47 protein-coding genes (2 of these 47 cut by a window edge) are annotated in these 57,671 nt (G+C 69.7%); 20 read left to right on the plus strand and 27 right to left on the minus strand.

The window, feature by feature from the left end:
• The 3 genes in view from lepB to VIS07_20835 are tightly spaced (at most 50 nt apart) and all read left to right on the plus strand, a layout consistent with a single transcriptional unit that may run on beyond the window.
• Positions 1-56, plus strand: partial view of a signal peptidase I gene (lepB, locus tag VIS07_20825; protein ID HEY8517963.1) — the 3' portion only. The gene continues 556 nt to the left of window position 1, outside the view; only the last 56 of its 612 coding nucleotides appear in the window; its start codon lies beyond the left edge, outside the window; the stop codon is at positions 54-56.
• Between the two features lie 50 nt (positions 57-106).
• Positions 107-1,459, plus strand: a complete 1,353-nt coding sequence (locus VIS07_20830; GenBank protein ID HEY8517964.1) for a nucleotide sugar dehydrogenase — start codon at positions 107-109, stop codon at positions 1,457-1,459.
• Positions 1,460-1,463: 4 nt separating this feature from the next.
• Positions 1,464-2,912, plus strand: coding sequence for a S1 RNA-binding domain-containing protein (locus VIS07_20835; protein HEY8517965.1), 1,449 nt, complete (start codon positions 1,464-1,466; stop codon positions 2,910-2,912).
• A gap of 110 nt (positions 2,913-3,022) precedes the next feature.
• Here the strand turns inward: VIS07_20835 and VIS07_20840 are convergent, their stop codons facing one another.
• Positions 3,023-3,877, minus strand: a complete 855-nt coding sequence (locus tag VIS07_20840; protein HEY8517966.1) for a 3-keto-5-aminohexanoate cleavage protein — start codon at positions 3,875-3,877, stop codon at positions 3,023-3,025.
• A 136-nt stretch (positions 3,878-4,013) separates the two neighbouring features.
• On the opposite strand from VIS07_20840, the gene pyrR reads away from it, so the two are divergent.
• The 6 genes from pyrR (at position 4,014) to recG (ending at position 14,191) form a co-directional block, all read left to right on the plus strand.
• On the plus strand, positions 4,014-4,625 hold the full coding sequence (pyrR, locus tag VIS07_20845) for a bifunctional pyr operon transcriptional regulator/uracil phosphoribosyltransferase PyrR (GenBank protein HEY8517967.1): 612 nt from the start codon (positions 4,014-4,016) through the stop codon (positions 4,623-4,625).
• A gap of 9 nt (positions 4,626-4,634) precedes the next feature.
• Positions 4,635-5,618, plus strand: coding sequence for an aspartate carbamoyltransferase catalytic subunit (locus VIS07_20850; GenBank protein ID HEY8517968.1), 984 nt, complete (start codon positions 4,635-4,637; stop codon positions 5,616-5,618).
• 22 nt (positions 5,619-5,640) lie between these two features.
• A complete protein-coding gene (locus VIS07_20855) occupies positions 5,641-6,996 on the plus strand; it encodes a dihydroorotase (protein HEY8517969.1) in 1,356 nt (451 codons plus the stop codon).
• The gene (gene carA, locus VIS07_20860) at positions 6,993-8,150 is read left to right on the plus strand and encodes a glutamine-hydrolyzing carbamoyl-phosphate synthase small subunit (GenBank protein HEY8517970.1); all 1,158 of its coding nucleotides are present in this window, start codon (positions 6,993-6,995) and stop codon (positions 8,148-8,150) included. Before VIS07_20855 ends, carA begins: the two co-directional genes overlap by 4 nt.
• Positions 8,151-8,154: 4 nt before the next feature.
• Positions 8,155-11,403, plus strand: coding sequence for a carbamoyl-phosphate synthase large subunit (gene carB / locus VIS07_20865; GenBank protein ID HEY8517971.1), 3,249 nt, complete (start codon positions 8,155-8,157; stop codon positions 11,401-11,403).
• Between the two features lie 124 nt (positions 11,404-11,527).
• The gene (gene recG / locus VIS07_20870) at positions 11,528-14,191 is read left to right on the plus strand and encodes an ATP-dependent DNA helicase RecG (GenBank protein HEY8517972.1); all 2,664 of its coding nucleotides are present in this window, start codon (positions 11,528-11,530) and stop codon (positions 14,189-14,191) included.
• Positions 14,192-14,250: 59 nt separating this feature from the next.
• Here the strand turns inward: recG and VIS07_20875 are convergent, their stop codons facing one another.
• Both VIS07_20875 and VIS07_20880 read right to left on the minus strand, forming a co-directional pair.
• The gene (locus VIS07_20875; protein HEY8517973.1) at positions 14,251-16,689 is read right to left on the minus strand and encodes a sodium-translocating pyrophosphatase; all 2,439 of its coding nucleotides are present in this window, start codon (positions 16,687-16,689) and stop codon (positions 14,251-14,253) included.
• A 374-nt stretch (positions 16,690-17,063) separates the two neighbouring features.
• Positions 17,064-18,863 carry a SulP family inorganic anion transporter gene (locus tag VIS07_20880; protein HEY8517974.1) on the minus strand — a complete coding sequence of 600 codons (1,800 nt, stop codon included), beginning with the start codon at positions 18,861-18,863 and terminating at the stop codon, positions 17,064-17,066.
• Positions 18,864-19,008: 145 nt separating this feature from the next.
• Here VIS07_20880 and alaC point away from each other — a divergent pair, with 145 nt between their 5' ends.
• The 10 genes from alaC (at position 19,009) to dnaB (ending at position 29,096) form a co-directional block, all read left to right on the plus strand.
• Complete coding sequence (gene alaC / locus VIS07_20885) at positions 19,009-20,295, plus strand: alanine transaminase (GenBank protein ID HEY8517975.1); 1,287 nt, start codon at positions 19,009-19,011, stop codon at positions 20,293-20,295.
• Positions 20,285-21,706: a homoserine dehydrogenase gene (locus VIS07_20890; GenBank protein ID HEY8517976.1), complete on the plus strand. Its 1,422-nt coding sequence runs from the start codon at positions 20,285-20,287 to the stop codon at positions 21,704-21,706. The genes alaC and VIS07_20890 overlap by 11 nt, the downstream gene beginning before the upstream one ends.
• Before the next feature lie 28 nt (positions 21,707-21,734).
• A complete protein-coding gene (gene glpX, locus VIS07_20895) occupies positions 21,735-22,685 on the plus strand; it encodes a class II fructose-bisphosphatase (GenBank protein HEY8517977.1) in 951 nt (316 codons plus the stop codon).
• On the plus strand, positions 22,685-23,458 hold the full coding sequence (locus VIS07_20900) for an enoyl-CoA hydratase-related protein (GenBank protein ID HEY8517978.1): 774 nt from the start codon (positions 22,685-22,687) through the stop codon (positions 23,456-23,458). Before glpX ends, VIS07_20900 begins: the two co-directional genes overlap by 1 nt.
• A 98-nt stretch (positions 23,459-23,556) precedes the next feature.
• Complete coding sequence (locus VIS07_20905) at positions 23,557-23,961, plus strand: cobalamin B12-binding domain-containing protein (GenBank protein HEY8517979.1); 405 nt, start codon at positions 23,557-23,559, stop codon at positions 23,959-23,961.
• 48 nt (positions 23,962-24,009) lie between these two features.
• On the plus strand, positions 24,010-25,104 hold the full coding sequence (locus tag VIS07_20910) for an NAD(P)/FAD-dependent oxidoreductase (GenBank protein ID HEY8517980.1): 1,095 nt from the start codon (positions 24,010-24,012) through the stop codon (positions 25,102-25,104).
• Positions 25,105-25,182: 78 nt separating this feature from the next.
• Positions 25,183-26,364 (plus strand): acetyl-CoA C-acetyltransferase, encoded by a 1,182-nt coding sequence (locus tag VIS07_20915; protein ID HEY8517981.1) that lies wholly within the window; start codon positions 25,183-25,185, stop codon positions 26,362-26,364.
• 115 nt (positions 26,365-26,479) lie between these two features.
• A complete protein-coding gene (locus VIS07_20920; GenBank protein ID HEY8517982.1) occupies positions 26,480-27,154 on the plus strand; it encodes an HAD family hydrolase in 675 nt (224 codons plus the stop codon).
• Complete coding sequence (locus VIS07_20925) at positions 27,141-27,539, plus strand: hypothetical protein (GenBank protein ID HEY8517983.1); 399 nt, start codon at positions 27,141-27,143, stop codon at positions 27,537-27,539. Before VIS07_20920 ends, VIS07_20925 begins: the two co-directional genes overlap by 14 nt.
• Before the next feature lie 162 nt (positions 27,540-27,701).
• Entirely contained in the window at positions 27,702-29,096 is a 1,395-nt protein-coding gene (gene dnaB, locus VIS07_20930) for a replicative DNA helicase (GenBank protein HEY8517984.1), read from the plus strand.
• 69 nt (positions 29,097-29,165) lie between these two features.
• On the opposite strand, the gene thiE is transcribed toward dnaB, so the two are convergent.
• From thiE to VIS07_20955, 5 genes are all read right to left on the minus strand, one after another.
• Positions 29,166-29,846 carry a thiamine phosphate synthase gene (gene thiE / locus VIS07_20935; protein HEY8517985.1) on the minus strand — a complete coding sequence of 227 codons (681 nt, stop codon included), beginning with the start codon at positions 29,844-29,846 and terminating at the stop codon, positions 29,166-29,168.
• Positions 29,843-31,255 carry a hypothetical protein gene (locus VIS07_20940; GenBank protein HEY8517986.1) on the minus strand — a complete coding sequence of 471 codons (1,413 nt, stop codon included), beginning with the start codon at positions 31,253-31,255 and terminating at the stop codon, positions 29,843-29,845. The genes thiE and VIS07_20940 overlap by 4 nt, the downstream gene beginning before the upstream one ends.
• A gap of 291 nt (positions 31,256-31,546) precedes the next feature.
• The gene (locus tag VIS07_20945) at positions 31,547-32,203 is read right to left on the minus strand and encodes a YdcF family protein (protein ID HEY8517987.1); all 657 of its coding nucleotides are present in this window, start codon (positions 32,201-32,203) and stop codon (positions 31,547-31,549) included.
• A 19-nt stretch (positions 32,204-32,222) separates the two neighbouring features.
• Positions 32,223-32,498, minus strand: coding sequence for a hypothetical protein (locus tag VIS07_20950; GenBank protein HEY8517988.1), 276 nt, complete (start codon positions 32,496-32,498; stop codon positions 32,223-32,225).
• 65 nt (positions 32,499-32,563) lie between these two features.
• Complete coding sequence (locus tag VIS07_20955; protein HEY8517989.1) at positions 32,564-34,081, minus strand: oligosaccharide flippase family protein; 1,518 nt, start codon at positions 34,079-34,081, stop codon at positions 32,564-32,566.
• Positions 34,082-34,226: 145 nt separating this feature from the next.
• On the opposite strand from VIS07_20955, the gene VIS07_20960 reads away from it, so the two are divergent.
• A complete protein-coding gene (locus VIS07_20960) occupies positions 34,227-35,444 on the plus strand; it encodes a right-handed parallel beta-helix repeat-containing protein (protein ID HEY8517990.1) in 1,218 nt (405 codons plus the stop codon).
• A 22-nt stretch (positions 35,445-35,466) separates the two neighbouring features.
• On the opposite strand, the gene VIS07_20965 is transcribed toward VIS07_20960, so the two are convergent.
• The 19 genes from VIS07_20965 to VIS07_21055 all read right to left on the minus strand — a co-directional run.
• Positions 35,467-37,395: a sugar transferase gene (locus VIS07_20965; GenBank protein HEY8517991.1), complete on the minus strand. Its 1,929-nt coding sequence runs from the start codon at positions 37,393-37,395 to the stop codon at positions 35,467-35,469.
• A 52-nt stretch (positions 37,396-37,447) separates the two neighbouring features.
• Positions 37,448-39,361, minus strand: coding sequence for an asparagine synthase (glutamine-hydrolyzing) (gene asnB, locus VIS07_20970; GenBank protein HEY8517992.1), 1,914 nt, complete (start codon positions 39,359-39,361; stop codon positions 37,448-37,450).
• Between the two features lie 18 nt (positions 39,362-39,379).
• Entirely contained in the window at positions 39,380-40,207 is an 828-nt protein-coding gene (locus VIS07_20975; protein HEY8517993.1) for a polysaccharide deacetylase family protein, read from the minus strand.
• On the minus strand, positions 40,207-41,409 hold the full coding sequence (locus tag VIS07_20980; protein ID HEY8517994.1) for a glycosyltransferase family 4 protein: 1,203 nt from the start codon (positions 41,407-41,409) through the stop codon (positions 40,207-40,209). The genes VIS07_20975 and VIS07_20980 overlap by 1 nt, the downstream gene beginning before the upstream one ends.
• A 1-nt stretch (position 41,410) precedes the next feature.
• Entirely contained in the window at positions 41,411-42,538 is a 1,128-nt protein-coding gene (locus VIS07_20985) for a glycosyltransferase (GenBank protein HEY8517995.1), read from the minus strand.
• 189 nt (positions 42,539-42,727) lie between these two features.
• A complete protein-coding gene (locus VIS07_20990; protein HEY8517996.1) occupies positions 42,728-43,708 on the minus strand; it encodes an NAD-dependent epimerase/dehydratase family protein in 981 nt (326 codons plus the stop codon).
• Positions 43,696-44,811, minus strand: a complete 1,116-nt coding sequence (locus VIS07_20995; GenBank protein HEY8517997.1) for a Gfo/Idh/MocA family oxidoreductase — start codon at positions 44,809-44,811, stop codon at positions 43,696-43,698. The genes VIS07_20990 and VIS07_20995 overlap by 13 nt, the downstream gene beginning before the upstream one ends.
• A gap of 34 nt (positions 44,812-44,845) precedes the next feature.
• Positions 44,846-46,045, minus strand: a complete 1,200-nt coding sequence (locus VIS07_21000) for a radical SAM protein (GenBank protein HEY8517998.1) — start codon at positions 46,043-46,045, stop codon at positions 44,846-44,848.
• 63 nt (positions 46,046-46,108) lie between these two features.
• Positions 46,109-46,897: a formyltransferase family protein gene (locus VIS07_21005; protein ID HEY8517999.1), complete on the minus strand. Its 789-nt coding sequence runs from the start codon at positions 46,895-46,897 to the stop codon at positions 46,109-46,111.
• Between the two features lie 31 nt (positions 46,898-46,928).
• Positions 46,929-47,801: an XrtA system polysaccharide deacetylase gene (locus VIS07_21010; protein ID HEY8518000.1), complete on the minus strand. Its 873-nt coding sequence runs from the start codon at positions 47,799-47,801 to the stop codon at positions 46,929-46,931.
• A 13-nt stretch (positions 47,802-47,814) separates the two neighbouring features.
• A complete protein-coding gene (locus VIS07_21015) occupies positions 47,815-49,014 on the minus strand; it encodes a glycosyltransferase family 2 protein (GenBank protein ID HEY8518001.1) in 1,200 nt (399 codons plus the stop codon).
• A gap of 30 nt (positions 49,015-49,044) precedes the next feature.
• Positions 49,045-50,232, minus strand: coding sequence for a glycosyltransferase (locus VIS07_21020; protein HEY8518002.1), 1,188 nt, complete (start codon positions 50,230-50,232; stop codon positions 49,045-49,047).
• Entirely contained in the window at positions 50,229-51,800 is a 1,572-nt protein-coding gene (locus tag VIS07_21025) for an O-antigen ligase family protein (GenBank protein HEY8518003.1), read from the minus strand. Before VIS07_21025 ends, VIS07_21020 begins: the two co-directional genes overlap by 4 nt.
• A gap of 7 nt (positions 51,801-51,807) precedes the next feature.
• Positions 51,808-52,830 (minus strand): polysaccharide deacetylase family protein, encoded by a 1,023-nt coding sequence (locus VIS07_21030; protein HEY8518004.1) that lies wholly within the window; start codon positions 52,828-52,830, stop codon positions 51,808-51,810.
• Between the two features lie 43 nt (positions 52,831-52,873).
• Positions 52,874-54,304 carry a Wzz/FepE/Etk N-terminal domain-containing protein gene (locus tag VIS07_21035; protein ID HEY8518005.1) on the minus strand — a complete coding sequence of 477 codons (1,431 nt, stop codon included), beginning with the start codon at positions 54,302-54,304 and terminating at the stop codon, positions 52,874-52,876.
• Positions 54,301-55,098: a CpsD/CapB family tyrosine-protein kinase gene (locus VIS07_21040; protein ID HEY8518006.1), complete on the minus strand. Its 798-nt coding sequence runs from the start codon at positions 55,096-55,098 to the stop codon at positions 54,301-54,303. Before VIS07_21040 ends, VIS07_21035 begins: the two co-directional genes overlap by 4 nt.
• A 187-nt stretch (positions 55,099-55,285) precedes the next feature.
• Positions 55,286-56,122: a polysaccharide biosynthesis/export family protein gene (locus tag VIS07_21045; GenBank protein ID HEY8518007.1), complete on the minus strand. Its 837-nt coding sequence runs from the start codon at positions 56,120-56,122 to the stop codon at positions 55,286-55,288.
• A gap of 90 nt (positions 56,123-56,212) precedes the next feature.
• Complete coding sequence (locus tag VIS07_21050; protein HEY8518008.1) at positions 56,213-56,722, minus strand: transcription termination/antitermination NusG family protein; 510 nt, start codon at positions 56,720-56,722, stop codon at positions 56,213-56,215.
• A 187-nt stretch (positions 56,723-56,909) separates the two neighbouring features.
• Positions 56,910-57,671, minus strand: the 3' end of a protein-coding gene (locus VIS07_21055) for an AAA family ATPase (protein HEY8518009.1). Its footprint extends 1,542 nt past the window's final position; only the last 762 of its 2,304 coding nucleotides appear in the window; its start codon lies beyond the right edge, outside the window; its stop codon occupies positions 56,910-56,912.

Raw genomic sequence — 57,671 nt, forward strand, 5'->3', positions numbered from 1 at the left:
GGGACGGTGACGATAGCTGGGTGCGCTGGTCGAGGATCGGCCGCCTGGTGCACTGATCTGCGCCGTGCCGCCCGGACCGAGATCCAGAGGAACTCGGGAGGTCCGTATGCAACTGAGTGAGAAGCTGGCGTCGAGGCAGGCTCGACTGGGTGTCATCGGCCTCGGCTACGTGGGCTTGCCGCTGTCGGTCGAGATGGCGCAAGCGGGCTTCTCGGTGGTCGGTATCGACGCGGATCCGCGCAAGGTCGCGGAGATCAACGCGCAGCGCTCGTACATCTCCGACGTTCCGACCGACGTGCTCGCCAAGGTGGTCGCCGCGGGCAAGCTCGAGGCGACGACCGACACCGGCGTGCTCGCCGAGGTCGACGCGGTCAGCATCTGCGTGCCGACGCCGCTGTCGAAGACCAAGGACCCGGACGTCAGCTACATCCTCGACGCCGTCAAGGCGATCAAGCAGCACCTGCACCGCGGACAGCTGATCGTGCTCGAGAGCACGACCTATCCCGGCACCACCGACGAGCTGATCCGCGCGGAGCTCGAGTCGAAGGACCTGCGCGTCGGGCGCGACTTCTTCCTCGCGTTCTCGCCCGAGCGCATCGATCCGGGCAACCGCACGCACGGGACGCGCAACACGCCGAAGGTCGTGGGCGGCATCACGCCGCGCTGCACCGAGCTCGCGACGCTGCTCTACTCGCAGTTCATCGAGCGCGTCGTGCCGGTGTCGTCGGCGCGCACGGCGGAGATGGTGAAGCTCCTCGAGAACACCTTCCGCAGCGTCAACATCGCGCTGGTCAACGAGCTCGCGTCGATGTGCGACGTGCTCGGCATCGACGCCTACGAGGTGATCGACGCCGCGGCGACCAAGCCCTTCGGCTTCCTGCCGTTCTACCCGGGTCCGGGTCTCGGCGGCCACTGCATCCCGATCGACCCGCACTACCTCGCGTGGAAGCTCAAGGCGCACGACTTCACGGCGCGCTTCATCGGGCTCGCTGCCGAGGTCAACCAGCGCATGCCCGAGCTGGTGGTGGACAAGGTCGTCGCGGGGCTCAACCACCAGGGCAAGCCGGTCAAGGGCTCGCGGATCCTGGCGCTCGGCGTCGCCTACAAGCGCGACGTCAGCGACATGCGCGAGTCGCCGGCGCTGACGGTCATCAAGCTGCTCGAAGACCGCGGCGGGCGGGTCAGCTACCACGATCCGTACGTGCCCGAGATGGTGCTCGAGAACGGCTCGATGGCGAGCGTCGCCTTGACGGACGACGTGCTGCGCATGGCCGACTGCGTGGTGATCCTCACCGACCACTCGTGCTTCGACATCCCGCACATCGTCGCGAACTCGCGGCTGGTCGTGGACACGCGCAACGCGACGCGCGGTCTCGAGAGCAAGTTCGGCGAGCGGATCTGGAAGCTCGGCGCTCCTGCGCCGGCGGCCATGAACTACGCCTACGCCGAGTCCGCCTGAAGCGATGTCCGCCGAGCAGAGGCAGGAGGGCGGCGAGGCAGCGGCAGAGCCGAGCTTCGCCGAGCTGCTCGACGGGCACGCGCCGCCGCACACCTTCGAGGTCGGCCAGACCGTCTCCGGCGTCGTGATCCAGATCGGCGCCGAGGACGTCTTTCTCGACCTCGGGGGCAAGGGCGAGGGGCACATCGCGCGCGCCGAGCTGGTCGACGACACGGGCGCGCTCACCGTCGCGGTGGGCGACACCGTCGAAGCGACGGTGGTCGACGTCGGACGCGAGCTGCGCCTGTCGCGCAAGCTCGTCGCCGGCGCGCACGCGCGCGAGATGCTGCGCAGCGCGGCGGAGAGCGGGATCCCGGTGCAGGGCAAGGTCGCCGCCGTCATCAAGGGCGGCTTCGAGGTGACGGTCGCGGGTCTGCGCGCGTTCTGTCCGCTGTCGCAGATGGACCTGCGCCGGATCGACGACCAGGCCGCCTACCTGAACCAGGTCTACGACTTCCGCGTCGTCGAGCTCAGCGAGGACGGACGGCGCATCGTCGTGTCGCGGCGCAAGCTGCTCGAGGAGGAGGCGCGGCGTCAAGCAGAGGAGACGCGCAAGCGGGTGGTTCCCGGCGCCGTGCTCACCGGGCACGTGAGCTCGGTGACCGCGTTCGGCGCCTTCGTCGACCTGGGCGGCGTCTCCGGGCTCGTGCACGTCTCCGAGATCTCGCACCAGCGCGTCGACCGGCCGGCGGACGTCCTGCAGCCGGGCCAGCAGGTCACCGTCAAGGTGCTCCGCGTCGACCTGCAGACCGGCAAGATCGCGCTCAGCATGAAGGAGCTCGAGGGCGATCCGTGGGCGACGGTGCACGAGAAGCTGAAGCCGCGTCAGGTGGTCGAGGGCCGGCTCGCGCGCGTCACCGACTTCGGCGCGTTCGTCGAGCTGCTGCCCGGCGTCGACGGCCTCGTGCACGTCAGCGAGCTGCCGCACGGCTCGCTCGCCAAGCTGCGCGAGGCGGCGAAGGCGCGCGCCGCGATCTCGGTGATCGTGCTCGAGATCGACGACCAGAAGCGCCGCATCGCGCTCGCGCTCGCGCCGAGCGGCGTCGCCGCGGGCGACGTGCTCGAGACGCCGCAGCTCGCGGTCGGCAGCGTCGTCACCGGCAAGGTCGAGAAGATCGAGCCCTTCGGCGTCACGCTGCGCCTCGGACCGGGGCAGACCGGCCTCATCCCGAACAGCGAGATGGGCACCCCGCGCGGCACCGACCACGCGAAGGAGTTCCCGCCCGGCACCGAGATCTCGGCCGAGGTGCTGTCGATCGACAAGGGCGGGCGGCGCGTGCGCCTGTCGCGCCAGCGCGCGATCGCGCGCGAGGAGCGCGCCGAGGTCGAGCGCCACACGCGCACGGCGCAGAACACAAGCCTCTCGACCTTCGGCGAGCTGCTCGCGAAGGCGCAGCGCGAGCGCCGGCGCTGAGGCGTCGGGCTGCGATCCAGCGTCGCGCCACGAGCTGACGCCAGACCCGCGGGCCGCGCTCGGCGTCGCGTCGGCGCTGGCGGGCTCGCAGTTGCCCCGTCGGCCACGCCTCAGGCGCCGGTCAGGCGGCGCGCGTCGGCGGGCGTCGCGATCTCGCGTCCGAGCCGGCGCGCGAGCGCGGCGACCTCGCGCACGCGCTCGACGTTGCCGCGCGCGGGATCGCTCGCGTCGTCCTCGAGCCCGACCCGGACGTGGCCGCCGCGGCGGATCGCGTGCTCCGCGATCGGCAGCACGTCGCCGCCGTAGCAGGCGACCATCCACGGGAAGCTCGCGCCACGGAGCAGCTCGACGTAGGCGTCGACGAACGCCGGCTCGGGCGGGAAGCCGAAGGGCAGGACGCTCCCGCCGAACATGAAGCGCACCACCGCCGGACGCAGCCCTGGGAACTCCGGCAGCAGCAGCAGCAGCTGGCGCACGAAGCCCGGCTCGTAGGCGGCAACGCTGGGCGCGAGCCCGTGCCGCTCGCAGAGCGCGAGCGCGTGGCGGCTGTCCTCGACCGGATTGACGTAGGCGAAGCCGCGCGGCGCGAGGCGACCGTCCGCGCAGCGGATCAGGTAGACCGTGCCGGTGTCGACCGGGGCCCAGTCGAGCAAGCCCTCGGCGCCGAGCGCATCGACGTGGCGAAAGCGCGCCACCGGGTCGCCGGTCGAGAACGACATCGACGGGTAGACGAGCAGGCCGTCGCAGCGCAGCTCGGCGAAGATCTCGCGGTGCGCGTCGGCGTCGTCGAACGCCCAGCCGCCGTCGGGCTTGCGGCCGTGGACGTGGATCACCGAAGCGCCTTCCGCGGCGCACGCGCGGGCGTCGGCGACGATCTCCTCTTTGGTGATCGGCACCCGCGGGTGCTCGTCGCGCGTCGTCGCGCCATTGACGGCGACCTCGATGATCAGCGGTGGCAGCGACATGCGGGCCTCCTTCCGCGCAGACCCGGCGCACCTTCGGACGCTGCGGGCAGCACGCAATTGACATCCCGTGTCCCGGGCGGTACCCGAGAGAGCGCACCTTTTAAGTCGAATCCAGCGAGGTTCGGAAAGGTCATGAATGAGAGCGTCATCCAACGATCACCCTAGCCGCATCGTGCTCGATGCGGCGGGCATCGGTCGTGCTCTCGCCCGCATCGCCCACGAGGTCGTCGAGCGCAACAAGGGCGTTGCCGACCTGGGCATCATCGGGATCCGCTCGCGCGGCGATCACCTCGCGCGCCGCCTGCAGGGCGAGATCAAGAAGCTCGAGGGCGAGGAGGTGCCGTTCGGCGCGATGGACATCACGCTCTATCGCGACGACATCAACCGCGGCGCCGACCACCCGGTGATCAAGAGCACGGAGATCCCGTGGGAAGTCGACGGCAAGACCATTTTGCTGGTCGACGACGTGCTGTTCACCGGACGCACGATCCGAGCTGCGCTTGACGCGCTCATGGACTTCGGCCGGCCGCGCGCGATCCAGCTCGCCGTGCTGGTCGACCGCGGCCATCGCGAGCTGCCGATCCGCGCCGACTACGTCGGCAAGAACCTCCCGACCCAGCACTCGGAGAAGGTGCAGGTACGCCTGCGCGAGGACGACGGCATCGACGAGGTGGCGATCCTGCCGCCACCGGCCGCGACCTCGGCGAACGAGACGCGCGCGGGCGCGCGCCCGGCGCGGAGGGCATGAGCGATGGCCATGCTGTTCGAGCGACGTCACCTGCTCGGGCTCGAGGGCCTGAGCGCCGAGGAGATCACCTTCCTGCTCGACACCGCGGAATCGTTCAAGGAGGTCTCGGAGCGCGAGATCAAGAAGGTGCCGACGCTGCGCGGTCGCACCGTGGTCAACCTCTTCTACGAAGCGAGCACACGCACGCGGACGTCCTTCGAGATCGCCGCCAAGCGCCTGTCCGCGGACACGATCAACCTGTCGGCCAACGTCTCGTCGGCGAGCAAGGGGGAGACGCTGACCGACACCGCGCGCAACCTCGCCGCGATGCGCCCGGACGCGATCGTGGTGCGCCATCCCTCGGCGGGCGCGCCGCACCTGCTCGCGCGTCACGTCGACTGCCCGATCATCAACGCGGGCGACGGCGCGCACGAGCACCCCACGCAGGCGCTGCTCGACCTGCTGACGATCCGCTCGCACAAGGGACAAATCGCAGGCTTGACGGTGGCGATCGTCGGCGACCTGCTGCACAGCCGGGTCGCGCGCTCGAACCTGTTCGGCCTGCGGACGATGGGCGCGCGGGTGCGCTTCGTCGGCCCGCCGACGCTCGTGCCGCGCCACTTCGCGGAGCTCGGCGCCGAGCTGGTCTACGACCTGCACGAGGGGCTGCGCGACGTCGACGTCATCATGATGCTGCGCATCCAGCGCGAGCGCATGAACGGCCGCTACTTCTCGTCGCTCGACGAGTACTCGCGGCTCTACTGCCTGTCGGTCGACGCGGTGGCGCGCGCGCGCAAGGACGTGATCATCCTGCACCCGGGACCGATGAACCGCGGCGTCGAGATCTCGAGCACGGTTGCCGACGGTCCGTACTCGGTCATCATGGACCAGGTGACGAACGGTCTCGCGGTGCGCATGGCGACGCTCTACGTGCTGGTCGGCAAGCGGCGCGAGGTCGAGGTCGTCGAGAACGAGGCTGCGCCGCCGCTGCGTCGCGCGGCCGCGGCCGAGTAGGCCGGGGAGCGAGCGGGACGGCATGGCTAGAGTGGAGCAGATCGGGAGCGATCGGCTCGTGATCGCCGGCGGCACGGTCGTCGATCCGGTGAAGCGGACGCAGCGCCGCGCCGACGTGCTGGTGCGCGACGGCAAGATCGCCGCGATCGAGCCGCAGCTCTCCGGCAAGGTGAAGGACGCGACGGTGATCGACGCGACCGGGCTGCTCGTCACGCCCGGGCTGGTCGACATGCACGTCCACCTGCGCGAGCCCGGCTACGAGTACAAGGAGACGATCGCGACCGGCACGCGCGCTGCGGTGACCGGCGGCGTGACCTCCGTCGCCTGCATGGCGAACACGCGTCCGGTGAACGATTGCCCGGCGGTGACGCGCTACATCCTCGAGCGCGCCGAGGCGGCGGCGCTGGCGCGCGTCTACCCGATCGGCGCCGTCTCGGTCGGGCTCGCCGGCGAGCAGCTCGCCGAGTACGCGGGCATGCACGAAGCCGGCATCGTCGCGGTGTCGGACGACGGCATGCCGGTCATGGACGCGGAGCTCATGCGGCGCGCGCTCGAGTGCGCCCGCATGTTCGACATGCCGGTGATCGATCACGCGGAGGACCGCACGCTCGCCGCGGGCGGCGTCATGCACGAGGGCGCGGTCGCGCTGCGGCTCGGGCTGCGCGGCATCCCGTCGGCCGCGGAGGACGTCATGGTGGGACGCGACGTCGCGCTCGCGGGCCTCACCGGCGGCCACCTGCACATCGCGCACATCTCGAGCGCGACCGCGGTCGAGATGGTGCGCCAGGCGCGCGCGTCCGGCATCCACGTCACCGCCGAGGTGTCGCCGCACCACCTCTGGCTCACGCACGAGGCGGTCGAGGGCTACAACACCAACGCCAAGATGGCGCCGCCGCTGCGCAGCGAGGAAGACCGTCAAGCGCTGCGCGCGGCGCTCGCCGACGGCACGATCGACGCGATCGCGACCGACCACGCGCCGCACCACAAGGACGAGAAGGACGTCGAGTTCGACCACGCCGCGAACGGCGTCGTGGGGCTCGAGACGCTGCTGCCCTTGACGCTGCGTCTCGTCGAAGACGGGCTCCTCGACTTGCCCACCGCGATCGCGAAGATTACCTCCGAGCCGGCGCGGATCCTGCGCTTGCCGGTGGGCCGCATCGAGGTCGGTGTCCCGGCCGATCTCGCCATCATCGATCCCAAGTACGAATGGGTGGTGAGCAGCGCGACGCTGCGCACCAAGAGCAAGAACACCGCTTTCGAGGGCTGGACCATGCGCGGTCGCGCGCTGGTCACGCTCGTCGACGGGCGCGTGGTCCACGACGAGCGCGCAACCGGCCCCGAGGTCGCGAGCGCCCGAGGAGCGGAAGCACGACAGTGACGCAGACGACGAACCGGACGGAGACCGCGGATCGCAAGCCAGCGCTGCTGGCGCTTGCCGACGGTACGACGTTCCGCGGTCTCGCGTTCGGCGCCGACGGCGAGGCCAGCGGGGAGGTGGTGTTCAACACCGCCATGTCGGGCTACCAGGAGATCCTCACCGATCCGTCGTACGAGGGCCAGCTGGTCGCGATGACGTACCCCGAGATCGGCAACGTGGGCGTCAACGCGGCCGACGTCGAGGCGGCGAAGCCGCACGTGCGCGGCTTCATCGTCCGCGAGTACTGGCCCGAGCCGTCGAGCTGGCGCGCCGAGGAGACGCTCTCGGAGTACATGGCGCGCCACGGCGTGGTCGGCATCCAGTGCATCGACACGCGCGCGCTGGTGCGCCACCTGCGCACCGCCGGCGCGCAGCAGGGCATCATCTCGACGCACGACCTCGACCCCGTGTCGCTCGTGCGCCGCGCGCAGGCGCTGCCGAGCCTCGAGGGGCAGGACCTCGTCTCGGTCGTCACGTGCAAGGAGCCGTACGACTGGGAGGAGGGACGCTGGCAGTTCGGCGAGGGCTACGTCCGCCGCAAGGACCTCGAGCACTTCGTCGTCGCCTACGACTACGGCTTGAAGCGCAACATCCTGCGCAACCTGGTCGACGTCGGCTGCCGGGTGCGCGTGGTCCCGGCGACGACCAGCGCCGAAGAGGTGCTGGCGATGAAGCCGGATGGCGTCTTCCTCTCGAACGGCCCCGGCGACCCCGACGCGGTCACCTACGCCAAGGAGGAGGTGCGCAAGCTGATCGGCCAGGTGCCGCTGTTCGGCATCTGCCTCGGCCACCAGATCCTCGGCCTCGCGCTCGGCGGCCGCACCTACAAGCTCAAGTTCGGCCACCACGGCGCGAACCAGCCCGTCAAGGACCTCGCCACCGGCAAGGTCGAGATCACCTCGCAGAACCACGGCTTCGCGGTCGACACCGAATCGCTGCGTGGCACCGCCGAGCTGACCCACGTCAATCTCAACGACGGCACCGTCGAGGGCCTGCGCCACGAGCGCTTGCCGCTGTTCTCGGTGCAGTACCACCCCGAGGCCTCGCCCGGTCCGCGCGAGTCCGCCTACCTGTTCAAGCGCTTCGTCGAGATGATCGAGCGCGAGTCGAAGTGACGCCATGCCGAGACGCGACGACATCAAGTCCATCCTGCTCATCGGCTCGGGTCCGATCGTCATCGGCCAGGCGTGCGAGTTCGACTACTCGGGAGCGCAGGCGTGCAAGGCGCTGCGCGAGGAGGGCTACCGCGTCATCCTCGTGAACTCGAACCCGGCGACGATCATGACGGATCCGGAGTTCGCCGACGCGACCTACATCGAGCCAGTGACCGCCGAGATCCTCGAGCTGATCATCGCCCGCGAGCGCCCGGACGCGCTGCTGCCGACGATCGGCGGCCAGACCGGGCTCAACCTCGCGCTCGAGCTCGCCGAGGCGGGCGTCCTCGAGAAGTACGGCGTCGAGATGATCGCCGCGAACCCGGCCGCCATCAAGAAGGCCGAGGACCGCGACCTGTTCAAGGAGGCGATGCTGCGCATCGGCCTCGAGGTGCCGCGCTCGGGCATCGCGCGCTCGCTCGAGGAGGCGCGCAAGATCCGCGACGAGCTCGGCTACCCGATGATCCTGCGTCCGTCGCGCACGCTCGGCGGCATGGGCGGCGGCTTCGCGTACAGCGACGAGGACTTCGAGCAGGCCGTCAAGTGGGCGCTCGAGGCCTCGCCGCACCACGAGGTGCTGCTCGAGGAGTCGGTCGAGGGCTGGAAGGAGTTCGAGCTGGAGGTGATGCGCGACCGCATGGACAACTGTGTGGTCGTCTGCTCGATCGAGAACCTCGACCCGATGGGCGTCCACACGGGCGACTCGATCACCGTCGCGCCGATCCAGACGCTGACCGACAAGGAGTACCAGGTCATGCGCGACGCCGCGTTCGCGATCATGCGCGAGATCGGCGTCGAGACCGGCGGCTCGAACGTGCAGTTCGCGGTCGATCCAGCGACCGGGCGCATGGTCGTGATCGAGATGAATCCGCGCGTGTCGCGCAGCTCGGCGCTGGCGTCGAAGGCGACGGGCTTCCCGATCGCGAAGATCGCGGCCAAGCTGGCGGTCGGCTACACGCTCGACGAGCTGAAGAACGACATCACGCGCGAGACGCCGGCCTGCTTCGAGCCGACGATCGACTACGTGGTGACGAAGATCCCACGCTTCACCTTCGAGAAGTTCCCGCAGGCCGAGGACCGGCTGTCGTCGCAGATGAAGTCGGTCGGCGAGGTGATGGCGATCGGGCGCACCTTCAAGGAGAGCCTCGGCAAGGCGATGCGCTCGCTCGAGATCGGCATCTCGGGCTTCGACCCGACGGCCGGCACGATGCCCGACGAGCGGCTGCGCGAGCGGCTGCGGGTGCCGAACGCGCAGCGCCTGCTGCTGCTGGGCGACGCGTTCCGCCGCGGCTGGTCGATCGACGAGGTGCACGCGCTGACCCGCATCGACCGCTGGTTCTTGCGCAACATCGAGGAGATCATCCGCGCCGAGGGCAACATCGAGCGCGCCGGCCGGCGCGCGGCGGCGCACGGCGGCCTCGACGCGATCGCCGGCGAGGATCTGCTCGAGTGGAAGAAGCTCGGCTTCTCCGACCGCCGCATCGCGGAGCTGCTCGAGACGGACGAGGATTCCGTGCGCGCGCTGCGTCTGCGCCACGGCGTGACGCCGGTCTACAAGACCGTCGACACCTGCGGCGCCGAGTTCGCGGCCTACACGCCGTACCTCTACTCGACGTACGAGGACGGCGACTGCGAGGCGGCGCCGAGCGGCAAGCGCAAAATCGTCATCCTCGGCGGCGGCCCGAACCGCATCGGACAGGGCATCGAGTTCGACTACTGCTGCGTGCACGCCGCGTTCGCGCTCAAGGAGGACGGGTTCGAGACCATCATGGTCAACTGCAACCCGGAGACGGTCTCGACCGACTACGACACCTCCGACAAGCTCTACTTCGAGCCGCTGACGCTCGAGGACGTGCTCGCGATCGTCGCGCGCGAGCGGCCCGACGGCGTGATCGTCCAGTTCGGCGGTCAGACCCCGCTCAAGCTCGCGGTCGCGCTCGAGAAGGCCGGCGTGCCGATCATCGGCACGCCGCCCGACGCGATCGATCGCGCCGAGGACCGCGAGCGCTTCAAGGATCTGCTCGACCATCTCGGCCTCAAGCAGCCCGCGAACGGCACGGCGCGCTCGGTCGACGAGGCGGCGACGATCGCGGCACGCATCGGCTACCCGGTGCTGCTGCGCCCGAGCTACGTGCTCGGCGGGCGCGCGATGGAGATCGTCCGCGACGAGGAAGGGCTGCGCGACTACATGCAGCGCGCCGTCAAGGCGTCACCCGACCACCCGGTGCTGGTCGACAAGTTCCTCGACGCGGCGATCGAGCTCGACGTCGATTGCGTCGCCGACGGACACGACGTCGTGATCGGCGGGCTGATGGAGCACATCGAGCCGGCCGGCATCCACTCCGGCGACTCCGCGTGCTCGCTGCCGCCGCGCCTCGTGCCGCAGGAGGTCCAGGACGAGGTGCGCCGTCAAGCCATCGCGCTCGCGCGCGAGCTCGGCGTCGTCGGGCTGATGAACGTGCAGTTCGCGGTCAAGGATGGCGAGGTCTACGTCCTCGAGGTGAACCCGCGCGCGTCGCGCACCGTGCCGTTCGTCTCGAAGGCGATCGGCCGGCCGCTCGCGAAGATCGCGGCGCGCGTCATGGCGGGCAAGAAGCTGCGCCAGCTCGGCGTCCGGCACGAGATCGTGCCGAAGCACCTGAGCGTCAAGGAGTCGGTGTTCCCGTTCATCAAGTTCCCCGGCGTCGACACGCTGCTCGGGCCGGAGATGAAGTCGACCGGCGAGGTGATGGGCATCGACGTCGACTTCCCGCGCGCCTTCCTGAAGGCGGAGGACGGCGCGAGCAACGTCCTGCCGGCGAAGGGGACGGTCTTCCTGAGCGTGCGTCCCGAGGACAAGCAGGAGCTCACGCCGATCGCGGCGCTGCTCGCGGGCGCCGGCTTCCGCCTGATCGCGACGCGCGGCACGGCGGAGTTCCTCGTCGAGGCCGGCGTGCCGTGCGACACCATCAACAAGGTGCGCGAGGGCTCGCCGCACATCGTCGACGCGCTCAAGGCGGGCGAGGTCGACGTCGTGCTGAACACCACCTCGAGCCCCGAGTCGATCGTCGACTCGTTCTCGATCCGCCGCACGGCGCTCGAGACGCGCACGCCGTACTTCACGACCATCGCCGGCGCCGGCGCGGCCGCGCTCGCGATGGTCGAGCGCGCGCGCGGCACCATGACCGTCCGGACGCTGCAGGAGTTCCACGGCGCGCTGAAGGCGAGCGGCTAGAAGGAGTGCGGCGCAGGCTCGGAGATCCGTGCGCGCGGCGCGCGGTCGAGCGCAGGGAGCAGGGGCAGGACGCGCGGTCGGGGATGCACCCGATCACGCCGGGAGAGCGGGCTTTCGCGATGCGATGACCCCCCTCGAGGAGCTGATCGCGAGCGCCGGTCCGCCGCTGCGCTTCCTGCGCGGCGCGGACGACCTGCAGCGCGCGCGGGCGCGCCTGCCGCTGCAGGCGTGGCTCGAGCGCCTCGCCGCGCTGCGCGCGAGCGGCGACGTCGACGAGCGACGGGTCGCGGAGCTCGAGCGGCTGCTGCGCGCGGTCGCCGAGGGCGCGGCGGAGGAGCGGGGGAAGCTCGCGGAGCGCGCGCTGGCGCTGCTCGACGAGCTGCAGCGTGCGGGGGGCGACGCGGCCTCGGACGAAGGGGTTGCGTTGGAGGAACCGGCGCGCGCCGCACCGTCGCGCGCGGTGCCGCCGCGCGACGCACCGCGGGGGGCCGCGCCGCCCCGCGCCGCGGCGCCGGGCGCTGCGACGCCGCGCGATGCACGCGCCGCAGCGCGACGTCCGAGCCCCGAGGGACGACGTCCCGTCTCCGGGGCGCCACGTGCGGAGGACGTGGCGGAGCCGGTCTCCGAGACCGCGGACACCGCCCGCGCCGCGACCGTCGGCGACATCGAGCGCTGGCTGCGCACGGCCTCGGCGCCGATCACCAGCGTCGCCGGTGTCGGGCCGCAGCGCGCCGCCGAGCTCGAGCGCTTCGGCCTGCACACGGTCGAGGACCTGCTCTACCACCTGCCGTTTCGCTACGACGACCGTCGCTCGCTGCGTCGCGCGCGCGATCTCCGCCCGGGCGAGGCGGCGACCACGGTGCTCGAGATCAAGCGCGTCGAGCAGCGCCAGGTGGGGAAGGGCGGGCGGCGGCAGGTGCTGTCGGCGATCGCCGCCGACGACACCGGGATGGTCGAGCTCGTCTGGTTCAACCAGATCCGCTGGTTCCGCTCGCGGCTCAAGCCGGGCGGCCGCTGGCTGGTGCACGGCAAGGTCGAGCGCGGCTACGACGTCGCGCTGCGCATCGTGCACCCCGAGCTCGAGCCGGCCGAGGACGGCGACGGCGTCACCGCTTCGCCGCGCGTCGTGCCCGTCTACGAGAAGCCGACCACGATGCCGGCGTCGACCATGCGGCGCATCGTGCACGCGGCGCTCGACGCGGCGGCGCCGCTCGTTCCGGACGCGGTCCCGCCCGCCGTGCGCGCGCGCCACCGCCTGCTGCCGCTCGGCGAGGCGCTGCGTCGCGTGCACAGGCCGACGACGGACGCGGACGTCCCGGCGCTCTCCGCCGCGCGCTCCGCGGAGCACAAGAGCATCGTGTTCGACGAGCTGTTCTTCGTGCAGCTCGGTCTGCTCCTCCGGAAGGCGCAGGTCGCGCGCGAGGTCGGCGTCGCCTTCGACGGCCCCGGCGAGCTCACCGCGCGCATGATCGCGTCGCTGCCGTTTCCGCTCACCGCGGCGCAGCAGCGCGTGATCGAGGAGATCGCGGCGGACCAGCGCGCGCCGCACCCGATGCACCGCCTCCTGCAGGGCGACGTCGGCAGCGGCAAGACGGTGGTCGCGGTCGCGGCCGCGCTGCGCGTGATCGAGCACGGCTGGCAGGCCGCGATCATGGCGCCGACCGAGCTGCTCGCCGAGCAGCACTGGAACACGGTGCGCAACGTCGCGGGCAACCTCGGCGTCGACCTCTGGTACTTGACGGGGGAGGCGACCGCCGCCGACCGCCGCGCCGTGCTGCCGCACCTCGCGGCGGGACGGCCGGGTCTGGTGGTCGGCACGCACGCGCTGATCCAGGAGGACGTGCGCTTCGCGCGCCTCGGGCTCGCGGTGGTCGACGAGCAGCACCGCTTCGGCGTCATGCAGCGCGCGGCGCTGTCGCGCCGCACGGAGGACGGCATCGCGCCCGACGTGCTGCTGATGACCGCGACGCCGATCCCGCGCACGCTCGCGCTCAGCGTCTACGGCGACCTCGACCTGTCGTACATCGACGAGCTGCCGCCCGGCCGCAAGCCGGTCGTGACCCGCGTGTTCAGCATGGCGCAGCGCAAGCGCGCCTACGAGCTCGTGCGGCGCGAGGTCGAGGCCGGTCGTCAAGCATACATCGTCTACCCGCTGATCGAGGAGTCCGAGGCGAGCGATCTGCGCGACGCCACCTCGGGCGCCGCCGAGCTGCAGAACGAGGTCTTCCCGGATCTGCGCGTCGCGCTGGTGCACGGCCGCATGCCGTCGTCCGAGCGGGAGCGCATCATGCGCGCGTTCAAGGCGCGCGAGTTCGACGTGCTGGTGGCGACGACGGTGATCGAGGTCGGCATCGACGTGCCGAACGCGAGCGTGATCGTCGTCGAGCACGCCGAGCGCTTCGGGCTCGCGCAGCTGCACCAGCTGCGCGGCCGCGTCGGCCGCGGCAGCGACGCCGCGTACTGCCTGCTGATCGCCGACTGGGCGCAGTCGAAGGAGGCGCGCGAGCGCCTGCGGGTCATGACCGAGACCCGCGACGGCCTCAAGATCGCGGAAGCGGATCTCGCGATCCGCGGCCCGGGCGCGCTGCTCGGCACCCGGCAGGCCGGCATCCCCGACTTCCGCGTCGCGAACCTGCTGCGCGACGCGGCGATCCTGCGCGACGCGCGCAAGGCCGCCGAGGAGGTGCTGGCGCGCGACCCGGGTCTCGTGCGTCCGGAGTCGGCTGCGCTGGTGCGCGTGCTGGAGGCGCGCTGGGCGGGCCGCCTCGGGCTCGCACGCGTGGGCTGAAACGAAAGAGGGGCGAGGACTCGCGTCCCCGCCCCTCGCTTCCGGTCGTGGGTGGTGCCTTACGCCGCCCGCGCTGCGTGCGACGTGGCGGCAGCCTTATCCGACTCGATGCGCATGCCGTAGAACGAGCGGTGCGCGAAGAACAGCGAGACCACGAAGAAGCCCGCGGCGAACAGGTGGCTCGTGGTCGCGTTCATCTCGAGGGCGAGCTGCACGGCGAGAAGGCCGAACAGCGTGGTGAACTTGATGACCGGGTTCATCGCCACCGACGACGTGTCCTTGAACGGATCGCCGACGGTGTCGCCGACCACGGTCGCGGCGTGTAGCTCGGTGCCCTTCTCCTTGAGCTCCACCTCGACGAGCTTCTTCGCGTTGTCCCACGCGCCGCCGGCGTTCGCCATGAACAGCGCCTGGTAGAGGCCGAAGATCGCGATCGAGATCAGGTAGCCGACGAAGAAGAACGGATCGAGGCAGGCGAACGCGAGGGTCGAGAAGAACACCGTCAAGAAGATGTTCAGCATGCCCTTCTGGGCGTACTGGGTGCAGATCTCGACGACCCGCTTCGAATCCTGGATCGACGCCTTCTCGGTGCCCTCGAGCTTGATGTTGCGCTTGATGAACTCGACGGCTCGGTAGGCGCCGGTCACGACCGCCTGGATGGTCGCGCCGGTGAACCAGTAGATCACCGCACCGCCGACGATCATGCCGAGCAGGAAGGGCGCGTTCAGGATCGAGAGCTGCGCGACGCGCGCCGTGTCCTGCAGACCGTTGGTCAGCACCATGATGATCGAGAAGATCATCGTCGTGGCGCCGACGACCGCGGTGCCGATCAGCACCGGCTTCGCCGTCGCCTTGAAGGTGTTGCCGGCGCCGTCGTTCTCCTCGAGGTAGTGCTTGGCGCGGTCGAAGTTGGGCTCGAAGCCGAACTCGCGCTTCACCTCCTGCTTCACGTTGGGCAGGGTCTCGATGACGCTGAGCTCGTACACCGACTGCGCGTTGTCCGTCACCGGACCGTACGAGTCGACGGCGATGGTCACCGGGCCCATGCCGAGGAAGCCGAAGGCGACGAGGCCGAAGGCGAACACCGGCGCTGCGACGTGCGCTGCCTTCTCGAGGAAGAGCGGGGCGAGCCCGTCGTAGGCGACCAGGTAGGCGATCGCCATCAGGCCGGCGATCACGAGGCCCATCCAGTAGCCGCTGAAGTTGCCCGCGACGAGACCGGAGAGCACGTTCAGCGACGCGCCGCCCTCACGGGACGACACCACGACTTCCTTGACGTGCGCCGACTCGGTCGAGGTGAAGATCTTGATCGCCTCGGGGATGATCGCGCCGGCGAGCGTGCCGCAGCTGATGATGGTCGACAGGATCCACCACAGCGAGGTGTTGCCGTTGATCTCCGGGATCAGGATGGCCGACACGACGTAGGTGAGCACCACGCTGACGATCGAGGTCAGCCACACCAGGAAGGTGAGCGGCTGCTCGAAGTTCATCTTGTCGGCGTTGCCGTAGCGCGACTTCTGGATCGACTCGTTGATCAGGTACGACGCGCCGCTCGCGAGCACCATCACGATGCGCATCGCGAAGATCCAGACCAGCAGCTGGACCTGCACCACCGGCTCGTGCGCGATCGCGAGCACGATGAAGGTGATGAGCGCGACGCCCGTGACGCCGTAGGTCTCGAAGCCGTCCGCCGACGGACCGACCGAGTCGCCCGCGTTGTCGCCCGTGCAGTCGGCGATCACGCCGGGGTTACGCGCGTCGTCTTCCTTGATGTTGAAGACGATCTTCATCAGGTCGGAGCCGATGTCGGCGATCTTGGTGAAGATGCCGCCCGCGATGCGCAGCGCCGACGCGCCGAGCGACTCGCCGATCGCGAACCCGATGAAGCAGGGGCCGGCGCTCTCGGCGGGGACGAAGAGCAGGATCACGAGCATGATCAGCAGCTCGGTGCTGATCAGCACCATGCCGATGCTCATGCCGGCCTTGAGCGGGATCTCGTAGGTCGGGAACGGCTTGCCCTGCAGCGCGGCGAACGCAGCGCGCGAGTTCGCGAAGGTGTTGATGCGGATGCCGAACCACGCGACGCCGCAGCTACCGGCGATGCCGATCAAGCTGAAGATCAGGATCGTGATGACCTTGGAGGCTTCGAGGTCGCGCAGCCACCCGAAGTAGGCGACGATGATGACGCCGATGAAGACCTCGAGCAGCAAGATGAACTTGATCTGCGTGATCAGGTACGTCTTGCACGTCTCGTAGATCAGCTCGGAGATCTCGCGCATCGCGCGGTGTACGGGCAGCTTCTGAATCTGTCCGTACATCACGATCCCGAACACGAAGCCGATCAAGCTGATCAGCATGCCGACCAGCAGGACGTTGTGTCCGTTCACGCCGCCGAGGAAGTCGACGGAGCTGAAGTCCGGCAGGACGATTCGCGATTCGTCCGCGTAGGCCACGCCGGCGAGAGCCAGCGTGGAGAGCACCGTCAAGAACGCGGCCAGCAGACGCTGGCCGGCGCGGGCGGCCGACGACACACACCTGCGCCGAGAGGATGGATCCGACAACACGACCGTTCGCCTCCTTACCAATCACCGGCCGAGCGGCATCACTGCCGCGCGCACCGAAACGGGATTTCGAGGGGTTGGCCGCCCGCCGGGGGGACCACGCCAGCTCGACTCGTGCTGGCGCCGTGATCCGGCGAACGCTTCAGCGCAGCCTCGCGCTCGGACAAGGTTCGTCCGAGGCCCCCTTCGCATAGCAGACGGTGGGTCGCGCGTCGAGACTTTTCGCGGCAGGTTCGGACGCCCCAAAACGGCGTCTCGAAACCCGAAAACGAGGGCGCGTCCGCTCGCTCGGGAGGGGGAATCCGCGCGGCTCAGATCTGGTAGGTGAGGCCGCGCTCGAGAGCGACGATCTCGCGCCGCGGGCAGGTCGCGCAGCGATCCCGGATGCGCTCGTACGCGTGGCGCACGGCGAGCATCGTGCTCGTCTGCCGCACCGGCTGCTCGAGGAAGACGTTCTCCTCGCCGAGCTTCGCGGCGAGACCGCAGCGCGTCATGCACTCGTGCATCCCGAGCCGCACGCCGCACAGCACCACGTCGACGCCGCGAGCCCGGACCCGATCGGTCCAGCGGTCGAGGATCGCCATGCCCACCGCGTCGGGGTTGCGTGCACGCTTGACGCGCAGCACCACGACCCGCGTCTCGGGCGTGATGCGCGCCTCGATGGCCTCGAGGTGCTGCTCGAGGCTGACGCTCGAGCCGAAGTACATCTCGCCCTCGAGGCCGAAGATCATCAGACGGTCGCAGGCGCGGTCCGACGCGAGGCGCTCGTGGATCAGCCCGTTCGGCGCGATCACGAACTCGGTGAGCAGCATTTGCCCCGTGCGCGGCACGGTCAGCATGAACGACAAAAAGACGCCGATCAGGATGCAGAACTCGATCGAGATCGCGATCGCCGACACCGCGGTGACGATCACGATCGCGGCATCGAAACGCGAGGCGCGCAGGTGGTAGCGCAGGTCGTGCGGATTGACCATGCGCATCGCGGTCACCATGAGCAGCCCCGCCAGCGCCGAGCGCGGGATGAAGCGCGCATAGGGCGCGAACAGCATCATGATGAGCGCGATCGCGAGCGCCGAGACGACACCCGACCACTGCGTGCGCGCGCCCGCCTGCTGGTTCACCGCCGAGCGCGTGAGCGAGCCCGAGCCCGGCATGCACTGGAAGAAGCTGGCGGCGAAGTTCGCGAAGCCCTCGCTCAGGCACTGCTGGTTCAAGTCGAGCTTTTGTCCGGTCTTCGCGGCGATCGCCTTCGCCATCGCGATCGCTTCGAGCAGACCCAGGACCGCGATCGCGAGCGCGCTGCTCGAGAGCTCGCGCATCAGGTGGAAGTCCCACACCGGCCACTGCGGCGAAGGGAGCTTCGCTGGGATGTCGCCGACCACCGCAAGACCGGCCTCGTCGAAGCGGAAGATCGCGGTGAGCGCCGCCGCGGCGATGATCACCACCAGAAATTCCGGCAGCAGCGGCCAGTCGACCCGCGCCTTGAACCAGCGCAGCAGAAGGATTGCCGCGATCGAGCCGAGCCCGAACGCGAGCGTCAAGCCGTGCACGCCGCCGCCGTGGACCAGCGTCTCCCAGAAGCGGACCAGGAAGTGGTCGTGGGCGGCGCCGGCGGCTCGCAGGCCAAGCAAATTCTTCGTCTGGTCGAGGACCAGGAGCACGCTCGCGCCGGCCGTGAAGCCGACGATGACCGAGTGCGAGATGTAGCGCGTCAGGTCGCCGAGGCGCAGGAAGCTGATGCCGAGCTGGATCGCGCCGACCAGGAAGGCGACCAGCACCGTGGCTTCGAGGGGGTCGGCGCGTCCCGCGACGAAGCTGATCGCGCTCAGCAGCGCGATCGACACCGCGTTGGTCGGCCCGTTGATGAGCTGCTTCGAGGAGTCGAACACCGCGCCGACCGCGGTCATGACGATCGCGGTGTAGAGCCCGTGCTCCGCGGGCAGGCCGGCGATCATGGCGTAGGCCATCGCCTGCGGCAGGGCGACGGCGGCGACCGACAGGCCCGCGAGCACGTCGGCCCGGGCGTCCGACAGCGTGTAGTGCCGCAGAGAATCGAGGGCCGGGATCCGGCGGTAGAGAAAGCGCAACGGCGCGGGGGGCGTGGAGCTCATCGGCCAGCGGGTCCGCAGCCGGCGAGGCTAGCAGACGGTTTCGCTCCGGGCAGGCGGCCTCGTCGTCGCGACGATCGAAGAACGGCGCGTCGTGCCATTCCGGGTCCGTAAACGTTGTGCTAACGAAGTTCGCCCAGGAGGGCCCATGGAATTTCCGCGGATCAAGCGGCTACCGCCGTACGTGTTCAACGTCGTCGGGGACCTCAAGGTGGCCGCGCGAGCTCGCGGCGAGGACATCATCGACCTCGGCATGGGGAACCCCGACCACCCGACGCCGCCGCACATCGTGGCGAAGCTCGTCGAGGCGGCCCAGAAGCCGGCCAACCACCGCTACTCGGTCTCGCGCGGCATCTACAAGCTCCGGCTCGCGATCTGCGACTGGTACCGTCGGCGCTACGGGGTCGAGCTCGACGCCGACCGCGAGGCGATCGTCACCATCGGCTCGAAGGAGGGCATCGCCCACCTCGCGCTCGCCATGCTCGGTGCGGGTGACGTCGTGCTCTGTCCGACGCCGACCTATCCGATCCACCAGTACTCGGTGATCATCGCGGGCGGCGACCTGCGCTCGGTGCCGCTCGTCCCCGGACAGGACTTCTTCGCGAACCTGGTCGAGGCGACGCGTCAGACCTGGCCCAAGCCGAAGCTCCTGATCCTCAACTTCCCGCACAACCCGACCACCGAGGTCGTCGACTTCGCGTTCTTCGAGCGCATCGTCGAGTTCGCGCGCGAGCACGAGATGCTCGTCGTCCACGACCTCGCCTACGCGGACCTCGTGTTCGACGGCTACGAGCCGCCGAGCTTCCTGCAGGTGCCCGGCGCGAAGGACATCGGCGTCGAGTTCTTCACGCTGTCGAAGAGCTACAGCATGCCCGGCTGGCGCGTCGGCTTCGCGGTCGGCAACGCGGAGATCATCGCCGCGCTGTCGCGCATGAAGAGCTACCTCGACTACGGCATCTTCCAGCCCGTGCAGATCGCCGCGATCGCGGCGCTCAACGGACCGCAGGACTGCGTCGACGAGATCCGCGAGGTCTACCGCCTGCGCCGCAACGCGCTGTGCGACGGCCTCACCCGCGCCGGCTGGAACGTCCCGCGGCCGAAGGCCACGATGTTCGTCTGGGCGGAGATCCCGGACGAGTTCAAGCACATGGGCTCGATCGAGTTCTCGAAGTTCCTGCTCAAGGAGGCCAAGGTCGCGGTGTCGCCGGGCATCGGCTTCGGCGAGTACGGCGACAACTACGTCCGCATGGCGCTGATCGAGAACGAGCACCGCATCCGTCAGGCGGTGCGCGGCATCCGGAAGGCGCTGTCGCTCGGCTCGTCGGCGCCGCGTCCGGCGCGGCCCGCACGTCGCGACGCGGGCGGGATCCAGGACGCCGCCGAGGGCAAGCCGGCGCTGCGCCGCGTGCAAGCGAGCGGTCGGCGTGAAGGGTAGGGCTGCCGGCGCCGAGCGCCTGACCGATGCGCGGCGCGTCGGCAGACGCGGCGCCTCGGCAGCCGCGACCATCGAGAAGCCGCTCCGGCCGCGCGCCGCGACCGACGAGGTCCGGGTCGCGCTGATCGGCTGGGGGACGATCGGCTCCGGGCTGATCAAGCTGATGCGCGACCGCGAGCACGAGATCGCGGCGCGCCTCGGCGCGCGTCTGCGGCTCTTGCGCGTCGCCGACATCGACCTGACCCGCAAGCGCGAGGTCCAGGTGCCGCGCGCGCTGCTCACCAACCGCACGCGCGAGGTGCTCTCCGATCCGTCGGTCGACATCGTCGTCGAGCTGATGGGCGGGCTCGAGCCCGCGCGCAGCTTCGTCCTCGAGGCGATCCGCAACGGCAAGGCGGTGGTGACGGCGAACAAGGCGCTGCTCGCCCACCACGGCCCGGAGATCCTGGCTGCGGCCGAGGAGAAGCAGGTCGGCTTCGCGTTCGAGGCGAGCGTCGGCGGCGGCATCCCGATCATCCGCACGCTGCGCGAGGCGCTCGGCTCCGACCGCCACAGCGCGGTGTTCGGCATCGTCAACGGGACCTCGAACTACATCCTCAGCACGATGGCCGAGGAGGGGCGCAGCTTCTCCGAGGTCCTCGCCGCCGCGCAGAAGGCTGGGCTCGCCGAGGCCGATCCGACCTACGACGTCGACGGCATCGACGCCGCGCACAAGCTCACGCTGCTCGTGCAGCTCGCCTTCGGCGTGCGCATCCCGCTCGACGCCGTGCACACCGAGGGCATCCGCGACCTCGACGCGAGCGACATGGCCTATGCGCGCGAGCTCGGCTACACGATCAAGCTGCTCGCGATCGCGAAGGACCACGGCGATTCGATCGAGGCGCGCGTGCACCCGACGATGATCCCGGCGAAGGATCCGCTGGCGGCGGTGAACGGCGCGTTCAACGCGGTCTGCCTGCACGGCGACGCGCTCGGACGCTCGATGTACTACGGCCAGGGCGCCGGCATGATGCCGACCGCGACCGCGGTGCTCGCCGACGTCATGGACGTCGCGCGCGACCGGCGCGAGCTCGGCCGTCCGCGGCTCGCGCCGCTCGGCTACCCGATCGCGCGCCAGCGCGTGGCGCGCGTCAAGCCGATCGGCGACGTCGTCAGCGAGTACTACCTCCGCGTGCACGCGCAGGACGAGCCCGGCGTCCTGGGCAAGATCGCGAGCCTGCTCGGGCAGCAGAAGATCTCGATCGCGTCGGTCACCCAGCGCGAGCGCTCGCGCGGCGAGCCGGTGCCGATCGTGATTCGCACCCACGAAGCCCGCGAGCGCGACCTGCGGCGCGCGCTCGACCGGGTCGCGAAGCTGCCGAGCGTCAGCGGCAAGCCGGTCGCGATCCGCATCGAGGAGAACCCCGGCTGACGGCCGCGCACAGGAGCTGAGCTTCGCAATGGATCGCAATCTGGCGCTCGAGGTCGTGCGGGTCACCGAGGCGGCCGCCCTCGAGTCGGCTCGTCTGATGGGCCGCGGCGACGCGGCGGCCGTCGATCGCGCCGCGGTGGCCGCCATGCGCCGCGCGTTCGACGCGATCGACGTCGACGCGGTGGTCGCGATCGGCGAGGGACGCGAGGGCGAGGTCGAGAGCCTGTACGTCGGCGAGCGCATCGGCGCGGGCGGGGAGAAGATCGACGTCGCGGTCGACGCGCTCGAGGGCGCGACGGTGTGCGCGACGGGCGGCGCGAACGCGCTGTCGATCATCCTGATCTCCGAGCGCGGACGCATTCTGGCTTGCCCCGAGACGTACATGGACAAGCTCGCCGTCGGCCCGGAGGGCAAGGGCGTGGTGAGCCTCGAGCGCTCGCCGCAGGAGAACCTCCGCGCGCTCGCCGAGGCGAAGGGCGTCTACGTCGAGGACCTGACGGTGGTGATCCTCGACCGGCCGCGGCACGACCGCCTGATCGACCAGGTGCGCAAGGCGGGCGCGCGCGTGCAGCTCCTCGCCGACGGCGACCTCGCGGCGGCGATCGCGACCGCATGGCCGGGCAGCGGCATCGACATCGTCATGGGCATCGGCGGCGCGCAGCAGGGCGTGCTCGCCGCGGGCGCGATCCTGGCGCTCGGCGGCGAGTTCCAGGGGCGCTTCCAGCCGCGCAACGAGGACGAGCGCGGACGTCTGCTCGAGGCCGGGATCTCGGACCTGTCGCGCGTCTACAGCCCGGTCGACCTGGTCGGCGACAACGTCATGTTCGCCGCGACCGGCGTCACGCAGGGACACCTGCTGAAGGGCGTCCGCTACTTCCGCGGCGGCGCGACGACCAATTCCGTGGTGATGCGCTCGCGCACGCGCACCGTGCGCTGGATCGAGGCGTACCACCACTTCGACTTCAAGCCGGAGTACTGATGTCTCTCGTCACCCTGAAGCGCGACGGCGACGTCGCCGAGCTCACCATCGACCGCGCCGACAAGCTGAACGCGCTCGACCGCGCGACGCTGCTCGAGCTGCGCGCCGCCGTGGCGGCGCTTGCGCGCGAGCCGGCGCGCGTCGTGCTGGTCGCGAGCGCCGGCGAGCGCGTGTTCGTCTCGGGCGCCGACATCGCGGCGATGTCGCAGATGTCGGTCGAGGAGGCGCGCGCGTTCGCGCAGCTCGGTCACGAGACCTTCGACGCGCTCGAGGCGCTGCCGTCGCTGGTGGTCGCGGTCGTGCAGGGCGCGGCGCTCGGCGGCGGCTGCGAGCTGATGCTGGCGTGCGACCTCGCGATCGCCGGCGAGAAGGCGCGCTTCGGCCAGCCGGAGACCAACCTCGGCCTGATCCCGGGCTTCGGCGGCTGCGCGCGGCTCCTGCGCCGCGTCGGCGTCGGGCTCGCGCGCGAGCTGATCTACAGCGGGCGTCTGCTCTCGGCCGAGGAGGCGCTGCGCGCAGGTCTCGTCCAGCGCGTGGTGCCGCAGGGCGAGCTGCGCGCGGCGGCGCGCAAGTGGGCCGAGGAGCTCGCGGCGCGCCCACCGCTCGCGATCGCGCGCGCCAAGGCGGCGATGGCCGCGGCCGAGACCAGCGACGCGCGCAGCGCGGCGCGCGTCGAGATCGAGGCGTTCGCGAGCCTGTTCGGCGCCGAGGACACCCGCGAGGGCCTGACCGCCTTCCTTGAGAAGCGCACCCCGACCTTCCGCGGCGTGTGAGCCGCGGCTCGTCGTCACGCTTCCAAGCCAAGCCCAGCAGCATCCGAACGACCCGACTTGCCGAGGCGCCCACGGCGCCGTTATAGGACCCCCGTTGCATGGACCGCCCCGTTCGCATCCTCGTCGCCAAGCCCGGCCTCGACGGGCACGACCGCGGTGCCAAGATCATCGCTCGCGCGCTGCGCGACGCGGGCTTCGAGGTGATCTACACCGGCCTCCACCAGACGCCCGAGATGATCGTCGAGGCCGCCCTGCAGGAGGACGTCGACGGCATCGGCCTGTCGATCCTGTCGGGCGCGCACCTCGTGCAGTTCCCGGCCGTGATCGAGCTCCTGCGTGAGCGCAACGCCGGCGACATCAAGGTCTTCGGCGGCGGCATCATCCCCGAGGACGACATCGCCGAGCTCACCCGGATGGGCGTCGCCAAGGTCTTCACGCCCGGCGCGACGACGCAGGAGATCATCGACTGGGTGAAGCAGAACGTAAAGCCGCGCGACGCCTGAGCGGACGTCCCGCAAGCGCGCTCGAGCGACGAGACGAGCGAAGCGTCTATGGAGCGCAGGGACCTGGTGATCGTCGGCGGCGGGCCAGCGGGCAGCGCCACCGCGCTCGCGCTCGCGCAGCTCGATCCGGGTCTCGCGTCGCGCGCCCTGCTGCTCGATCGCGCCGAGTTCCCGCGTGACAAGACCTGCGCCGGCGGCCTGATCCCGCACACGCTGCACGTGCTGCGCGAGCTCGGCCTCGAGCTCGACGTTCCTGCGGTGCGCGTCGACCACGCGAGCGTCGAGGTCAAGGGCGAGCGCATCGAGATCCCGGCGCCCGGCTGCTGCTGGATCATCCGGCGACGCGAGCTCGACGCGATGCTGCTCGGCGCGGTCCGCGAGCGTGGCGTCGAGGTGCGCGAGGGCGTCAAGGTGCTCGGCGCCGCGCGCGAGGGCGACGCGATCCGGCTCGAGACGACCGCGGGAGCGCTGCGCACGCGCGCCGTGGTCGGCGCCGACGGCTCGGGCAGCCTGGTGCGCCGCGCGCTCGTGAGCCGCGAGGAGGGCTTCGTCGCCCGCGCCGTGATGGCCGACGTGCCGATCGACGCGAGCGAGGCGCCGGCGCGCTTCGAGTTCGACTTCCGCGCCACACCGCTCGGGCTCGCGGGCTACGCGTGGTCCTTCCCCTGCCTGATCGAGGGACGTCCGCACTGGAACGTCGGCGCGTACTCGATCACGCGTCGCGGCGAGGGCGCGCGGCTCGCGCGTCTGGTCGACGAGCGCGCGCGCGACGATCGTGCGCCGCGCAAGGCGCACCCGATCCGGCTGCACCACAAGGACGCGCCGATCTCGGGGCCCGGCGTGCTGCTCGTCGGCGACGCGGCGGGCGTCGATCCGCTGCTCGGCGAGGGGATCTCGTTCGCGCTGCAGTACGGTCAGCTCGCGGCGCAGAGCCTGGTCGCTGGATTTGCGGTGGACGACCTCGGCTTCCGAGACTATGGACGACGAGTCGCCCGCTCACCGATGGGGGTCAAGCTCCGTCGGCTGGGGCTCGCGGCGCGGCTCCTCTACGGCCCGTCCGGGCCGCTGTGGTTCCGCCTCGTCCGGATGAGCCGGCGAGCGCAGATCATCGGTATGAACTGGTACAATGGGGTGGCAAACTGAACGGCAGGCTTCACGGCCGGAGCTGCCGTCTCGAACGGGCGTAGCGCCAGCGCGCCGACCCGATCCACGGAGGAAATCATGGCAGAAGCAGTGATCGTATCGGCGACGCGCACGGCGATCGGTTCCATGGGCGGCTCGCTCTCGAGCCTGCCGGCGACGACGCTCGGCGCGGTCGCGATCCGCGAAGCGCTCAAGCGCGCGGGCGTCGAGGGCAAGGAGGTCGGCGAGGTCATCCTCGGCAACGTGCTCGCAGCCGGCCTCGGGCTGAACGCCGCGCGCGTCGCGTACCTCGAGGCCGGAATCCCGAAGGAGGTCCCGGGCTACGGCGTCAACAAGGCGTGCGGCTCGGGCCTGAAGGCGGTCGCGAACGCCGCGGCGGGCGTGCTCTCCGGCGAGTACGACATCGCGGTGGCGGGCGGCATGGAGAGCATGTCGAACGCGCCCTACCTGCTGAAGAAGGCGCGCTTCGGCTACCGCCTCGGCCACGACCAGCTGCTCGACTCGATGATCGCCGACGGTCTGTCGTGTCCGATCACCTACGTCCACATGGGCGTGACCGCCGAGAACATCGCCAAGAAGTACGAGATCTCCCGCAAGGAGCAGGACGAGTTCGCGGCGGAGAGCCAGGCGCGCGCGGCCGCCGCGCAGGCCGCCGGCAAGTTCCGCGCGGAGATCGTCCCGGTCGAGGTGCCCGGCAAGAAGAAGGGCGAGACCGTGCAGTTCGCGGTCGACGAGTTCCCGCGTCCCGACACGACGGTCGAGAAGCTCTCGGCGCTGAAGCCGGCGTTCCAGAAGGACGGCACGGTCACCGCGGGCAACGCGTCGGGCATCAACGACGGCGCCGCGGCGCTGGTGGTGATGAGCGCCACCGCGGCGAAGGACCGCGGCCTCAAGCCGCTCGCCAAGATCCGCGCCTGGGCGTCGGCGGGCGTCGACCCGTCGATCATGGGCATGGGCCCGTGGCCGGCGGTCGAGAAGGTGCTCGCCAAGGCCGGGCTGCGCAAGGACGAGATCGACCTCTGGGAGCTCAACGAGGCCTTCGCCGCGCAGTCGCTCGGCGTGCTCCGCGAGCTGAAGCTCGACCCGAAGAAGGTCAACGTGAACGGCGGCGCGATCGCGCTCGGCCATCCGATCGGCGCGAGCGGCGCCCGCGTGCTCGTCACCCTGCTGCACGCGATGCAGGACCGCGACGCTCACCTCGGTGTCGCGTCGCTGTGCATCGGCGGCGGTCAGGGCATCGCCATGGTCGTCGAGCGCTGAGGCACACCATCACTCGACGGACGTCACGGGACGGGCGTGCGCAACCGCGCACGCCCGTTTTCGTTGGCTCGCTCGGGGATCGGCGCTCGCGCGTCGAGCGGGGGAGGGGGAGCCGGTGAGCGTCGCCGCGTTCTTCGACATCGACGGCACGCTGCTCTCGGTGAACACCGCGCCGCTCTACGCGCGCTACCTGCGCCAGCACGGCCGCGCGCGACGGCGCGACCTGCTGCGCACCGCGTTCTACCTGCTGCAGTACCGGCTCAACCTGCTCGACATCGATCGCGCCATCGAGCGCGCGAGCGGCCTGATCGCCGGGCAGCGCGAGAGCGAGATCGAGGAGTTCTGCGAGCGGTGGTACCGCGACATGGTGCGCCGCTACGTGGTGCCCGAGATGGTCGCGATCCTCGAGCGTCATCGCGCCGCGGGACACGTCATCGCGCTGCTCTCGAGCAGCACGCGCTACCTCGCGCAGCCGCTCGCACGCGACCTCGGCGTCGAGCACCTGCTGGTGACGCGTCTCGAGGTCGTCGATGGACGCTTCACGGGCCGCGCGATCGCGCCGGTGTGCTACGGCCCGGGCAAGGTGCACTTCGCGCGCGAGTTCGCGGAGCGCAACGGGATCGACCTCGCGCAGAGCTTCTTCTACACCGACTCGGTCACCGACGTGCCGGTGCTCGAGCTCGTCGGGCACCCGCGGGTCGTGAATCCGGATCGGCTGCTGAGGCGGCTCGCGCGCAAGCGGGGCTGGGAGATCGTGCTCGACGGAGGGGTGAGCGTTGGCGCGGCGTAGGACGAACACGTGGTGGTGGCTCGCGATCCCGCTCGCCGGCGTCGCGGCGTACGCGGGCTTCGTCGCGACCCTGAGCTGGATCTCGGGGCCCGACGCGAACGACGCGCCCGCGCCAAAGGCGGCGTTCGACGGGCGAAGCCTGCAGCCGGCCGCGCCGGTGGACGCGCCGGCCGCGCCCGCGGACGTGCCGTACGCGGGCGTCGAGGTGACGCCGCCGCAGCCGACCGCCACCGCCGTCGAGCAGCGCGCCGCAGACGCTGCGGGCGCGAGCACGGCGAAGGGGGCGAGCGGTGGAAAGCGCGCTCTGCCGCGCGAGGATCTCACGGAGCAAGACCGCCGCGCGCTCGAGCGCGTCATCGAGCGCGCCGTCGGCGGCAAGCGCTGACGCGCGCCATGCACGTGCATCGCGCGCACGTCGTGCGCACGTCGCCTTCGTCTCGCGTCACGCTCTTGCCCCGCTGGTCGCGCGGGACTATACCGCCTTGCCTTCACGCAGTCGCAGACGGCGGTTCTCGTCGTCGCCGAGCAGAGTCGGGGAGGAGACGCGGTGAGTAGTGATTCGTCGGGCGGCAACCGCGTTCCGCCGCAGAGCATCGAGGCCGAAGAGGCGGTGCTCGGCGCGATCCTGCTCGACAACCGCGCCCTCGATCGCGCCAACGAGATCCTCACCGCCGACGACTTCTACCGCGAAGCGCACCGGCGCATCTTCCGCGCGCTGAACGAGCTCGACGACCGGCGCGAGCGCGCCGACGTCATCACGCTGACGGAGTGCCTCAAGCGGCGAGGCGACCTCGAGGCGGTCGGCGGCGCCGCGGCGATCGCGGAGCTCGTCGAGCGCACGGCGACGACCGCGAACGTCGACCTCTACGCGCAGATCGTCAAGGACAAGGCGATCCTGCGCGCGCTGATGGAGGCGTCGAACGACATCGCGCAGCGCGCCGCGAGCGGCACCGGCGACGTTTCGGAGTTCCTCGACGACGCCGAGCGCATGATCTTCGAGATCAGCCAGCGCAAGATTCGCCAGCCGTACTCGCGCCTCGAGTCGATCATCGTCCAGTCGATCAAGACGATCGAGGCGCTCTACGAGAAGAAGGAGGCGGTCACCGGCGTCCCGACGGGCTTCTACGAGTTCGACCGGCTGACCTCGGGGCTGCAGCCCTCGGACCTCATCATCGTCGCCGGGCGCCCGTCGATGGGAAAGAGCGCGCTCGCGACCAACATGGCGCAGTACGCCGCCGCCAACTGCGGCGGCCGCGCGGTGGTGATGTTCTCCCTCGAGATGTCGAAGGAGTCGCTGGTGATGCGCATGCTGTGCGGCGAGGCGCGCGTCGACGGCACCAAGGTGCGCACCGGCTACCTCGGCGAGCGCGACTTCCCGCGCCTCGCCATGGCCGCGGGACGCCTCGCTGACCTGCCGTTCTACATCGACGACACCCCGGCGCTGTCGGTGCTCGAGCTGCGCGCGAAGGCGCGCCGCCTGCAGCGCGAGAACGAGAAGAACGGCGGGCTCGCGCTGATCGTCATCGACTACCTGCAGCTCATGCGCGCGCACAAGGACGTCGACAACCGCGAGCAGGAGATCTCGTTGATCTCGCGCTCGCTGAAGGCGCTCGCGAAGGAGCTGAACGTGCCGGTGATCGCGCTCTCGCAGCTCAACCGTGCCGTCGAGGCGCGCGCCGACAAGCGCCCCATGATGTCCGACCTGCGCGAGTCGGGCGCGATCGAGCAGGACGCCGACCTGATCGTCTTCGTCTACCGCGACGACTTCTACAACAAGGCGTCGCCCGAGGAGGGCATCGCCGAGATCATCATCGCGAAGCAGCGCAACGGTCCGCAGGGCACCGTCAAGCTCGCGTTCCGCAAGGAGTACACGACCTTCGAGAACCTGAGCACGCGCGAGGACGACGAGCTCGTCGGTCAGTACGACGAGGCGGAGCTCTGAGCGCGCGTCCGCCCGCCGCGGCGTGAGGCGCAGCGGGCCGCGCGTCGCTCGGCCGCGACGGGCGCACGCTCAGCCGCGAAGCGGCCCGAGCGCCAGGATGCGGCGCGTGAACGCGAGCGGATCGCTCGCGCTCGCGAGCGCGCCGATCATCGCCACCGCGTCGGCGCCGGCCTCGAGCACGGAGGCTGCGGTCGCTTCCCCGATGCCGCCGATCGCGACGATCGGGATCCGCACCGCGCGGCGCACGGCGCGCAGCTCGTCGAGCGTCCGCGGCCGCGACAGAGCGTCGGGCTTGCTCCCGGTGGGGAACATCGGACCGAAGCCGATGTAGTCGGCGCCGCCGTTTTCGGCGGCGCGCGCCTCGGCCACGTCGTGCGTCGAGACGCCGATCACGAACCCCGAGCCCGCCATCCGGCGCGCGTGGGCGAGCGGGAGGTCGTCCTGGCCGAGGTGCACGCCGGCCGCACCGCTCGCGAGCGCGACGTCGAGCCGGTCGTTGATGATCACACGCGCGCCGTGCGCCGCGGCGTCCTCGACCAGCCCGCGCGCGAGGCGCAGAAACGACGACGCCGGCATTCCCTTGCAGCGGAGCTGCAGCCAGGGAACGCCGGCGCGTAGGACCTGCGCGGCAAGCGCCCGGATCGGCCGTGGATCGTCGAGATCGGGCGCCGCGTCGAGGATCGGGTAGAACGGGGCCGCGACGAAGGCGCCGGACGGCCGCGTCTGCGGCCGTCCGGCAGCGTCGCTCATAGACGCCGGAGCGGCATCTTCATGGCCGGGGCGCCCCGTCCGCCGCGCGACAGATCCGAGTTCGGCACGAACGGGAACATACGCCCCCACGGCTTCTTGCGGAACCCGTCCGGCGTCGGCGGGACGAACGGCGACGTCGGCGTCGGGATCGGCGTGACGGTCACGGTCGGCGTCGGCGTCACTCCAGGCGTGGGCGTCCCTCCGGGCGTCGGCGTCGCCGTCGGCGGCACGAACGGCGCGGTCGGCGTGGGCGTCGGGCCGCCCGTCGGCGTGGGCGTCGGCGTCGGGCCACCGGTCGGCGTCGGTGTCGGCGTCGGGCCGCCCGTCGGCGTCGGCGTGGGCGTCGGACCGCCGGTCGGCGTCGGTGTCGGCGTCGGGCCACCGGTCGGCGTGGGCGTCGGGCTGCCGGTCGGCGTCGGCGTCAAGGTGGGCGTCGGCGTCGGGGTCGGGGTGAGGGTCGGCGTCGGGGTGGGCGTGGGCGTCGGCGTGGGCGTCGGGCTCGGCGTGGGCGTCGGGGTGCGCGGCAGGTGCACGCCGAAGATCACGATGCCGTCCGCGTAGGCCGTACCCGTGAAGATCAGGCGCACGCCGAACTCGAGGTTGGGATCGTTCGGCGCAATCACGCGACCGGTGAAGATCGCCTTCGGCGCCGTCGCCGAGCCGTTGCCGATGCGGTTGTTCTTGTCCTTCAGGAAGAAGACCAGGTCGTCGGGATTGCCGCTCAGCGGCATCACCTGCGCGTCGATCTGCGTGGTGAGCATCATCTGCACGCTCACCGTGCTCGGCGCGAGCGCCAAGAGCTGCGCCTCGCGCTCGACCCGGAGGCGGCGGAAGATGTAGTTGCCGCCCGCCAGCAGGACCTCGGCGTGATGGTCGATGATCACGCTGCCGTAGCAGCCGGGCTGCAGCGTGCGCGGCGAGTTCGGCGCGGTGATGGTCAGGTTCGGCGCGTTGTCGGTGCAGGGATCATCGACGTCCGGCGGCAGGTCGGGAACGTTGATGCTCAGCGGCAGCGCCACGTTGGCGATCACGCCGCGCACCGCCGCGTTGCCGTCGAGCTTGACCTTGTTCGCGTAGACGTTGTTCGCCACCGCGTTGTTCTCGAGCTCGACCTCGTCGGACGCGAAGTACGAGTCGGGCATCGAGGCGTCCTGCTCGGTGTTGAGCCCGACGTGCAGGCGTCCACCCGGCTCGGTGACGGCGAAGTTCCCCTGCAGCAGCAGGTTGCTGGTGATCTCCAGCTTGTTTTTCGCGATCGCCGTGTAGTCGAGCCAGTTCGACGAGATCTGTGCTCGTGCAGCGCCGGCCGTCGCCACGACGAGAACGGCCGCGAGGAGGCCGCCGAGCGTGAGGCTGACACGAGGGAACGGAGCGCGATGGTTACCGTGCGTCGGCTGGTGGAGCGTCATCTGCGGTTCCTCTGAAGCAGGCGTCTGCCTTGCGAGTTGAGGGTCGAATGCGCCGGGATGATGTGGCCTGAACCGCCGCATTTTGCAAGTCACACAGCAGGGACGATTTCACCTTCCATGCTCGACGCAGCGCGGTACGACGTAGGACCACCGGCGGCGCGCGACATCGCAAGCGAGGTGCCATTTGCGGCCGACGAAAATCTTCGCACGGCGCGGGGATTTCGCGCCGCGTCGACGGGCGCGCTTTGCAGCGCTGCAAGGTGTCGCCGAAGCGCGAGGAGACGCGCTTCGCTATGGCGTGTGGCGGGCGGGGGCCTCGCTGCCGGGAACCGGCCCGAAGCCGAGCCAGGCGGGGACGAAGTAGCGGACGGTATAGAGCGCGAGCTTCAGCGTCTCGTTGGTGACCTGGATCAGCGGCCGCTCCTCCAGCCACCACAGCGATTCCGGCGGGAGCGGCTCGCCGCAGGCGTGCACGCGGACGTCGAAGCCTGCCTCGCCGGCAGTCAGACGCAAGGTCGTGCGCGCGCGCCGCGAGTGCAGGGGCGAGGTGACGGCGACGATGCTCTTTGCGCCGCTCTGCTCGACCCAGCGGCGCAGCACCGCGGCGTCCTCCCAGGTGCTCGTGCCCTCGGGAAGGACGACTGCCGCTTCGATCGGCAGCCCGTTCTGCATCGCGATGGTCGCGTTGACCACCGCGTCGGTCATCGGCCGCTCGACGGCGATCAGCTCGGGGAGCGTCCGGCCGCCGCCGAACACGACGCGCGGCGCGAGCCCGCGCGCATACAGCTCCGCCGCACAACGCGGACGATCCGGAACGTCACCCGCGAAGACGAAGATCGCGTCGGCTCGGGGAGGCAGCGGATCGGTCGCGGCCAGGAGACGCGGCAGCCACGGCACGAGCGCGGCCACCAGCAGGAGCAGGACGAGGAGGCGGAGGAGCGACCTCACCGGACGGGATCGGGATCCCTCACGAGGCGTCGACCTCGTGCTTCGAGCGCTCCTTCTCGATCATCGCTGCGTGGCGCGCCACCACGATCTCGAGGTTGCGCAGCCGGTGGTCGGTGTCGTCTGCGCCCGCGAGCGCGCGACGGCCGCCCTCGAGGAAGGTGTTGCGGATGTTGTACGCGGTCGTGTGGCTCACCTGGTAGTACGCGCAGATCTCGTGCAGCGGTCGAGCGCGCTTCAGGACGTCGAGCGCAAGCGCGACCTTCTCCTCGTTGGTGAGTTTCTCCCTGGCTCTCATGCGCTTCCCTCGGCGAGAAGAAGAGGAAGTCTCTTGCCCCTTGGTTGGCACGTTCGATTCAGTGCTCATCGTCCCGTCGCGTCCCTGACGCCCGGCAGCAGCGGCCGCACGTAGCGCACGGCGACCGCAGCCTGCGGCACTCGGCGTTCGACCCACATCAGCGCCGACGCCACGTCCTTGGGATCGAACAGTCCCGAAGCCAGCAGCGCGGCCGGATAGAGAAGGATCAAGGGAATTTTGAGCGCGATCGACGCCGCCACCGAGCTTGTCTCGACGAACGTCGACGCAGCGTAGATCCCGAGCGCAGCGCTGAGCATGATCAGCATGCGCCCGTAGCGGTACGGCACGTGATAGACGCGCAACGACAGCAGCAGGGTGGTCGACATCTGCACGAGGAAGCCGATGAAGGTGGCCCACGCGGCGCCCATCATGCCGTAACGCGGGATCAGGATGAAGTTCAGCGTCACGTTGACCACCGCCGCGGTCGTCACGCTGATCGTGCGCAGGATCGTCTTCTTCGAGAACAGCGCGCCGATGTTGAACATGAAGCCCATGCCGTCGAAGACGAGCGCGAACGAGATGATCGGAATCACCGCTGCGGCGGGGTAGAACGCAGGCGTCGCCATGATGCGCAGCAGCTCAGGCGCGAACACCGCGAGGTTGAGCCACAGGAAGAGCATCAGCGCGAGGTAGTACGCCGTCATGTCGGCGTAGAGGCGCGGAGCGTTCTCCTCCTTGCGGTGGCGAAACAGAAACTGTGGCCACGAGAGCTGAAACGCGGTGACGACGAAGGTGAGGATCTCCGCGAAGCGGTAGCCCAGCGAGAAGATGCCGACCTCGCTGGTCGAGTAGTAGTGCTTGAGGAACCAGCGATTGGTCAGGTCGAGGGTGAACGACGCCGCCCCGACCGGAACGAAGGGCAGGCCGAAGAGCAGCTGCTCCTTGATGTCCTGCCAGTGAAAGCCCGCACGCAGCATGCGGAAGGTGACGCCGGTGAGCAGGAAGCAGAACACCAGCTCGGCGAGGAACTGGCTCAGCACGACGCCCGTCGCGCCGAGGTGGAAGACGGCGACGAGCACCACCGCGAGCACCATGCCGAGCGCGTTGCGGGCGAGCGACCACGCGGCGTAGCGCTTCGACTGGTCGTTCGCGCGCATGATCGCGAACGGCATGCGAAGCAGGACCTTGCACAGCACCGTCGCGGTGCCGAGGCACATCAGGAACCACCACGACTCGCTGCCGAGGATCAGATCCGCGAGCGGCCGGTTGAACAGGAACGGCACCGCCGCGAGCGGTACCGCGAACAGGATGACGATCCACAGCGACGCGGCCACGACGCGCTCGCGGCCTTCCTCCGTGTCGTGCTCGTAGTAGAACCGGAACAGCGAGGTGCTCTGTCCCAGGTTCATGAGGATGAACATCACCTGGGTGTACATCGAGACCAGCGCCATCACGCCGTAGTCCGCCGTCGTGAGATAGCGGGTGTACAGCGGGATGAGCAGGAACCCGATGATTTTGATGCCGTAGTTGCCGAGGCCGTAGATGACGGTGTGGCCGAGGAGGGTGCGGAACTTGTTCAGCATGGATGGAACGACAGGGATACGGATCGCACGGTCTTCGGACCAGCTGTCAGGAACGGCTGCGGACACGGCGCGCGAAGTCGCGGCGCGCACGCCGCGCGGAGCGTCGTCCCACGCGGCACGCCGAGCGCGTCGGACGCTCGGCGTCTTGCTCCTCCTCGCCGGCCTCGGCGCCGCAGCGGACGTCGCCGTCGGAGCCGAATGCGGCGGCGATCGACGCTGCCGCTGCGGCGACGTCGTCGTCGCGGACTACACGCTGCCCGAGGACCTCGGCCCATGCCCGGCGTCGGGGCTGCGCGTGCGTCGGCGCGTGGTGCTCGACGGTGCGGGGCACGTCATTCGCGGCAGCGGCGCGAAGGGCAGCTTCGGCGTGCAGGTGGACTCCGGCGCGAGCGGCTCCCAGATCCGCAACCTCGCGGTGACCGGCTTCGAGCGCGGCCTGCGGCTCGTCAAGGTCGAGCGCGTGCGCGTGTCGGGCGTCGCGTCGCACGACAACGGCGACTTCAAGGCGCGGGTCGGCTACGGCATCGACTTCGCCGGCGGCGCGAGCCGCAACGTGCTCGACCACGTGCAGGTCTTTCGCAATGCGGATGAGGGAATCCATCTTGGATCGGGAGCGCACGAGAATCAGATCATCGATTCGCAGGTCTACGACAACGCGCGCGAGAACGTCTACTTCCTTCGCAACCACGGCAACGTGCTGAAGCGAAGCGAGCTGCGCGGCGCCGGCTCGACCTCGGTGTACATCAAGGACGCGTCGCGCACCGTGCTCGAGGGCAATCGCATCGACGGTGCGCTGGTGCACATCCGCGGCGCCTCGCGCGAGACGCAGCTGATCGACAACCTCCTGTCCTCCGCGCCGCTCGTGCTGCAGGGGTACAAGGAGAAGGGCGCGCAGATCGCCGCGCGGTACCCCGAGGATACGCTCGTGCGCGGCGGCCGCATCTCGGCGGACTCTGCGTGCGTCCGCGTCGACGGCGCGAGCGGCACGTCGCTCGAGAACGTCGCGCTCGATTGCTCACGCCAGGTGTCGCTCGCCGGCGGCGCGACCGTGGTCGCCGTGGACACCCGCGTGAGCGACGTGCAATGCTCCGGCGCGGGTGAGCTGCAGCGGGCGCGGCGCGTGGAGTTCCGCGTAGTCGACGCCGCGGGCGATCCGGTGCGCGACGCGAAGCTCTTGCTGACCGGCGCGGCGAAGCCGCTCGGCACGACGAACCAGGCGGGCATGTTCTCGGGTCTGGCGATCGAGTCGCGCGTGACGTGTCCCGGAGCGCGCGAGAGCGCGATCGAGTCCCTGCGGATCGAAGGCGACGGGCGCTCGCGCGAGGTGCCGCTCGCCGAGCTGCGCGGCGACGTCCGGCTGTGACGCTGCTGCCGCTCTCCCCGTCCTAGTGTCCGAGCTTGACGGCGATCCGGTAGTCGCTCGGACGGTCGCCCAGCCGCACCACGGTTCCGATGCCGATGCCGAGCAGACCCCAGAACAGGATCTGGATCGCGATGTTGTCGAACGGATCGAAGCTCTGCATCGCGACGCCGAAGCCGACGACCGCCGCCATCACCGCCCACTGTACGGCGCGTAGACCGGCGTCCGTCGTGCGGCGCTGCGCGCGGTAGAGCGCGAGGAACGCCGTCACGAGGATCCACAGCATCGCCGCCCAGCCGAGGATGCCGTTCTCGAGGATCAGGCGCATGTTGCCGTTCAGCTGGCGGAGCGCCTCGTCGGGCAGCGTCGTGTTCGGCGGCACGAGCTCGCCGAGCGTCCGCGGTCCGAGACCGAAGAGCAGCGTGCGCGTCGGCAGCTCGGAGAGGTTGTGGCAGATCTGCGTCGCCTGGCCGCAGACGAGTTGCATCCAGTCGAAGCTCGTGTGGGCGAGGCCGTGCATCACCGACAGGTACGCGAACGGCGTCAGCACGCCGAGGAAGACCGCGGCCCACATCGTGCTGAAGTGCACCCAGAGGTACGCGGTCACGATGAGCGCCAGCGCGATGAGGCCAGCGGGGTCGCGCGTCAGGAGGATGCCGACGAGACAGAGCGTCGTCGCGGCGACCCAGAAATCGCGCGCCTCGCGCGTCTGCGCGCGCGTCAAGCTACAGAGCACGCACGGGACGCCGAGCAGCAGATACGTTGCGAGCGCGATCGGGCTGCCGAGCGTCGACGAGATCCCGACCGTGTTCATGCCGAGACCGGTGCGCCCGGTGCTCCCCGACGGGAAGTAGTCGGCGAGGATCAGCTCGAGGATCCCGACCGTACACAGCGCGACCGAGGTCAGCGCGACCGCGTTCACGGCGTTGCGCACGAAGCTGCGTGTGAACGTGCCGTTGATGATCGCGAGCAGGACGATGAAGCCCGTGATCAGGTGGTACGCGGCGCCGCGCACCGCCTGGATCGGCGCCGCCGACTGGAAGGCCGAGATCAGCGCGAGCAGCAGGAAGCACGCGATCGGCAGGTTCAGCGGGCTGCGGTAGATGCTGATCCGGTCGCTCGGCGCGCGACGCAGGATCATCCACAGCGCGCCGAACGCGATCACGCCGTGCAGCGGGTTCACCCGCGCGCCGCCCACGTTGATGTACAGGCGCTCCATCGCGCCGGCAGGAATGAACGAGACGAACAGCAGCAGGACGAGCAGGAACGCGCCGAGTGTGATCCAGCGGTTCAGGACCTTGAGCGCGGTCAGCGCGACGAGCTGGGCGTCGAGCGCCAGCGAGCGGTGCGCGATGTACAGCCGGTCGTAGCGCAGCTTGTTGCGCGGCGACGTGAAGTAGCCGCCGCGCACCTGCGCGAGACCCGTCATGCCGGGACGCACGCGGAAGCGCTCGGCGTAGTGCGGGATCTCCTGCAGGTAGCGCTCGAGGAAGATCGGCCGCAGCGGGCGCGGTCCGACGAAGTTCATCTCGCCGCGCAGCACGTTCCAGAGCTGCGGGATCTCGTCGAGCTTCGAACGCTTCAGGAACTTGCCGATCGGCGTGTAGAAGTCGTCCTGCGGGCTCAGCAGGCGTCCGCCGATCTGGCGCTCCGAGCCTTCACGCAGCGTCCGGAACTTGTACATCGTGTACAGACGCTGGTTCAGGCCGACGCGGACACCGGCGTAGAACAGCGGCCCCGGGCTGGTCAGCTTGATCGCGATCGCGACCAGCAGCAGCACCGGCGACAGCACGATCAGCGCCGCAATCGCCAGGATGGCTTGCAGAGCGTACCGGACGCGCGATTCCGGTAGCTCTGGAGGCAGGGGCTGCTGCGATACTACCGGGGGCGCCTCCTGCTCGCGGACGGCCGACGTATCAGTGGATACTGCGCGGAGGGCTAGGTTCCTAGGCACGTCGTCGCTCCAAGCTCGAGTCCAAAAAAATGCCTGAGCCGTTCAAACCTGGTCAACCCACAAGTCTGCGCAGGGGCTCGGTAGCGCCCGTGCTCTGTGCGATCCGGTCGTGCCAGGCCTGGAACATGAGAAGCGTCCAGATGTCGCGGCTGTGATCCCGCTCCCGACGCTCGTGGGCCTCGATCAGCGCCTGCACCGGCTCCGGACGGAAGAGCCCGGTCGCCTTGATGCGCGACGGTGCGAGGGTGTCGCGCACGAGCGAGCGCAGCGGCCCGGTCAGCCAGCTCGGGATCGGGACGTTGAAGCCTTGCTTGGGCCCCTTGGCGGTCTGCTGCGGGAGGACGTCCTTCATCGCTTCGCGCAGCAGGACCTTGGTCTTGAGGCCCTTCATCTTGAGGCGGCTCGGGATCGAGGCGACCGTCTCGACCAGCGGGTGGTCGAGCAGCGGGACGCGGCCCTCGAGGGAGGTCGCCATCGTCATGCGGTCGGCCTTGACCAGCATGTCGCCCTCGAGGCCGATGTGCGTGTCGATCGCGAGCAGCCGCGCGAGCAGGTCGTTCGGCTCGATGCGCGCGGCCACCTGGTGGTAGAGGCGCACGGTCGGCTCGAGCGTCTCGTCGAGCTCGCGGTAGAGCGCCCGCTTCGCCGGCTCGTCGAAGATCGCCTTCCACGAGAAGTGCGCCTCGATGTCGTTGCGCGTCGCGCCGGCGACGAAGCGCTTCGCCATGTAGTCGAAGCTCACCTTGCCGTGTGACACCGGCAGACGGTTCGCGGTCCACGCGGCGAGCGCGCGCAGCGGTCCGGGGACGGCGCGCCGGTAGACGCCGGCGAGCCGCGTCGCGGCGTAGGTCTTGTAGCCGGCGAAGACCTCGTCGCCGCCCTCGCCGGTCAGCGCGACCGTGACGTGACGCCGTGCGAGACGCGACACGCAGAGCACCGGGATCGCGGACGAGTCGGCGTACGGCTCGTCGAACGACTGCACGAGCTCCGGGATCAGGGCGACGGCGTCGGGCGTGACGATCAGCTCATGGTGCTCGGTCTCGAAGTGACGCGCCGCCTCGCGCGCGCGGTCGAGCTCGCTGAAGCTCTTCTCCGCGAAGCCGATCGAGAAGGTCTTCAGCGTGCCGCTGTGGTGGCGCCGCATGCAGGCGACGAGCGTCGCCGAGTCGACGCCGCCCGAGAGGAAGACGCCGAGCGGCACGTCGGCGACGAGGTGGCTGCGGACTGCGTCGTCGACGCGCTCGCGGACCGCCTCGATCGCGTCCTGCACCGTGCGGAAGCGCGGATCCGGCTCGTACGACAGCTCCCAGTAGCGCTCGATCCGCACGTTGCCGCGCTCCGCGATCAGCATCGTGCCGGGCATGAGCTTGCGCGCAGCTTTGAAGATCGTCGCCGGCGCGGGGACGTAGGTCAGGCTCAGGTAGTCGTGCAGTGCTTGACGGTCGATCGTGCGGTCGAGGCCGACCGCGAGCAGGCTCTTGAGCTCGGAGCCGAACAGCAGCCGGCCGTTGCCGATGCTGTAGTAGAGCGGCTTGATGCCGAGCCGATCGCGCGCGACCACGAGGCGGCGGTTCTCCGCGTCCCAGAGCGCGTACGCGAACATGCCGCGCAGCTTCTCGACGCCGCGGATGCCGTACTCTTCGTAGAGGTGAACGATGGTCTCGGTGTCGGAGTTCGTCTTGAAGCGGTGGCCGCGCTGCTCGAGGTCCTTGCGCAGCTCGCGGTAGTTGTAGATCTCGCCGTTGAAGACCACCGACACCTTGCCGTCCTCGTTGCTGATCGGCTGCTGACCGCCGCCGAGGTCGATGATCGACAGGCGGCGCATGCCCATCGCGAGCGGTCCGTCGACCAGGAAGCCCTGATCGTCAGGGCCGCGGTGGGTGATGACGTCGCACATGAGCTGCGCAATCGTCCGCGTGGCGAGGACGCCCTGCTCGAGCGAGAGGAATCCGGCAATGCCGCACATGGGTTCGTATCCTTGGGGTCAGGCGTAGGAGCGCGCGCCGCCGCCGAGACGCTGGCGGGCGGCGTGCAGCACGTCGAAGCTGCCGTCGAGCTTGTGCGCGAAGTCGCGCAGCGTGTCGTCGTAGGCGATGAACGTTCGCCGCAGGCTGTACGGGTGCGTGTCGGGCGTGACGCAGCCGGGCATGGTCGTGCAAGCCAGACGGAAGCCCGCCTCGCGCACCGCGCGCTTGACGCCGTCGTCGAACGCGCCGCGCGGGTAGCAGAAGGTCTCGACCGGCGTGCCCGTGCGCTCGGCGATCAGATCGCGCGAGCCCTCGATCTCGCGGCGCAGCTCGTCTGCGTCGAGCCCGGTCAGCTCTCGGTGGGTGAGCGTGTGGGCGCCGAACTCGATGCCCTCGCGCTGCATCTCGGCGACCTGCTTCCAGTCGAGCGGCCGCAACCCGCGGCGGTCGCGCAGCACCGGCAGCTCGTCGCCGCCGATGTAGCCGGCGGCGAGAAAGACCGTCGCCGGCAGGCTGTGCTTGACGAGGACGGGGAGGGCGTTCGTGTAGTTGTCGGCGAAGCCGTCGTCGAAGGTGATCGCTACCGTGCGCTCGGGAAACGGGCGGTGCTCGTCGAGGTGCGCGCGCAGGCTCGCGAAAGGCACCACGTTGAAGCCCTCGCGGCGCAGCCACGCCATCTGCTCGGCGAACGCGCGCGGCGTGACGCACGAGCGGTGCTGCTCGTCGTCGATGCGGTGGTAGTAGATCACGCGCGCCGTGCCCTTGCGCGCCGGCTTGACGCGGCGGACGAGGTGGACCGCCTCGCTCGCCAGGCGACGCGCGCCACGCTCGACCAGCGAGCGCATCAGGCGCGGCCCTCCGCTGCGGCGCGCAGCATGCCCTCGAGCTGCGAGACCGTCTGGCGCATGTCGAACTTCTCGGCGACGCGGCGGCGTCCTTCCTCGGCCATGCGCGCGGCCTCGGCCGGGTCGTCGAGCAGGCGGGTGATCGCGTCGGCCAGCGCCAGGGGATCGCGCTCGGGAACGAAGAGCCCGCTGCGCCCGTGCTCGATCAGCTCGCCGAGCGACGGCAGCTCCGTGCAGACGACGGGTGTGCCGGCCGCGAGGCCCTCGATCAGGATGTTCGGGATCCCGAAGTGGTCCTCGTGGTGCGCGGGCAGGGCGACCACGGCGGCGCGGTGGTAGGCCGGAATGACCTCCTCCTGCGGCAAGTAGCCCGGCATCAGCACGCGGTCCTCGAGCCGTAGCGAGCGGATCAGACGCTCGAGCGCCTCGCGCTCCTCGCCGTCGCCGATGATCTCGAGCTCGACGTCCCGTCCGCGGTCGCGCAGGATGCCGACCGCGCGGATCAGGTCGTCGATGCCCTTGCACTTGCGCAGGGTGCCGACCGTCAAGATGCGCTTCGCGATCCGCGGCGTCCCGTTGCGCGCGAAGCGCCCGAGGTCGACGCCGTGGTAGACCGTGCGGATGCTCGAGGCGCGCTTGGGCGCGATCTGCGCGAGATACCCACGGTTGTAGTCGGTGCAGGTGACGACGAAGCGCGCGGCGTCGATCTTCTCGCGCAGCATCGCGTGGTGCACGAAGATGTCGGTCGCGTGGCCGGAGAAGCTGTACGGGATGCCGGTCAGACGCGAGATCAGCAGCGCCGCCGTCCCGGGGTAGGTCGCCCAGTTGGCGTGCACGTGACGCACGCCGCGACGCTGCATGTCGCGCGCGAAGGCGAGCGCCTGCGGCACGATCGCGACCGACTTCGCGAGCGCACCAGGCATCGACCGGTGGCCCCAGACGATGTGCGCGAGCGCCGCCGCCGTCGTGCCCGGCTTCGACAGCGCGACGCGTCCGGCGGTGGCGACGAGCTGTGTCGGGCGCGGCGGGTAGACCACGCGCTCGAGCAGCGGCCGCGCGTCGGCGTGCACCTTCCAGCCGCGCGGCGGGTGCAGCAGCGAGTAGATCGCGAAGTCGAGCCCGCGCTCGTGGAGTCCCAGCAGCTCGCGCAGGAAGTACGCGTCGACCTGGCGTGGGAACTGATTGACGACGAAGGCCAGCATGTCAGGCTGCGGCGCGGTCTCCCGCGCCGACGAGGGCGAGATAGAGTTGCTCCGTGCGCTCGACCATCGAACGCACCGAGAAGACGTTGTCCGCACGCTTGCGTCCGGCGGCGCCCATCGACGCGATCAGCTCGCGCGACGAGGCGACGCGGGCGAGCGCTTCGGCGAGCTCGTTCGGACGGCGCGGCGGCACGAGGAAGCCCGTCTCGCCGTCGACGATCACCTCGGCGTTGCCGCCGACGTCGGTCGCGACCACCGGCTTGCCGGCCGCCATCGACTCGAGCACGGTGTTCGAGAGCCCTTCCTTGACCGACGACAGCACCGAGATGTCGACGCTCTGCAGCCACTCGGCGGAGTCGGTGCGGAAGCCCGTGAAGTGTACGCGGTCGCCGAGGCCGAGCTCGCTCGCGAGACGCTGCATGCGCGCCTGCTCGCTGCCGTCGCCGATGATCACGAGGTGCAGGTTCGGGACGCGGTCGCTGATCAGCGCGAACGCGTGCAGCAGCGTTGCGTGGTCCTTCGCCGGCTCGACGCGCGCGACGCAGCCGGCGAGCACGACGTCGTCGCCGACGCCGAGCTCACGGCGCCGCACGCGCGGATCGCACGGCGTCTTGAAGCGATCGAAGTTGACGCCGTTGTAGATGGTCACGACCTTGTCCGGCGAGAGCCCGCCGCGCTCGAGCAGGTACTGCCGCACGGCCTCCGAGTTCGCGATGATGCGATCGGTCGAGCGCGCGAGGAAGCGTCCGATCACGCGCTTGTAGGTCTCTTCCCAGATGTCGACGTTGCGCTCGGACGCGAAGAGCCAGGGCACGCCGGCGATGCGGGCTGCGACGCGTGCCCAGGTGTTCGCGGTCCACAGGTAGGTCTGCACGATGTCGAAGCGCTCGCGCCGCATCAGGTTGGCGAGGCGCAGGACGAGTCCGGGGTCGGCCTTGAGGCGCTTCGGCTCGTGCAGCACCGGCACGCCGAGCGCCTCGATCTCCTGCGCCTTGCGGCCGTGGCGGAAGCAGCACACGTACGGCTCGAAGCGGTCGCGATCGATCCGCCGGACGATCTCGAGGATCTGCTGCTCGGTGCCGCCGATGTCGAGCTCGTCGATGACGAACAGGATGCGCAGTCTGCTCATGCCCTCTTCGCGGACGGACGACTTCGTGGGCGCGCCGTCGCGCGTTCGCAGCGGCAGGACCTTGCCCGGCCCACCGCGACGCTTCGCAGTGTTCTCGCGCTCGTTCATACGGCTCCGGTCGGTGCAGAGGGAAGCGGGTTTGCGCGAAACGCGCGCTCGGCGCCCGGGAATCGGCGCCCCGGGAGAGATTCAGCTGGTGCTGGACGACGCGTTCACCATGCTGCGGACGCCGGTTCGGAGGTCGATCGCCGGCTTCCAGCCGAGGGCCTCGCGCGCGCGCGTGGTGTCGTAGCGCAGGCTCTCGGTCGCCCGCTTGAGCTTGTAGCGCGTGAGCGGGAGACGCCGGCGGGTGAGCTTGCCGACCACCTCGCAGGCGAGCGCCACCGGCCAGAGCGCCGCGGGCGGCACGAACGTCGGCCGCACCGGGACGCCCGACGCCGCGAGCAGCTCGAGGTACTCGCCCTGGCGCGCCGGCTCGTCGACCACGTTGTATGCCGCACCGTGCTCGCCCTTCTGGGCGGCGAGCACGATCGCGTCGCAGACGTTGTCGACGTGCGCGAGCGGCAGCAGCGCGTCGCGCCGACCGACGACGACACGGCGCCCCTTGCCGCGCGGCACCGGGAACTGCAGGCGCGCGATGAACGGCGGGGCGTCCGGTCCGTAGAGAATCCCCGGACGCACGATAACGACCTTCATGCCGGAGCGCGGCTGGAAGCTGCGCACGAGGCGGTCGGCCTCGGCCTTCGACCAGGCGTAGTGGCCGCGCTCCTCGATCGCCGGGTCGAGCGGCGTGCTCTCGACGATCGCGCCGTTCTGGCTTGCGCCGAAGATGCCGATCGAGCTCACGTGCACGAAGCAGCGCACGCCGGCTGCGTCGGCCGCCTCGAGCAGCGTCCGCACGGCCTCGACGTTGTCGCGCGCGAACGCCGCGCGGTCGCCGCTGCCGCTGACGCGGGCGGCGGTGTGGTAGACGGTGTCGACGCCCGCCATGGCGCGCGCCACGGTGTCGGGCTCGTGGATCTCGCCCCAAACGACCTCGCGTACCTCGCGCGGGATGCGGCGCAGATCGGTGCCGGGACGGACGATCGCGCGCAGCTCGCGTCCCTCGCGCGCGAGGCGCGCGGCGAGGCGGCTGCCGAGAAATCCGGTGGCGCCGGTCAGGAGGTCCATGCGGTCCCTCCTTGCTCGACGCCGGTGCGCGCCTGCGCGGCGGCGCTCGTCGTCAGCTGGTGCTGGATGTCGGCGAGCAAGGCGACGACCTCGCGTCCCTCCCGCGCGTCGACCGGCGGCGGCGTGCCTTCGTCGAGGCTGCGGTAGAAGCGCCGGATCGTCTCCCCGATGCCGGGGTAGAGCTTCATGCGTCGCGTCGCGACCTTGATCGCGTTGCCGACCGCCGCGCTCACGAGCTGTGCCGCCGGATCGAAGTTCTGCATGAGCTTCGCGACGAGCTTTGGCAGCTTGCGGTTGCGCTCGAGGAGCACGGTCATCGTGTTGAGATTGACGCGGAGCGTGGCCTTCGTGCCGAACACGTTGAGGTGGTTCAGATACGGCTGGCTCTTCATCGAGAAGGCGACGAAGCCGAAGCGGTTCTGACCCTCCAGCATCACGCGGATCTCGCCGATCAGCGCCTCGCCCGGAGCGAGCGGCTGCCCCGCGACCTGGATGCGCTCGATCGGACCGAGGAAGTTCGCGACCAGGTAGAGCGGGTGCGGGCCGAGGTTCCAGAGCGGCGCGAACGGATCGGCGATGCTCCAGTGCGTCTTGCCGTTGCCGGTCGCGCCGAGCTCGACCATGTTGACGCCCTGGTGCGCCTCGACCGAGACCACCTCGCCGATCGCGCCGCTGTCGACGAGCGCGCGGGCGCGGCGGATCACCGGGTCGAAGAGCCGGTTGTGGTCGACGCACAGACGCCGGCCACGCTCGCGCGCGACCTGGATCATGCGGTCGCACTCGGCGACGGTCATCGCCATCGGCTTCTCGACGAGGACGTTGGCGCCGCCTTCCATCGCGGCGATCGCCAGCGCCGCGTGCGTCGACGGCGGCGTGACGACGTGCACGATGTTCGGCTCGGTGGCGCGCATCATCTCGCCGACGTTCGTGAAGAACGCCGGCACGTTCTTGTCGCGCGCGAACTGCTCGGCGCGCGTCGCGTCGGCGTCGCACACCGCCACGATGGAAGCGTTCTTCACGCCGCGCGCGAAGCCGAGGTGGGTGGCCGCGATGCGTCCCGCGCCGATCAGCGCGACGCGATGCTGTCTCTTGGGTGTGCTCATGCGATGAAGACGAAGGGGAAGAAGGTCATCGAGTTCAGCCGAGCGTCGGAAGGTACTTCCAGAACTCGTTGTTCAGGGCGCAGCACTTGGCGCACTTCGGGAACAGCCGGCGCTTCTTCAGCGCGCGACGGAAGGTCTGGTAGGCCTCGTTGTTCCAGATGTCGATCACGCTCTGCTCGCGGACGTTGCCGAAGGCGACGTCGATCGAGCACGAGTAGACGTCCCCGTACGGGCTGATGCGGAACGTCTTCCATGGGTAGAAGCACTTCTCGACGAAGGCGTACTCGTCGTCGAGGAAGCGGCGCTCCATCTCCTCCGGGGTCTTGAGCGGCGGACCGAAGCCGATCGGAATTCCGTACTGCTCGCTCTTGGCGATCGCCTTTTGCGACTCCTCGTAGAGGATCTGCCCGTTCACCTGACGGAGGTACATCGGCAGGTCCTGGTCCTCCTCCTTGCGGTGCACGGGGAGGGGGACGAGCTGCTCCGTCTCACGGTTGTGCTCGGGCGTGGTGTAGAACATGTAGTCGAAGTCGACCGAGTCGACGCCGGTGTCCTTCAGCCAGTCGAGCACCTCGCTGTAGCGGTGCTGGTTCAGCGCCGAGATCGTCACCGTGATGCCGATCTTCGGACGCTTGACGCCGAGCTCCTTCTTGGCCTGCTGGATGTTGCGGATGCCCTCGAGCAGGCGGCGGAAGCTGCCCTTGCCGCGACGGATCTCGTCGTGCAGGTCGTCCGGACCGTCGATCGAGATCGACAGCGCGTGCGGACGCAGCGAGACGAGGCGGCGCGCCTCGTCGGGACGCAGGAACCAGCCGTTGGTATTGACGCAGAGGTGGATCGGCGTGCGCGTGATGTGCTCGATGATCTCGAACACGTCCTTGCGTAGGAAGACTTCACCACCGGTGATGGTCATGTCCTGCACGCCCATCTTGGCGATGTCGTCGATGACCCTCTTGACCTCTTCGGTGGTCAGCTCGTGGCTCTGCCGGTCCTTGATGTAATCGTGGTGCGTCTTGTCGTGCATCATCCGCGGGATGTCGAGCGGACACATCTGGCACGACAGGTTGCAGCGCAGCGTGAGCTCGAAGGTCACCGACTGCGGCGTCCAGGCCTTCCCGTTCCCGATCGTGTACGGGATCCAGTACTTGTAGGCCTTGAGGTTGCTCTTGGTGAGCCCGCGGTCGCGGAGCCAGCCCTTGACCTCGTCGAGGACCGTGTTCTCGTCGTTGTTCATCTTTCGGGGCTCCAGGTGCTGTGGGATGACGTTGCTCGTGCGATGCCGCGTGGCGGAGCCGGGCTAGAGGAAGCGCCGGCCCTGCTGTCGTAGCCGCAGGCCGTCCGCGCGGGTCGGAAAGGAGAAGTAGGTCGCCTGCGAGCGATCGTTGGGCAGCGTCGAAGCCGAGCCTTGCTCGAGGCGGTCGATCGCCTCGACCAGCAGGCGCGCTCCGACCGCCTTGGTCTTGCGGATGAGGCTGTCCTGGGTGTCGTCGGGCTCGATGGGCACGCGCTCCTGCAGCAGGATCGGTCCGTCGTCGAGCTCCTCGTTCATGAAGTGCACCGTCGCCCCGGTTTCCTTCTCGCCGTTGGCGAGCACCCAGAAGCTCGGCAGGCGGCCGCGGTAGCGCGGCAGCAGGGCGCCGTGGACGTTGATGCAGCCGAGCCGGGGCAGGGCGAGGAGATCGCGCTTGAACTTCTGGCTCGCGTTGATCGAGATCACGAGGTCGAGGTTCAGCCGCCGCAGCTGCTCGAGATACTCTTTGGAATTGACGTTGGACGTTTCGATGCGCGGCAGCTTGTGGTGCTCGGCGACCGCCGCGACCGAGTAGAAGTTCGGCAGCGGCACCGCGCGACCTACGAGCCCGAGCCCGCGCCGGAAGGCGTAGCGGACCGACTGACGGAGGAACTGGCTCGGGCCGTACAGCGCCAGGTGGTCGCGCAGCGTCGACATCCAGGTCTGCTTCGGCATGAGCGTCGGCAGGATCGTGATGCCGACGATGTTCGACCGCCGATGGCGCAGCACCGTGTGCACGAACTGCGGCAGGTAGAGGCAGTCTTCCTGCGTGATGATGAAGGCACGTAGCGACATGAGCTTTGATCCTCTTTCGGGGCCCGTCACCTCATGCAGCGAGCAATCCGCGATCGCGCAGCACGTCACGCACCGGCGCGAAGCGGAAATCCGAAAGCAAGCGTCTCAGCTTGTCCTCCATGACGTGGAGGTTCAGGTAGTGGGTCGAGAACCCGCGCTTGCCGCGCGAGCGCAGCCGCGGCTGGCCGGGATCGATCTCCCACGGGTGCAGGTAGACGATCGCCGACTGCCCCTCGCGGTTCACGCGGCGCATGCCCCAGCGCATGTACTGGTACGGCAGCAGGCGAAGATACGCGCCGCCGCCGAGCGGCAGGTTCCGCTTGCCGACGCGCGCGGTGGTCATCGGAAACTCGACCAGGTTGCGCTGTCCGAGCGAGTGGATGACGAAGGGGAAGCGGAGCGCGCCCGGCACGCCGTACAGCGAGTCGCGCACCGGGAAGATGCTCGAGTCGTACTCGATGCCGCACTCGAGCATGACGTCGAGCGCCCACATCGACTTGGCGGTCACCGAGAAGGACGGCGCGCGGTAGCCGCGGGCCGGGAAGCCGAGGATGCGGGTCAGGATCTCCTGCGAGCGCTCGAGGTCGCGGCGGTAGAGGTCCTTGCCCTGCTCGTAGACCAGACGGTGCGCGTAGCCGTGGGTCGCGATCTCGTGTCCGTCGGCGGCGATCTCCTCGACGAGACCCGGGTAGCGCTCGGCGTTCCACGTCAAGATGAAGAAAGTGCCCTTGACGCGGAACTCGGCGAGCAGGCGCAGCAGACGCCGCGTGTTGGCGACGACGCGGCTCTCGTAGTGGTCCCAGTCCTCGAGCCGGACCTGGTCCTCGAAATCGGAGACCTGGAACCAGTCCTCGACGTCGACCGAGAAGGCGTTCACGATCTCGCGGTGTCCGTTCGTCGTCACGCGCAAGCTCTCCTCAGTCCCGTCCGTCGATCGCAGCGGTCACGCCGCCGGTCGTGGCCTCGAACGGACGTTCGGCCGTCTGCCAGCGTCCGAGCTCGGAGCCCGTCGTGACCTTCCACCATCCCATGATCGCAGCCAGGTTTCCGATCCCGAAGTAGACTACCGGCGACGCCAGGCGCTTGAGCTTGCCGTCCGGGAGCAGGAACCCCACCGGGATCGCGAGGTAGGCGAGGATCTGGAGCGCGAACAGCGCCTGGTAGCCCACGCCGCTCGCGAGACCCGAGCCGACGAGCAGCAGGAGAAACCACAGCGGCGTGGCGTAACGCAACCCCTTCCGGGACAGGAGCTCCCAGCCGACGAGCCACGCTCGGTTGCGCACGATGTCGGGCCACACGGCCTGGATGCCCCGGATGCCGCGGCCGATGATGCGCGAGCGTCGCTTGAGCTCGTCGGGCAGGTTGCGCGACCCGGCCTCGTAGGACAGCGCGCGCGGCTCGTAGAGACAGAGGTGCCCGGCGGCGGCGACCCAAATCGGCTGCACCATGTCGTTGCAGACGTCGTTCGGCACCGGCCGGCAGAGCTCCTTGCGCACCGCGAAGATCGAGCCGTTCGCCCCGAGGAGACAGCCGAGCGCGCTCTCGAGGCGCTTCTGCATCTGGTCGAGCTCCCAGTAGCGGTTGTAGCCCTCGGCGATCGGGTTGTCGTTGAAGTTCTTGTAGATCAGCTCGCCGCAGATGCTGCCGACGCGCGGATCGGCGAAGCCCTGCACCAGCGTCTTGACGGCGTCGGGCCGGTACATGCCGTTCGCGTCGGTGAAGACGATGATGTCGCCGGCGGCGCGCGGCATGGTGTCGTTGAGGCAGTGGTTCTTGCCGCGGTTGACCGGGTACTCGTGCAGCACGACGCCTTCCGCGGCGAACGAGCGGGCGATGTCGTTGGTCGCGTCCGTCGAGCCGTCCGACGCGACGATGATCTCGAGGCGATCCTTCGGGTAGTCGAGCGCGAGCGCGTTGCGCAGCTTGTTCTCGAGGACCTCGGCCTCGTTGTACGCCGAGATGATCAGCGTCACCTTGGGGAGCTCGGCGTCGCTCGCGAACGACGCAGGACGCTGGCGGCCGCGGAGGGCGGCGAGGGCCGCGAGGGTGAGCGGGTAGCCGACGTACTGGTAGACCAGCACGACGACCGCGAACCAGAAGAGGATGGGCCCGATCATGGCTGTCCTGGAAGCTCGTCTCTGTTCGGTTCAGGCACGCGACACGGTTTCGCCGGCCGCAGCGGGCGCGCGCACCTCCGCGGGCGGAACGTGGATGCCCGCGCGGGCGAGCTGCTCGCGGTAGAGGCCGTCGATCGCGCGCAGCATCGCCTCGAGGCTGAAGTGCTCGCGCACGCGCCGCTCGCCGCGCTCGCCCAGCGTGCGCGCGAGCGCGGGGTCGCGCAGCACGCGCTCGACGGCGTCGGCGAGGGCGGCCGGATCCGCCGGCGGCACGACGAAGCCCGACTCGCCGTCGACCACGACCTCCGCGCTGCCACCGGCCGAGGTCGTCACCACCGGACGCCCGAGCGCCATCGCCTCGAGCAGCGCGTTCGGCATGCCCTCGATGATCGAGGACAGGACGAAGCAGTCGAAGCGGCGCATCAGCTCGGGGACGTCGCGCCGCTGACCGAGGAAGCGAACCGTGTTGCCGAGCCCGAGGCGCGCGGACTGCGCTTCGAGCTCGGCGCGCAGCGGACCGTCACCGACGATGTCGAAGCGGACGTCCGGGATGCGCCGACGCAGCAGGTCGGCCGCGGCGAGCGCGTGGTCGTAGCCCTTCTTCCAGCTCAGCCGCCCGACCATGCCCACCAGCGGACCGCGTCCGCGCGGGTCGTCCTCGGTGGAGGCCGGCGCGTCGACGCTCGCGGAGCTCGCGGGCAGGGCGACCCCGTTCGGGATCCGCGAGATGCGCTGCGGCGAGCACCACTCGTGCTCCACGACCACGTCGCGGACGGCGTCGGCGTTGACCAGCACGCGATCGGCGAGCTGGTTCGAGAGCCACGCGGCGAGACGGCGGTCGAGGCGGTCGTAGCGGTCGAGGCTGCGCTTGCTCACCAGCGTGACCGGCAGCCGCGCCCAGCGTCCGACCAGCGCCGCGAGGAAGTTGCCCTCGAAGAGGTAGCCGTGCACGACCTGCACGCCGCGCTGCTTCATGTCGCGGGCGACGCGCGCCACCGCGCCGAACGTGCGCGGGCTCAGCATGGTCGAGCGGATGCCGAAGGAGCGTACCGGCACGCCCTCGCGCTCGAAGAGCGGGGCGAGGTCGCCTGGCTCCGCCGCCGCGGTCCACATCTCGAGCTCGTAGCGGTCGCGGTCGAGGCCGCGCACGACCTCGAGCAGGTGGCGCTGCGCGCCACCGACGTGCAGGTGATCGATGACGTACGCGACGCGGATCATGCCGCCTCGGTCCGCGGGCGATAGAGCTGACGGATGGCGGCGCGTCGCGCGCCCGGCGTACCGGAGACGACGCCGGGCAAGCCCTTGCCGCGCAGCTCCTCGTCGAGCGCCCAGCGGGTCAGAACGATCGCGATCGAGATGATGAAGTAGATGTGCACCTCGAGCCAGACGTCGGCGAAGATCGAGAAGAAGAAGAACAGGACGAGGTAGAGGTGCAGCCAGTCGGGCAGGTGCGAGAGCTGCGGATGGTTCTTGTACTTCGGGCGCAAGCGCTGCACGCGCGTGTACAGGAAGCCGAACAGCGTCAAGTAAAGGCACGTCGTGATGATGCCGCCTTCCGCAGCGGACCACACGTAGGAGTTGTGCGGCGGCTTGTACGAGCCGTGCAGGTACGCGTTGACCCAGCGGAAGTTGCCGAGGCCGACGCCGGTCAGCGGGTGCTCGGAGATGATGCGCAGCGCTTCGGCGAGCGTCGTGACGCGCGTCTCGGTCGAGCGTGAGCCCTCGATGCGCACGCCGACCGCTTCGGGCGTCGCGAACGGGTTGATGTTCATCAGACGCTCGCGGTGCGCGTCCGTGAGAATGAACTGGAAGGCGAAGATGCCGAGCACCAGCCCGACCGCGGCGGAGATGATCTTGCCGCGGCGTGGGACGTGATCGCCTAGGCACAAAAGCAAGCCGACCAGGCAGAGGCCGAGGAAGCCGCTTCGCGACGCGGTGAGCAGAACGAGCGGAATCGAGCCCACCGCGAAGCTCAGCCAGACGATTCGCATCGCCACCGATCTCGTGTTCGTCGCCAGGTACACGAACAGCGCGATACCGACGTTCATCATGAACGCGAATCGGTTGATGTTCGATGCCCAGCCGACGACCTTCGAAGTGATGCGGTACTCCGCCTCGCCCTTGACCATGTCGGGACCGAGCGTCGGCACCACCGCGACGATGCACAGCGCGATGACGTACAGCACCCACTTGAGCTGCTTGGGCGTGCGGATCCAGTTCACGAAGAAGATCGTGAACGCGATGCGCGACAGCAGCTCGAAGATCCACCGTCCGCTGACGTCGACCTCGCCGTAGTAGCCCTCGTGGCCGCTCTTCTGCACCTTCGGCAGGAGGTACTTGATGTCCGGCCAGATGAGCTTGTTGATGTACTGCATCGTGATCAGCACGATGGCGATCGCGATCAGCAGTCGGATCTCGGGCTCGCGCAAGAACCAGTAGTCGTGCGTGCGGTAGAGCTGGAAGGCGAGGATCAGCAGGAGCGAGAGGCCGAGCAGGTTGTTGATCGTAAACGGTCCGACGCCCTTCAGCGCGGAAGGGTAGGACATCAGCATCGTCGTCATGATGACCATGACGCCGACGTGGGGCTTGTAGAGGACGAGCAGCCCCGCGAAGACCATCCCGACGACCGCCATGGCGAGCACCAGGCGGTGGTCGCTGAAGAAGGCGGCCGCGCCGAGCGCGCAGCCCGCGGCGACCGTCGCGAAGATCGCCCAGACGGGGAAGCGCTCGACCCCGCGGGTCACGCGGCGCGTCGGCGCCGAGAACGGGACGGATGACGCGGTCACGCGGTGCTCACGCTCCGATCTTGCCGCGCTCGATGTCGAGCGTGAATTCCGGCATCGCGCCGTGGCGGTTGTAGATGCCGATCCGCTTGAGCGCGAAGAGGTCGTCGCCGGCGACGACGCTACCGGTCACCGAGGTGGTCGCCGAGGCGAAGCCGGCGCGACGCACCATGGCCTTGATCGCCTCGGTGAGGTGCGCGCTGCCGCGGCCGTTCGGGTAGGAGAAGTGCCGCACGGGCTCGCCGATCTGCTCCGCGAGCGCGTCGCGCGATCCGACGATCTCGCGCTCGGCTTCCTCGGGCGTCGCGTTCGGCAGGTTGGGATGGGTCAGCGTGTGCGCGCCGAAGATCATCCCCGCGCGGTGCATCTCGCGCACCTGATCCCAGGTCATCATGATCGACTTGAGCGGCGAGACGTCCTCGATGCCGGCCGCGACCCGCAGCGCTTCGAGCAAGGCGAGCCGCCGCTCCGTCGGGATGTTCTTCATCGTGACGATGAGCTTCGTGAACGCCTCGCGACGCTCGATCGGCGTCCGCAGCGGCAGGCGGAAGGCCATCGGCTCACGCGTCTCGAGCACCGGGACCGTGGTGGTGAAAACCACGAAGCGCAGCAGCCCGGTCCACAGGATCGAGCGGTTGTCGATGCAATCGGTCGTCACGTAGAACGTCGCGTTCAGACCGTGGCGCTGCAGGATGGGGAAGGCGCGCGTGTAGTTGTCGAGGTAGCCGTCGTCGAAGGTCAGCGCGACCGACTTGGGCGGCAGCGGCTTCCCCTCGGAGAGGCGCTGCACCATCTCGTCGAGCGACAGCACGCGATAGTGGCGCTTCAGGTACGCGCACTGGCGGTCGAAGTGCTCGGGGGCGACGGCGAGGCCGGGATCGAGGCAGAGGTGCGTGCCGTCGGCAACCGTGCTCACCGAGTGGTAGCGCAGGATCGCGGCGCGGCCCGCGAGAACGGTGCGGGCCAGCGTCGAGATACCTCCGTGGTGAATCGCGAGCTTCGCGAAGTTGGTCAGGTAGCGGCGAATGGCCATGGAGATGGACGCCTCCCCGGGGCGACCACGACCGTGCGTGTCGTCAGTTGACGACGCGGTAGTCGGAGATCAGGCCCAGGACCGGCAGCTCGAGCTCGCGCTCGATGTCGGAGCCGAAGTGGTAGGTCTGGTAGAGGAACTCGAGTCCGAACGCGCCCGCGACGCCGACGCCCACACCCGCGATCAGCGCGATGATGATGGTCAGCATCGTCTGGTCGTTGTCGGGCTTCGCCGGCGCGTCCGCGCGGTCGACGACGCGGATCGTGTCGAGCTTGTCCTCGCTCATCTCGAGCGAGAGCCGCGCTTCCTGGGCGCGCTGGATTGACGCCTGCAGCTCGGCGCGCGCCTGCTGCACCTCGTCGTCGAGCTTCTGCAGCTTGTAGCCCTTCTCGCTGATCTCGGCGAGACGCGCCTCGAAGTCGGCGAGGTGTTGCTTGACGGACTCCCGCTTCGCCTCGAGCGCGCCGCGGTTCGCGCGGGCGCGCAGAAGCTCCTCCGCCAGGTTCTGGCGCACCTGGTTGAGCTGGAAGCGCTCGGTGCCGATGATGCGCGGCGGCTGCTCCTTCACCTTCGCGCGCAGCTCGGCGATCTGCGCCTTCTTGTCGATCACGCGACGGTCGGCGTCGGTGTACTTCTGCTGCAGCTCGGACAGCTCGACGGTCAGGATGCCGATGCGCTCCTCGAGCGCGCGCGCGACCGGGTTGTCGATCATGTCGACGTCGCTCGCGACCTTCTCGGGCTCGTCCTGCATCGCCTCTTCGAGCTTGGCGATGAGCTGATCGGTCTGCTGGATCTGCGCCTCGGTCTCACGCAGCACCAGCTCGCTCGCCATCATCTGGCGGATGGTCTCGTCCTTCTGCTGGTTCAGCGCGACGATTCCGGTGCGGCGCTGATAGCGGTCGAGGCGACGCTCCTTCTTGCGCAGCTCGCGCTCGAGGCGCTCGGTGCGGCGCTCGAAGAAGCGCACGATGTCCGGCGACTCGTAGATGCTCGGGTGGTACTCGAGGTAGGTGTCGACCAGCGTGTTGACGACCGCCGCCGCCTTGTTCTTGTCGGTGTGCTTGAAGGCGACCTCGATCATCGGCGACTGCGGGAACGGCGTGACCCGCAGGTTGTCGCGGATGGCGCGCGCGGTGGCGCGGTTGCGCTGCTCGCGGTCCTCGGGCACCGGGTCGATGATCTCGATCTGCAGCCGCTCGGCGGCGGCGAGCAGGAACGAGCGGTTCTTCAAATTCTCGACCTCGGCGTTCAGCACCTGCGCTTCGGGCAGCTGCGTGGTGCGCTTCGAATCTTGCGGCGACAGGTGCAGGTAGCTGCGGCTACCGACGACGAGCAGCTTCGCGCGCGCCATGTACTCGGGCGTGCGCAGCAGCGCGAACGCGATGATCGGCAGCGAGACCAGCGCGAACGCGATGACGAAGAACCGCTTGCGCTTGAACAGGATGTGCAGGAACTCGCGTACGGATTCGTTCATCTCGAGGCCTCTTGCGGGATGACGGCGATCTCGACGACGTCCTGCGGATTCGTCAAGCGGGTGAGGAACTCGGGAATGTAGTTCTGCGTGCGGTTGAGGACCGCACCGAGGACGTGCGCGCCGACGCGCTCGAGCTCACGGAGCGACACCGCGGGTGCGCCGAGCGGCGTGCTCTCGGCCCGCACGACCAGCATCACACCGTCGGCGCGCGGCGCCAGGAACGAGCTGTCGGCGTACATCTCCATCGGCGCGCCGTCGATCAGGATGGTGTCGAACTCCTTGCGCAGGAACGCGAGCAGATCGTCGAACGCGCGTCCCTCGAACATGTACGGGACGCGCGCCGGACCGCGTCCGGTCGGCATGAAGTACAGGTTCGGGATCTCCGTCGGGTGGTAATGCACCGGGCCGGGTGCCGTCGGATTGCTCAGCGCCTCGCAGAACCCGGGCGCGTCGTGGCCTCCGAAGACGCGCGTGATGCCGGGCGTGCGGAAGTTCGCGTCGATCAGCAGGCAGCGACCGGCCTGCGCCATGGTGGAGCCGAGCAGGGCGGTGGTGGTGGTGGCGCCCTCGCCGTGTCGCGACGAGACGATCAGCATGAGCTGCAGCGTGCGGGGCGCGCGTGCGGCGAGGATGTTCTTCCGAAGCTGCTGGAACTCTTCGATTGTCGTCGGTGGGACGTCGAACGAGAAGTGTCCGATGCCGCTGCCGTTGCGTCCGTTGCGATGAGCGTTGCCGTTGCCGTTCCCGTTTCCGTTGGCGTGGCCGTTCGCCCCGTTGCCGCCGTTGCGGCGCATGCGAGCACCGAAGCGGAACCAGCTGCGCTCGACGGGCGTTGGCAGCGTGCCTTCCGTCTCGACGGATGCCGCCTCCGGCTGCGGGGGAACCGCCGATCCCGGTGACGCCGTGTCACGCGCAGCCTTGGCTGCGCGCTCGGCCTCCGCTCGCTTCAGTGCCTCGTATGTCTTGCCCACCGACGGTCTCCTAGAAAGCCAACGTGTTGAGATCGAAGCCGGGTCGGGGCACGGTGGGCAGAAGCCCCCGGATCCACTGGTCGACCCAAACGTCGGCTTCGCCGATGAACGTCCTCGGCACGATGATGATGTCGTCCGGTGCCATGACGACTTGTTCGGTGGACTCTCCGTCCATGACAGCTTCCAAGTCAAGCCTTTGTGTTTGCACCTGATCGCCGACGCGCGTGATGTGCAGCACCTCGTCCGTGTTGGCGTCGTCGACGAAGCCGCCGCGCTCGACGATGGCCTGCAGCGGGGTCAACCCCTCGCGGTAGGGGACGTAACCCGGCTTGGCGACCTGACCGCCGACGTAGACTTTGTGCTCGGCGAGCTGGGCGATCACGACGCTCACCACCGGGTCCTTGAGGGTCTTCGACGATTTTTCGACGATGACCTCCTCGAGCTCCTTGACGGTGAGCCCCGCGGCCATCACGTCGCCGATCACCTGCAAGCCGATGCGGCCGTCCGGACGAACCGGGACGCGCTCGTTCTCTTCCGGGTGGTACGGGAACTTGACGTCGATGAGGTCACCCGGTGCAAGACGGTAGCTGTACTCGTCGACCAGCTTGCCGACCCGTCCGGCGGGACCTGCGACTCCCACCGTGCCCGGGGCGCCCATGCCGCCAACGGTTCCCGGAGCGCCGGAGTCCGGGCTCGCGGCCGCCATCATCATGGCGTGCTGCTGCTGCCGACGTGCGCTGCCGCCGCAGCCGGCGATCAGACCCAGCACGGCGGTCCCGACCAGCAACGCGGTGCCGATCCGGATCGCGCCGCCGCGCCCGATCTCGATCTGTCGTCTACTGCTCATAGCTCCGCCCATCCTTCGAAAGGTTCTTCCCTGTACGGGGCGGCGGACCCCGTTATGCTGCTTCGAGCGAGTGCTCGAGAGCGGACGCGCCTAGAGCGGCGCGACCGCCGACGCGGGCAACTCGAGCCGCGTCTGCCGCCGGAGAAGATCCAGGAGAATCTGTACGCGACCGGCCCCGGAGCACGGTCGATCGATGATCGCGTGTAGGCCGGCGAATGGTCCGTGGCGGATCTCGACCGGGTCACCGGGTCGCAGCATGATCCGCGCTCGCAGGACCTCGCCACCGCCAGCGCGCTCGCGCAACGCTTCGATGACGCCGTCGTCGATTGCGGTCGGCAGGCCCTGGCCCAGGCTGAGGAGGTGCGCGACGCCCGGTGTCCAGGAAGCGACGTGGAACTGGGAGGCAAGATCGAGGCGTGCAAACAGGTAACCGGGAAAGAGGGGCTCGAGATGCTCGACGTCGGTCGACGTGCGATGCGGGAACGCGCGGGCGAGTCGGGGCAGGTACACCTCGATCCCCTTGACGCGCAAGTTCGTGGCAGCCATTGCCTCGGCGCGCGGCTTGGAGCGGACCACGTACCAGGCGCTACACTCGCCCATCGACATCGGCCGCGCTGGCGCAGCAAAAGGAACGCCACGCGGGGCTCTTCCGGACCCCCCAAAAAGGCCCGGAAAGCTTTCAATTTCCTCCAGTTTCTCAACCTGGTCACGGGGCCAAAGACGTGCAGCCGTGCAGAGTCGCCCCAGAATCGTGCAACCGCACGAGACGTGTGCCAGGAACGACGCATCAGCTGGGGTCCCGCAGGATGCTGCCGAGCGACTCGGCGATTGCGAGAGCCCTTGCTTTGTCGGGCAGTTGGCGCAGCGAGACGCGATAGAGAAAGCGCCCGTCACCGAGCGCGATCGGCTCGAGCTCGACCGGCATCCGGAAGCGGCTGCCGACCACCCGTTGCAGCGCCTGGGCGTGGTCGAGGATCGGGGTGGTCGCGACCAGGACCGACACGCCGCCGCGCTCGTCGATGACCCGCGAGCTCGGACCAGGGTCGGGGAAGATCAGCTCGGAGCCCGCGATGATGCGATTCACGTCGCGGATCTCGGGGTTGGCGGCCCGCACGACGTCGAGCGTGGTGTAGGTCGCGGTGCCGTACTCGCGCGTCGCGAGGTTCATCAGCGTGTCGCCGCGCTGGACGCGGACGCGCTTGCCGCGCTTCCCCGGACGCTGGGTCTGCGGTTGAAGATCTTGAGAGTCGCGCGCGGCGTCGCGCGGCTGGATCGCCGCCACGCGCGGCTCCGCTTCCTCGGCCTCCTGGGCGTCGGATGCGGCGGTGCGGGCAGGCTCGGCGCCGCCGGGGGCGCCGGCCGGGTTCGGCTGCTCCGCCGACGAGGACGCGGTGACCGATTCGGCGGACGGCTCCGTCGCGCGCGCGGCGTCGGCGACGTCGGGGGCGGCTGGCGGCGCGACCGCGGGCTCCTCGGCGACCGGGACGCCGTCAACGGCGTCCGCTGACGGCTCGGTCCGACCGGCGACCGCGGAGGGATCCTGCGGCGG

The organism is Candidatus Binatia bacterium (assembly GCA_036563615.1).
Taxonomy (GTDB): domain Bacteria; phylum Desulfobacterota; class Binatia; order UBA12015; family UBA12015; genus DATCMB01.

Excerpts from the sequence above, each read along its gene's own strand:
- VIS07_21045 (HEY8518007.1), bottom strand. The coding sequence starts at position 56,122 with ATGAGCAGTAGACGACAGATCGAGATCGGGCGCGGCGGCGCGATCCGG.
- VIS07_21015 (HEY8518001.1), bottom strand. The coding sequence starts at position 49,014 with ATGATCGGGCCCATCCTCTTCTGGTTCGCGGTCGTCGTGCTGGTCTAC.
- pyrR (HEY8517967.1), top strand. The coding sequence starts at position 4,014 with ATGAGAGCGTCATCCAACGATCACCCTAGCCGCATCGTGCTCGATGCG.
- VIS07_21020 (HEY8518002.1), bottom strand. The coding sequence starts at position 50,232 with ATGATCCGCGTCGCGTACGTCATCGATCACCTGCACGTCGGTGGCGCG.
- VIS07_20830 (HEY8517964.1), top strand. The coding sequence starts at position 107 with ATGCAACTGAGTGAGAAGCTGGCGTCGAGGCAGGCTCGACTGGGTGTC.
- VIS07_21050 (HEY8518008.1), bottom strand. The coding sequence starts at position 56,722 with ATGGGCGAGTGTAGCGCCTGGTACGTGGTCCGCTCCAAGCCGCGCGCC.
- VIS07_20950 (HEY8517988.1), bottom strand. The coding sequence starts at position 32,498 with ATGAGAGCCAGGGAGAAACTCACCAACGAGGAGAAGGTCGCGCTTGCG.
- asnB (HEY8517992.1), bottom strand. The coding sequence starts at position 39,361 with ATGTGCGGCATTGCCGGATTCCTCTCGCTCGAGCAGGGCGTCCTCGCC.
- VIS07_20835 (HEY8517965.1), top strand. The coding sequence starts at position 1,464 with ATGTCCGCCGAGCAGAGGCAGGAGGGCGGCGAGGCAGCGGCAGAGCCG.
- VIS07_20915 (HEY8517981.1), top strand. The coding sequence starts at position 25,183 with ATGGCAGAAGCAGTGATCGTATCGGCGACGCGCACGGCGATCGGTTCC.
- VIS07_20985 (HEY8517995.1), bottom strand. The coding sequence starts at position 42,538 with ATGAGCAGACTGCGCATCCTGTTCGTCATCGACGAGCTCGACATCGGC.
- VIS07_21030 (HEY8518004.1), bottom strand. The coding sequence starts at position 52,830 with ATGGCCATTCGCCGCTACCTGACCAACTTCGCGAAGCTCGCGATTCAC.
- VIS07_20995 (HEY8517997.1), bottom strand. The coding sequence starts at position 44,811 with ATGAGCACACCCAAGAGACAGCATCGCGTCGCGCTGATCGGCGCGGGA.
- VIS07_20910 (HEY8517980.1), top strand. The coding sequence starts at position 24,010 with ATGGAGCGCAGGGACCTGGTGATCGTCGGCGGCGGGCCAGCGGGCAGC.
- VIS07_21000 (HEY8517998.1), bottom strand. The coding sequence starts at position 46,045 with ATGAACAACGACGAGAACACGGTCCTCGACGAGGTCAAGGGCTGGCTC.
- VIS07_20880 (HEY8517974.1), bottom strand. The coding sequence starts at position 18,863 with ATGAGCTCCACGCCCCCCGCGCCGTTGCGCTTTCTCTACCGCCGGATC.
- alaC (HEY8517975.1), top strand. The coding sequence starts at position 19,009 with ATGGAATTTCCGCGGATCAAGCGGCTACCGCCGTACGTGTTCAACGTC.
- VIS07_20905 (HEY8517979.1), top strand. The coding sequence starts at position 23,557 with ATGGACCGCCCCGTTCGCATCCTCGTCGCCAAGCCCGGCCTCGACGGG.
- VIS07_20900 (HEY8517978.1), top strand. The coding sequence starts at position 22,685 with ATGTCTCTCGTCACCCTGAAGCGCGACGGCGACGTCGCCGAGCTCACC.
- thiE (HEY8517985.1), bottom strand. The coding sequence starts at position 29,846 with ATGAGCGACGCTGCCGGACGGCCGCAGACGCGGCCGTCCGGCGCCTTC.
- VIS07_20990 (HEY8517996.1), bottom strand. The coding sequence starts at position 43,708 with ATGGACCTCCTGACCGGCGCCACCGGATTTCTCGGCAGCCGCCTCGCC.
- VIS07_20980 (HEY8517994.1), bottom strand. The coding sequence starts at position 41,409 with ATGCTGGCCTTCGTCGTCAATCAGTTCCCACGCCAGGTCGACGCGTAC.
- VIS07_21005 (HEY8517999.1), bottom strand. The coding sequence starts at position 46,897 with ATGTCGCTACGTGCCTTCATCATCACGCAGGAAGACTGCCTCTACCTG.
- VIS07_20975 (HEY8517993.1), bottom strand. The coding sequence starts at position 40,207 with ATGCGCTCGCTGGTCGAGCGTGGCGCGCGTCGCCTGGCGAGCGAGGCG.
- VIS07_20840 (HEY8517966.1), bottom strand. The coding sequence starts at position 3,877 with ATGTCGCTGCCACCGCTGATCATCGAGGTCGCCGTCAATGGCGCGACG.
- glpX (HEY8517977.1), top strand. The coding sequence starts at position 21,735 with ATGGATCGCAATCTGGCGCTCGAGGTCGTGCGGGTCACCGAGGCGGCC.
- VIS07_20855 (HEY8517969.1), top strand. The coding sequence starts at position 5,641 with ATGGCTAGAGTGGAGCAGATCGGGAGCGATCGGCTCGTGATCGCCGGC.
- VIS07_20850 (HEY8517968.1), top strand. The coding sequence starts at position 4,635 with ATGCTGTTCGAGCGACGTCACCTGCTCGGGCTCGAGGGCCTGAGCGCC.
- VIS07_21035 (HEY8518005.1), bottom strand. The coding sequence starts at position 54,304 with ATGAACGAATCCGTACGCGAGTTCCTGCACATCCTGTTCAAGCGCAAG.
- recG (HEY8517972.1), top strand. The coding sequence starts at position 11,528 with ATGACCCCCCTCGAGGAGCTGATCGCGAGCGCCGGTCCGCCGCTGCGC.
- VIS07_20940 (HEY8517986.1), bottom strand. The coding sequence starts at position 31,255 with ATGACGCTCCACCAGCCGACGCACGGTAACCATCGCGCTCCGTTCCCT.
- VIS07_20955 (HEY8517989.1), bottom strand. The coding sequence starts at position 34,081 with ATGCTGAACAAGTTCCGCACCCTCCTCGGCCACACCGTCATCTACGGC.
- VIS07_21040 (HEY8518006.1), bottom strand. The coding sequence starts at position 55,098 with ATGCGCCGCAACGGCGGCAACGGGGCGAACGGCCACGCCAACGGAAAC.
- carB (HEY8517971.1), top strand. The coding sequence starts at position 8,155 with ATGCCGAGACGCGACGACATCAAGTCCATCCTGCTCATCGGCTCGGGT.